Origin of the sequence: Actinopolyspora mortivallis (assembly GCF_003001495.1) — a bacterium.
Taxonomy (GTDB): domain Bacteria; phylum Actinomycetota; class Actinomycetes; order Mycobacteriales; family Pseudonocardiaceae; genus Actinopolyspora; species Actinopolyspora mortivallis_A.
Map to the genome: position 1 here is coordinate 1 of NZ_PVSR01000030.1, position 50666 is coordinate 50666.

45 protein-coding genes and 1 pseudogene are annotated in these 50666 nt (G+C 68.7%); 40 read left to right on the top strand and 6 right to left on the bottom strand.

The genetic code is table 11. The features are described 5' to 3' along the window. From CEP50_RS14850 to CEP50_RS14875, 6 genes and pseudogenes are all read left to right on the top strand, one after another. Nucleotides 1-651: pseudogene (locus tag CEP50_RS14850) on the top strand (DAK2 domain-containing protein); the annotation flags it as partial. A 181-nt stretch (nucleotides 652-832) separates the two neighbouring features. Beyond that, complete coding sequence (gene recG / locus CEP50_RS14855) at nucleotides 833-3040, top strand: ATP-dependent DNA helicase RecG (RefSeq protein WP_106114587.1); 2208 nt, start codon at nucleotides 833-835, stop codon at nucleotides 3038-3040. A 329-nt stretch (nucleotides 3041-3369) separates the two neighbouring features. Continuing rightward, nucleotides 3370-6747 (top strand): pyruvate carboxylase, encoded by a 3378-nt coding sequence (locus tag CEP50_RS14860; RefSeq protein ID WP_106114557.1) that lies wholly within the window; start codon nucleotides 3370-3372, stop codon nucleotides 6745-6747. A 128-nt stretch (nucleotides 6748-6875) separates the two neighbouring features. Continuing rightward, nucleotides 6876-7439, top strand: a complete 564-nt coding sequence (rsmD, locus tag CEP50_RS14865) for a 16S rRNA (guanine(966)-N(2))-methyltransferase RsmD (RefSeq protein ID WP_106114588.1) — start codon at nucleotides 6876-6878, stop codon at nucleotides 7437-7439. Nucleotides 7440-7538: 99 nt separating this feature from the next. After that, entirely contained in the window at nucleotides 7539-8024 is a 486-nt protein-coding gene (gene coaD, locus CEP50_RS14870; RefSeq protein WP_026449135.1) for a pantetheine-phosphate adenylyltransferase, read from the top strand. Between the two features lie 147 nt (nucleotides 8025-8171). After that, nucleotides 8172-8603, top strand: a complete 432-nt coding sequence (locus CEP50_RS14875) for a ribonuclease domain-containing protein (RefSeq protein ID WP_106114558.1) — start codon at nucleotides 8172-8174, stop codon at nucleotides 8601-8603. A gap of 40 nt (nucleotides 8604-8643) precedes the next feature. Here the strand turns inward: CEP50_RS14875 and CEP50_RS14880 are convergent, their stop codons facing one another. Beyond that, a complete protein-coding gene (locus tag CEP50_RS14880) occupies nucleotides 8644-9684 on the bottom strand; it encodes an NAD-binding protein (RefSeq protein ID WP_106114559.1) in 1041 nt (346 codons plus the stop codon). Nucleotides 9685-9980: 296 nt separating this feature from the next. Between CEP50_RS14880 and CEP50_RS14885 the strand changes: the two genes are divergently transcribed. The 5 genes from CEP50_RS14885 (at nucleotide 9981) to mutM (ending at nucleotide 13464) form a co-directional block, all read left to right on the top strand. Continuing rightward, complete coding sequence (locus CEP50_RS14885; RefSeq protein WP_106114560.1) at nucleotides 9981-10736, top strand: DivIVA domain-containing protein; 756 nt, start codon at nucleotides 9981-9983, stop codon at nucleotides 10734-10736. A 267-nt stretch (nucleotides 10737-11003) separates the two neighbouring features. After that, complete coding sequence (locus CEP50_RS14890) at nucleotides 11004-11531, top strand: YceD family protein (protein ID WP_106114561.1); 528 nt, start codon at nucleotides 11004-11006, stop codon at nucleotides 11529-11531. 2 nt (nucleotides 11532-11533) lie between these two features. Then, entirely contained in the window at nucleotides 11534-11716 is a 183-nt protein-coding gene (gene rpmF / locus CEP50_RS14895; RefSeq protein WP_084792115.1) for a 50S ribosomal protein L32, read from the top strand. Nucleotides 11717-11727: 11 nt separating this feature from the next. Further along, complete coding sequence (gene rnc, locus CEP50_RS14900) at nucleotides 11728-12492, top strand: ribonuclease III (RefSeq protein WP_106114562.1); 765 nt, start codon at nucleotides 11728-11730, stop codon at nucleotides 12490-12492. A gap of 57 nt (nucleotides 12493-12549) precedes the next feature. Continuing rightward, nucleotides 12550-13464 (top strand): bifunctional DNA-formamidopyrimidine glycosylase/DNA-(apurinic or apyrimidinic site) lyase, encoded by a 915-nt coding sequence (mutM, locus tag CEP50_RS14905; protein ID WP_106114563.1) that lies wholly within the window; start codon nucleotides 12550-12552, stop codon nucleotides 13462-13464. A 70-nt stretch (nucleotides 13465-13534) separates the two neighbouring features. On the opposite strand, the gene asnB is transcribed toward mutM, so the two are convergent. Further along, nucleotides 13535-15370, bottom strand: coding sequence for an asparagine synthase (glutamine-hydrolyzing) (gene asnB / locus CEP50_RS14910; protein ID WP_106114564.1), 1836 nt, complete (start codon nucleotides 15368-15370; stop codon nucleotides 13535-13537). Nucleotides 15371-15613: 243 nt separating this feature from the next. Here asnB and CEP50_RS14915 point away from each other — a divergent pair, with 243 nt between their 5' ends. Then, entirely contained in the window at nucleotides 15614-16369 is a 756-nt protein-coding gene (locus tag CEP50_RS14915) for a nucleoside/nucleotide kinase family protein (protein WP_219905494.1), read from the top strand. A 17-nt stretch (nucleotides 16370-16386) separates the two neighbouring features. Here CEP50_RS14915 and CEP50_RS14920 read toward each other — a convergent pair whose 3' ends face one another. After that, nucleotides 16387-16935: a hypothetical protein gene (locus CEP50_RS14920; RefSeq protein WP_106114565.1), complete on the bottom strand. Its 549-nt coding sequence runs from the start codon at nucleotides 16933-16935 to the stop codon at nucleotides 16387-16389. Nucleotides 16936-17195: 260 nt separating this feature from the next. Here CEP50_RS14920 and CEP50_RS14925 point away from each other — a divergent pair, with 260 nt between their 5' ends. Next, nucleotides 17196-17486, top strand: coding sequence for an acylphosphatase (locus CEP50_RS14925; RefSeq protein ID WP_106114590.1), 291 nt, complete (start codon nucleotides 17196-17198; stop codon nucleotides 17484-17486). Between the two features lie 110 nt (nucleotides 17487-17596). Further along, nucleotides 17597-21250 (top strand): chromosome segregation protein SMC, encoded by a 3654-nt coding sequence (gene smc, locus CEP50_RS14930; protein WP_106114566.1) that lies wholly within the window; start codon nucleotides 17597-17599, stop codon nucleotides 21248-21250. 16 nt (nucleotides 21251-21266) lie between these two features. Here smc and CEP50_RS14935 read toward each other — a convergent pair whose 3' ends face one another. Together CEP50_RS14935 and CEP50_RS14940 are read right to left on the bottom strand one after the other, a co-directional pair. After that, nucleotides 21267-22796, bottom strand: coding sequence for a sodium:solute symporter (locus CEP50_RS14935; RefSeq protein WP_106114567.1), 1530 nt, complete (start codon nucleotides 22794-22796; stop codon nucleotides 21267-21269). A 33-nt stretch (nucleotides 22797-22829) separates the two neighbouring features. Next, nucleotides 22830-24035, bottom strand: coding sequence for an anhydro-N-acetylmuramic acid kinase (locus CEP50_RS14940; protein WP_106114591.1), 1206 nt, complete (start codon nucleotides 24033-24035; stop codon nucleotides 22830-22832). A gap of 115 nt (nucleotides 24036-24150) precedes the next feature. Here CEP50_RS14940 and ftsY point away from each other — a divergent pair, with 115 nt between their 5' ends. From ftsY to whiG, 21 genes are all read left to right on the top strand, one after another. Further along, nucleotides 24151-25686 carry a signal recognition particle-docking protein FtsY gene (gene ftsY, locus CEP50_RS14945; RefSeq protein ID WP_106114568.1) on the top strand — a complete coding sequence of 512 codons (1536 nt, stop codon included), beginning with the start codon at nucleotides 24151-24153 and terminating at the stop codon, nucleotides 25684-25686. A 300-nt stretch (nucleotides 25687-25986) separates the two neighbouring features. Further along, nucleotides 25987-27327 (top strand): ammonium transporter, encoded by a 1341-nt coding sequence (locus tag CEP50_RS14950; RefSeq protein WP_106114569.1) that lies wholly within the window; start codon nucleotides 25987-25989, stop codon nucleotides 27325-27327. After that, nucleotides 27324-27662 (top strand): P-II family nitrogen regulator, encoded by a 339-nt coding sequence (locus tag CEP50_RS14955; RefSeq protein ID WP_106114570.1) that lies wholly within the window; start codon nucleotides 27324-27326, stop codon nucleotides 27660-27662. The genes CEP50_RS14950 and CEP50_RS14955 overlap by 4 nt, the downstream gene beginning before the upstream one ends. A 424-nt stretch (nucleotides 27663-28086) precedes the next feature. Then, nucleotides 28087-28665 (top strand): AAA family ATPase, encoded by a 579-nt coding sequence (locus tag CEP50_RS14960; RefSeq protein ID WP_106114571.1) that lies wholly within the window; start codon nucleotides 28087-28089, stop codon nucleotides 28663-28665. Nucleotides 28666-28959: 294 nt separating this feature from the next. Next, nucleotides 28960-30690 (top strand): DEAD/DEAH box helicase, encoded by a 1731-nt coding sequence (locus CEP50_RS14965; protein ID WP_106114572.1) that lies wholly within the window; start codon nucleotides 28960-28962, stop codon nucleotides 30688-30690. A 149-nt stretch (nucleotides 30691-30839) separates the two neighbouring features. Continuing rightward, nucleotides 30840-32366 carry a signal recognition particle protein gene (ffh, locus tag CEP50_RS14970; protein WP_106114573.1) on the top strand — a complete coding sequence of 509 codons (1527 nt, stop codon included), beginning with the start codon at nucleotides 30840-30842 and terminating at the stop codon, nucleotides 32364-32366. A gap of 9 nt (nucleotides 32367-32375) precedes the next feature. Beyond that, entirely contained in the window at nucleotides 32376-33449 is a 1074-nt protein-coding gene (locus CEP50_RS14975) for a metal-dependent hydrolase family protein (RefSeq protein ID WP_106114574.1), read from the top strand. 150 nt (nucleotides 33450-33599) lie between these two features. Beyond that, complete coding sequence (locus CEP50_RS14980) at nucleotides 33600-34388, top strand: CPBP family intramembrane glutamic endopeptidase (protein ID WP_106114592.1); 789 nt, start codon at nucleotides 33600-33602, stop codon at nucleotides 34386-34388. Nucleotides 34389-34611: 223 nt separating this feature from the next. After that, nucleotides 34612-35064 carry a 30S ribosomal protein S16 gene (gene rpsP, locus CEP50_RS14985; RefSeq protein ID WP_026449128.1) on the top strand — a complete coding sequence of 151 codons (453 nt, stop codon included), beginning with the start codon at nucleotides 34612-34614 and terminating at the stop codon, nucleotides 35062-35064. Beyond that, nucleotides 35061-35300 carry an RNA-binding protein gene (locus tag CEP50_RS14990; protein ID WP_019854865.1) on the top strand — a complete coding sequence of 80 codons (240 nt, stop codon included), beginning with the start codon at nucleotides 35061-35063 and terminating at the stop codon, nucleotides 35298-35300. Before rpsP ends, CEP50_RS14990 begins: the two co-directional genes overlap by 4 nt. A gap of 9 nt (nucleotides 35301-35309) precedes the next feature. Continuing rightward, complete coding sequence (gene rimM, locus CEP50_RS14995; RefSeq protein WP_106114575.1) at nucleotides 35310-35855, top strand: ribosome maturation factor RimM; 546 nt, start codon at nucleotides 35310-35312, stop codon at nucleotides 35853-35855. A gap of 74 nt (nucleotides 35856-35929) precedes the next feature. Next, nucleotides 35930-36721 carry a tRNA (guanosine(37)-N1)-methyltransferase TrmD gene (gene trmD, locus CEP50_RS15000; RefSeq protein WP_106114576.1) on the top strand — a complete coding sequence of 264 codons (792 nt, stop codon included), beginning with the start codon at nucleotides 35930-35932 and terminating at the stop codon, nucleotides 36719-36721. 371 nt (nucleotides 36722-37092) lie between these two features. After that, complete coding sequence (gene rplS / locus CEP50_RS15005; RefSeq protein ID WP_019854862.1) at nucleotides 37093-37449, top strand: 50S ribosomal protein L19; 357 nt, start codon at nucleotides 37093-37095, stop codon at nucleotides 37447-37449. A gap of 366 nt (nucleotides 37450-37815) precedes the next feature. Further along, complete coding sequence (gene lepB / locus CEP50_RS15010; RefSeq protein ID WP_106114577.1) at nucleotides 37816-38763, top strand: signal peptidase I; 948 nt, start codon at nucleotides 37816-37818, stop codon at nucleotides 38761-38763. A 2-nt stretch (nucleotides 38764-38765) separates the two neighbouring features. Continuing rightward, complete coding sequence (locus tag CEP50_RS15015; protein WP_106114578.1) at nucleotides 38766-39536, top strand: ribonuclease HII; 771 nt, start codon at nucleotides 38766-38768, stop codon at nucleotides 39534-39536. Between the two features lie 33 nt (nucleotides 39537-39569). Continuing rightward, on the top strand, nucleotides 39570-39893 hold the full coding sequence (locus CEP50_RS15020) for a DUF2469 domain-containing protein (RefSeq protein ID WP_019854859.1): 324 nt from the start codon (nucleotides 39570-39572) through the stop codon (nucleotides 39891-39893). A gap of 372 nt (nucleotides 39894-40265) precedes the next feature. Then, the gene (locus CEP50_RS15025; protein ID WP_106114579.1) at nucleotides 40266-40664 is read left to right on the top strand and encodes a YraN family protein; all 399 of its coding nucleotides are present in this window, start codon (nucleotides 40266-40268) and stop codon (nucleotides 40662-40664) included. A gap of 2 nt (nucleotides 40665-40666) precedes the next feature. Continuing rightward, nucleotides 40667-42190 carry a YifB family Mg chelatase-like AAA ATPase gene (locus tag CEP50_RS15030; protein ID WP_106114580.1) on the top strand — a complete coding sequence of 508 codons (1524 nt, stop codon included), beginning with the start codon at nucleotides 40667-40669 and terminating at the stop codon, nucleotides 42188-42190. Beyond that, nucleotides 42187-43329 carry a DNA-processing protein DprA gene (gene dprA / locus CEP50_RS15035; protein WP_106114581.1) on the top strand — a complete coding sequence of 381 codons (1143 nt, stop codon included), beginning with the start codon at nucleotides 42187-42189 and terminating at the stop codon, nucleotides 43327-43329. Before CEP50_RS15030 ends, dprA begins: the two co-directional genes overlap by 4 nt. A gap of 72 nt (nucleotides 43330-43401) precedes the next feature. Continuing rightward, the gene (locus CEP50_RS15040; protein ID WP_106114582.1) at nucleotides 43402-44370 is read left to right on the top strand and encodes a tyrosine recombinase XerC; all 969 of its coding nucleotides are present in this window, start codon (nucleotides 43402-43404) and stop codon (nucleotides 44368-44370) included. A gap of 112 nt (nucleotides 44371-44482) precedes the next feature. Next, entirely contained in the window at nucleotides 44483-45328 is an 846-nt protein-coding gene (gene whiG, locus CEP50_RS15045) for an RNA polymerase sigma factor WhiG (RefSeq protein ID WP_219905496.1), read from the top strand. Nucleotides 45329-45363: 35 nt separating this feature from the next. Here whiG and CEP50_RS15050 read toward each other — a convergent pair whose 3' ends face one another. Next, the gene (locus tag CEP50_RS15050; protein WP_106114584.1) at nucleotides 45364-45912 is read right to left on the bottom strand and encodes a M23 family metallopeptidase; all 549 of its coding nucleotides are present in this window, start codon (nucleotides 45910-45912) and stop codon (nucleotides 45364-45366) included. A 498-nt stretch (nucleotides 45913-46410) separates the two neighbouring features. Between CEP50_RS15050 and rpsB the strand changes: the two genes are divergently transcribed. The 5 genes from rpsB (at nucleotide 46411) to CEP50_RS15075 (ending at nucleotide 50621) form a co-directional block, all read left to right on the top strand. After that, nucleotides 46411-47241, top strand: a complete 831-nt coding sequence (gene rpsB, locus CEP50_RS15055; RefSeq protein WP_019854852.1) for a 30S ribosomal protein S2 — start codon at nucleotides 46411-46413, stop codon at nucleotides 47239-47241. Between the two features lie 84 nt (nucleotides 47242-47325). Beyond that, nucleotides 47326-48141, top strand: a complete 816-nt coding sequence (tsf, locus tag CEP50_RS15060) for a translation elongation factor Ts (RefSeq protein WP_106114585.1) — start codon at nucleotides 47326-47328, stop codon at nucleotides 48139-48141. A 175-nt stretch (nucleotides 48142-48316) separates the two neighbouring features. Continuing rightward, nucleotides 48317-49054 carry a UMP kinase gene (gene pyrH / locus CEP50_RS15065; RefSeq protein ID WP_026449123.1) on the top strand — a complete coding sequence of 246 codons (738 nt, stop codon included), beginning with the start codon at nucleotides 48317-48319 and terminating at the stop codon, nucleotides 49052-49054. A 123-nt stretch (nucleotides 49055-49177) separates the two neighbouring features. Beyond that, nucleotides 49178-49735, top strand: coding sequence for a ribosome recycling factor (gene frr, locus CEP50_RS15070; RefSeq protein ID WP_019854849.1), 558 nt, complete (start codon nucleotides 49178-49180; stop codon nucleotides 49733-49735). Nucleotides 49736-49775: 40 nt separating this feature from the next. Next, complete coding sequence (locus CEP50_RS15075) at nucleotides 49776-50621, top strand: phosphatidate cytidylyltransferase (RefSeq protein ID WP_106114586.1); 846 nt, start codon at nucleotides 49776-49778, stop codon at nucleotides 50619-50621. Nucleotides 50622-50666: the final 45 nt, after the last annotated feature.

Consider the following 50666-nt stretch of genomic DNA (forward strand, 5'->3'; position numbering starts at 1 on the left):
GTGCTGGCCCTGGCCCGGGGGGAACGGTTGGGAGAGCTGTTCCGCTCGGAGGGGGCCAGAGTGCTCACCTTCGGTGAGCGCGAGATCCCGGACACCAGGGAGATCCTGGAGGCGGTTCTGGAAACGGGGCGTGAACAGGTACTGCTGCTGCCGAACGAGGAGCGCCTGCTGGAGCCGGCGGAGAACGCGGCCGCCGCCGCGGTGCGCGCGGGAATCGACACCGTCGTGATCCCCACCTCGGCGCCGGTGCAGGGGCTGGCCGCCCTGGCCGTGCACGACCCGGAGCGACGTACCGCCGAGGACACCGTGGCCCTGGCGGAGGCGGCGGCTGCCACGCGGCACGGGGAACTCGTGGTGGCCGACCGGGAGGCGCTCACCTGGGCGGGGCGCTGTCGTGCCGGGGACCTGCTCGGCATGATCGACGGGGAGGTGGTGCTGATCGGTGACGACCGGGAGAGCGCAGCCCGCGAGCTGCTCGACCGCATGTTGGCCGCGGGCGGTGAACTGGTGACGGTGCTGGTCCCGAAGGGGGCTCCGCCGTCCCTGCCGGAGGGGCTGGCGCACCACCTGCGTCGCACCCGTCCCGAGGTGGAACTGAGCTGCTACTCCTGCGGGGAGTCCGCCGGCGAACTGATGCTGGGGGTGGAGTGACCGGCGGTGCCGCCCGGGAGAGCACCGGCTTCCCGCCGGAGGGGTTGTCGGACCGTTCGGATAGCTTGACGCACCGTCGCGGAGGTCGGGCGAGCCGTGTGCCCGTACCCTCCTTCGACGGCGGAGACGGTTCGGACGACAGGGCGGCATCCGTGCCGACACGGGCACGACTGGTGACATGATGATCGGCTGGGACAGCGAACTCGACAGGGTGTTGGGGGCCAAGACGGCCAAGGCACTCGACGGTGCGTTCGGCATCTCCACCGTCGGTGACCTGCTGCGGCACTATCCCCGGCGCTACGCCGAACGGGGCGAGCTCACCCCGATCGGCGGGCTGGAGATCGGCGAGCACGCCACGGTCCTGGCGCGGGTGGAGCGTGTCGACAAGCGCAGGATGCGTTCCCGGAGGGGAACGATCCTGCAGGCCCGCATCACCGACGGCACCCGTTCCCTGTCGTGCACGTTCTTCAACCAGGCCTGGCGGGAACGCGAGCTGTCCCCCGGCAGGAGGGGGATGTTCGCGGGCAAGGTGACCGCCTACCGGGGGGAGCTGCAACTGGCGCACCCCGAGTACCAGCTGTTCTCCGAGGACGAGGACTCCGACGAGCAGGGGGCCGCCCGGGACTTCGCCGGGGCACTGATCCCCGTGTATCCGGCTGCCCAGGGGATTCCGTCGTGGTCGGTGGGGCGCTGTGTCGCCCAGGTGCTGGACGGTTGGGAGGGGGTGCGCGATCCGTTGCCGGAGTCGTTGCGCCAGCGTGTCGGGCTGGTCTCCCTGGAGGAGGCGCTGCGTCTGGTCCACCGGCCCGACAACCTCACCCAGGTGAACCAGGCCCGTCGTCGACTGAAGTGGGACGAGGCCTTCGGAGTGCAGCTCGCCCTGGCCCAGTCCCGGCAGCGGCAGGGAACGCGTCCGGCTCCCTCCTGCCCGCGCCGTGGCGGCGGGGTGGCGGAGGCCTTCGAGGCCGAGCTGCCCTTCACCCTGACCGAGGGGCAGCGTGAGGTGGGGGAGCGGATCGCGGAGGATCTGTCCGGAGAGCGTCCGATGAACCGGCTGGTGCAGGGTGAGGTCGGTTCGGGCAAGACCGTCGTCGCGCTCCGCGCGATGTTGCAGGTGGTCGATGCGGGCCGCCAAGCTGTGATGCTGGCTCCCACCGAGGTGTTGGCGGCCCAGCACGCCAGGTCGCTGCGTGAGTTGCTGGGCCGTTTCGGCCGCGCGGGAGAGCTCGGTGCCGCCGAGCAGGCCACACGGGTCCGCCTGCTGACGGGATCCCTGCCCGCCGCCCGGCGCAAACAGGCCCTGTTGGACGCGGCGTCCGGCGCGGCGGGGATCGTGGTCGGCACGCACGCGCTCCTGCAGGACGGGGTCTCCTTCGCCGAGCTGGGCTTGGTCGTGGTCGACGAGCAGCACAGGTTCGGTGTCGAACAGCGGGACGCGCTGCGGGAGCGGGCGGGGGAACGGAGTTGTCCCCATCTGCTGGTGATGACCGCCACCCCCATACCCCGTACGGTGGCGATGACCGTTTTCGGTGATCTGCGCACCTCCGCGTTGCGCGAACTGCCGCGCGGGCGCGCGCCGATCAGCACCACGGTGGTTCCCTCCGCCGAGAAACCCGCCTGGTTGGAACGGGCCTGGCAGCGGGTTCGTGAGGAGGTCGCCGAGGGGCATCAGGTCTATGTGGTCTGTTCCCGGGTGGGGGACGAGTCGGGGGAGACCTCGTCCACCGAGACGGGAGAACTCCAGGCTGCGCCGGAGCGCGGCGAGAGCGGGCAACGTACGCCGGTGTCGGTGCTGGATCTCGCCGAGTGGTTGCGGCGGGGTCCGCTGGAAGGGCTGCGTCTGGGTGTGCTGCACGGCAGGCTTCCTTCCGAGGACAAGGACGCGGTCATGCGGCGTTTCGCGGACGGGGAGACCGACGTGCTGGTGGCCACCACGGTGGTGGAGGTCGGTGTGGACGTGCCGAACGCCACGATGATGGTGATCATGGACGCGGACCGTTTCGGAATGAGCCAGCTGCACCAGCTTCGCGGGCGTGTCGGACGTGGCGACTCACCGGGTCTGTGCCTGTTGGTCAGTGCGGCGATGCCGCAGAGCCCGGCCCGGAACCGACTCGACGCCGTCGCGTCCACAACGGACGGTTTCGAGCTGGCACGGCTCGATCTGCAGCAGCGCCGCGAGGGAGACGTGCTCGGCGCGGCACAGTCCGGCAGAAGGTCCACGCTGCGGATGCTCTCGCTGGTGCACGACGAGGAACTGATCGCCACTGCCAGGGCCGAGGCCGAGGAGTTCGTCGAGCCGGATCCCGAGCTGCGGGATCACCCCGGGCTGGCCGCGATGGTCACCGAGCTGGTGGACGAGGACCGGGCGGACTTCCTGGAGAAGGCCTGACGTTCCGGTAGCTCCGTCCGGTCGCCGGTCCTCGGTCGGACGGAACGACGCGAGGTGTGTGACTCTGGTCACTGTTCGAGTGGATCGATTGAGTTCTCGACCCCCCGCGAACAACTCGCCGAGGGAAGAAAGATCCGAATGATGCATATATTGTGAATTTTTGTCTTATTTCTTTTGGTTGAGCCTTGAAGGGTTCCGGTGAACCGCCAGGTCACGCGCATCTTTTTCGTGGATCATGATTTCCGTCACGCGGGAGGTGCTCCCGAAAGGGAGAATTTTCGGGGTATTGTTCGCAGGCGATCCGACACCTGCCCCAGGAGGTAGCCGGCATGTTCCGCAAGGTCCTCGTCGCCAACCGTGGCGAGATCGCGATCCGGGCGTTCCGCGCCGGATACGAGCTCGGCGCGAAAACCGTCGCCGTGTTCCCCCACGAGGATCGCAACTCGCTGCACCGGCTGAAGGCGGACGAATCCTACGAGATCGGCGAAGCCGGACATCCGGTGCGCGCCTACCTGTCCGTCGAGGAGATCATCCGGGCCGCCCGGACCGCGGGGGTCGACGCGATCTATCCCGGCTACGGTTTCCTGTCCGAGAACCCCGACCTGGCCGAGGCCTGCCAGCGGGAGGGCATCACCTTCATCGGCCCGCCGCACGAGATCCTCCAACTCACCGGGAACAAGGCCAGCGCGGTGCAGGCGGCGCGCGAGGCGGGCGTTCCCGTGCTGGAGTCCTCGGCCCCCTCGGCCGACATCGACACGCTGATGACGACCGCCGAGGAGATGACCTTCCCCGTGTTCGTCAAGGCCGTGGCCGGCGGCGGTGGACGTGGGATGCGCAGGGTGAACGAATTCGAGTCCCTGCGGGAGGCGCTGGAGGCGGCGATGCGCGAGGCCGAGTCGGCCTTCGGGGATCCGACCGTCTTCCTGGAACAGGCCGTGGTCAACCCTCGACACATCGAGGTCCAGATCCTGGCCGACTCGGCGGGCAACGTGGTGCACCTCTACGAGAGGGACTGCTCACTGCAGCGCCGCCACCAGAAAGTCATCGAGATCGCCCCCGCCCCCAACCTGGATCCGCAACTGCGGGAACGGATCTGCGCCGACGCCGTGGCCTTCGCCGAACAGATCGGTTACGTCAACGCCGGAACCGTGGAGTTCCTCGTCGACGAGCACGGACGTCACGTGTTCATCGAGATGAACCCGAGGATCCAGGTGGAACACACCGTGACCGAGGAGGTCACCGACGCCGACCTGGTCCAGGCGCAGCTGCGCGTCGCGGCGGGGCAGACCCTCGAGGACCTGGGCATGTCCCAGTCCAACATCGGTCTGCGCGGCGCCGCGCTGCAGTGCCGGATCACCACGGAGGACCCGGCCAACGGTTTCCGCCCCGACACCGGCATGATCAGCGCTTACCGCTCTCCCGGCGGTGCCGGAGTGCGTCTGGACGGGGGGACGTCCTTCGCGGGAACCAGCGTCAGCGCTCACTTCGACTCGATGCTGGTCAAACTCACCTGTCGCGGACGGGACTTCGGAACGGCGGTGGCCCGGGCACGGCGTGCCGTAGCCGAGTTCCGTATCCGGGGAGTGGCCACCAACATCCCCTTCCTGCAGGCCGTGCTGGACGATCCCGACTTCGGCGCGGGAAGGATCACCACCTCGTTCATCGACGAGCGTCCGCAGCTGCTGACCGCGCGGCACTCGGCCGACCGCGGAACCAGGCTGCTGAGCTATCTCGCCGACGTCACGGTCAACCGACCCTACGGGGAACGTCCCGGCACCCCGGAACCCCGGGAGAAGCTGCCGCGTGCCGACCTGGACACCCCACCACCCGCCGGTTCCAAGGAACGACTTGACCAACTCGGCCCGGAGGGCTTCGCCCGCTGGCTGCGGGAGAGGGAGGCGGTCGGGGTCACCGAGACCACCTTCCGGGACGCGCACCAGTCCCTGCTGGCCACCAGGGTGCGGACCAAGGACCTCACCACGGTCGCCCCCTACGTGGCGCGGAACACCCCGGAACTGCTCTCCCTGGAGTGCTGGGGCGGTGCCACCTACGACGTGGCCCTGCGTTTCCTGGCCGAGGACCCCTGGGAACGGCTGGCCGCGCTGCGCGCCGCCGTGCCCAACATCTGCCTGCAGATGCTGCTGCGCGGTCGCAACACGGTCGGCTACACCCCCTACCCGGCCGAGGTGACCGACCATTTCGTGCAGGAGGCCACCGACACCGGCATCGACATCTTCCGTATCTTCGACGCCCTCAACGACGTCGAGCAGATGCGCCCCGCGATCGAGGCGGTACGCAAGACCGGGAAGTCGGTCGCCGAGGTCGCCCTCTGCTACACGGGGGACCTCTCCGATCCCGAGGAGAGCGTGTACACCCTGGACTACTACCTCCGGCTGGCCGAACGGATCGTCGAGGCCGGGGCACACGTACTGGCGATCAAGGACATGGCCGGGCTGCTGCGTCCCCCCGCCGCGGAACGACTCGTCTCCGCGCTGCGCCGGGAGTTCGACCTGCCCGTGCATCTGCACACCCACGACACACCGGGTGGGCAGCTGGCCACCTACCACGCCGCGATCGCCGCGGGGGTGGACGCCGTGGACGGCGCCTCCGCCTCCCTGGCGGGGACCACCTCGCAACCGGCGTTGTCCTCGATCGTGGCCGCCACCGACCACACCGAGCGCGCCACCGGGCTCGACCTGGACGCCGTCTGCGACCTGGAGCCCTACTGGGAGGCGGTGCGCAAGGTCTACCGACCCTTCGAGGCGGGACTGGCCGCTCCCACCGGCCGGGTGTACCGACACGAGATCCCGGGAGGCCAGCTGTCCAATCTGCGGACCCAGGCCGTGGCGCTCGGACTCGGCGACAAGTTCGAGGAGATCGAGGCGATGTACGCCGCCGCCGACCGGATGCTCGGCAGGCTGGTCAAGGTGACCCCCTCCTCCAAGGTGGTCGGAGATCTGGCGCTGCACCTGGTCGGTGCCGGAGTGGACCCGGCCGAGTTCGAGGCCGAACCACACAGGTTCGACATCCCGGACTCGGTCATCGGGTTCCTGCAGGGCGAGCTCGGCGACCCACCCGCGGGATGGCCGGAGCCCTTCCGCAGTCGTGCCCTGCAGGGACGCCCTCAGGGCAGGCAGCTCGTCGAACTCTCCGAGGAGGACCGCAAGGGGCTGGCCACCCAGCGGCGGGAGACGTTGAACCGACTGCTGTTCCCCAAACCGACCAGGGAGTTCACCGAACACCGGCACGCCTACGGCGACACCTCGCTGCTGAGCAGCAAGGACTTCTTCTACGGCCTGCGCCCGGGCGAGGAGTACGCCGTCGACCTGGAACAGGGGGTGCGCCTGCTGATCGGTGTCGAGGCGATCAGCGAGGCCGACGAGCGTGGTGTGCGCACCGTGATGACCGTGTTGAACGGTCAGATGCGCCCGATCCAGGTGCGTGACCGCTCGGTGGCCTCCGAACTGCCCGTGGCGGAGAAGGCGGAGAAGACGAACCCCGCCCACGTGGCCGCTCCGTTCTCCGGTGTGGTCACGCTGTCGGTCACCGAGGGGCAGGAGGTCGACAGCGGCCAGACGGTCGCCTCCATCGAGGCGATGAAGATGGAGGCCGCCATCACCGCCCAGCGCGGCGGCACGGTCAAGCGGGTGGCCATCGGCCCCGTGCAGCAGGTCGAGGGCGGGGACCTGATCATCGAGATCGGCTGAGCGAGGGTACGGCGGGGAGTCGTGGTTGTCGGGCGAGTGCCCGGCAGCCCGGCTTCCTCCGAGCTCGTCGGCCCTTCCGGTGAGCCCCTCCGTTCCCGGACGGGCTCCCCATGGGCGAGGATGGAACCGTGACCAGAATCGTGGCGGGCAGTGCCGGGGGGCGACGCATCGAGGTCCCCCAGCGGGGAACCAGGCCGGTGACCGAACGGGTCCGCGAGGCCCTGTTCAGCGCGTTGGAGTCGATGACGGACCTGTCCGGTGTGCGGGTACTGGACCTGTTCTCCGGATCCGGTGGTTTCGGCTTCGAGGCCCTGTCCCGGGGGGCCGGACACGCCACGTTCGTCGAGTCCGACCGGCGCGCGGCGGCCGTGCTCCGTCGCAACGCCGCCGCTCTCGGCTTCGGGGCCTGGACGGTGGAACAGGTCGCGGTTCGTTCGATGCTGTCCGGAAAACCCCACCAGCCCTACGACCTGGTGTTCGCGGATCCGCCCTTCGCGATGCCCTCGGACGAGCTGGACGAGTGCTGGACGGCTCTGGTGGACAACGGCTGGCTGGAGACGGACGCGCTGGTCATCGTGGAACGGTTCTGGAACACCCCCGAGCCCCGGTGGCCGGAGGGCCTGGAACCGTTGCGCACCAAGCGCTACGGGGACGCGGCGGTGTACTGGGCCGAACACGTGGTGGCGCACTGACCCCGGGCCCCGGGTGCCCGCCGTGGGGGGAGCGTGCTTCCGGTGAATCATGCCACCTCGGCCTGAGCCCGGCCGGTGGGTGCTGTTAGGTTGCCGCTCATGAGGCGTGCCGTTTGTCCAGGCTCTTACGATCCGGTCACCAATGGCCATTTGGACATCATCGAGCGAGCGGCCGGCTTGTTCGACGAGGTCACCGTCGCCGTTCTCGTGAACAAGAGCAAGAAGAGCCTGTTCGACGTCGATGAGCGCATGGAAATGCTGCGTGAGGTCAGCAAACCCTGGCCGAACGTGGTCGTGGACTCCTGGCACGGCCTGTTGGTGGACTACTGCAGGGCCAACGGCATCGGAGCCATCGTGAAGGGCCTGCGCGCCGTCAGCGACTTCGACTACGAGCTGCAGATGGCCCAGATGAACCAGCGGCTCTCCGGTGTGGAGACCCTGTTCATGTCCACGAACCCGCTGTACAGCTTCCTGGCCAGTTCCCTGGTCAAGGAGGTGGCCACCTACGGCGGCGACGTGTCCAACCTGCTTCCGCCCAGGATCGAACAGCGTCTGCGGGACCGGCTGGCCGAGTTGGCCGAGTGAGGCGCTCCGGACGGTGTCCGGAGTTTCCGGTGGCCTCACCTGACCGGGGGAACTCTTCTCGGGGTGTCGTGATCGGACCGTTCCGCGCCATTCCGGTTTCACGGGAAATCCACCCCGTGGTCACGTGGTGGACCTACCGTCCGGGACATGCGTGAGAACACCGTGCGTACCACGAGAATGCTGCTGGCGGCGCTGTTCACCGTTCTCGGGCTGGTGCTGCCCGTCGGGGCGGTCTCCGCCGAGGCACTGCCCACCGCCGCACGTCCCCTCGCCGCCGCGTGCGGGGACACCTCCGGGTTCGACAGGGTGGCCCTGTCCGACCTGCCGCCGGAGGCCACCGACACCGTGCGCCTGATACGGCAGGGCGGTCCCTACCCGTACCCCGAGGACGGAGGGACCTTCCACAACTGGGAGGGCATCCTGCCGGACTGCCCGGACGGCTACTACCGCGAGTACACGGTGGAGACACCGGGACTCGACCACCGCGGTGCGCGCCGTTTCGTGGTCGGAGAGGCGGGCGAGTACTTCTACACCGCTGACCACTACGAGAGTTTCCGACTCACCGACATCCACTCCTGAGGTGGCCGCACCGGTCCCGAGCCGCTGCCCGGGGCCGGTGTCAGCGCCCCTGGACCTCGCGGACCGCCCGGACGAGCTGTTCGGGGGTGACCCGTTGGCCGCAGACGTAGTACAGCGTGCTGCCCGCGGGGATCCGGGTCTCCCAGTCCGGGCTTATCAGCAGTTCCCGCCGCGTACGTACGGCGAGCAGGGTGGCGCTGTGCCGTCTGCCCAGGGCGGTCTGACATGCTCCGTAACTGGCCTGGTCCACCGCCTCCGGCAGCTGACACGAGTAGGTGTTGCCGCCCCCGTGGGTGACCAGTTCGGCGTAGACCTGGGTGATCCCCGGGTCCAGCAGTTCCTCGGTGCTCATGTGGGGGGTGTGCCACTGCACGCACCGGATGTCGCTGTTGACGTAGCGCAGGTGTTCGGCTCTGCTCATGTCACGCAGGGCCACCACCGGGGCCAGGTCCGGATTGAGGTGGTTGACGGCCACGGCGATGGTGAGGGCCTCGTTGTCGTCGTGGGCGTCGACGAGCACGGAACGGGCCCGGTGCAGCCCGGCGCGGCGCAGCACGTCCGCGTTGCTGGTGTCGCCGCGGACGAACTCGACTTCCCGGTCGGGCATCGGGTGTCGTTCCACCTCGGCCCGGGCACACAGCACGACGGGATGGCGTCCGTCGGCGAGCAGTTCGTCGACGATGCGCTCACTGCGGTCCGGGTGGTAGCCGAGTACCACGATGTGCCCGGAGAGGTTCAGGGTGGCGGCCCCGCTCATTCTTCTGCCCTTCGCTTCTTCCAGGGTGGTGGCCAGATGGGTGAACAGCGTGGTCAGTGTCGCGATCCCTCCGACGATCACGTAGACCCCCACCACGTGGCCGCCGGTGGTCACCGGGTAGAAGTCCCCGTAGCCCACCGTCGAGGCGGTCACCAGGAACCACCACCAGTAGTTGGCGGGATGCACGAGCGCGCTGTCGGGAGGTTCGAACAGCGCCATGAGCGGCCAGCTGGTGAGGAACACGAAAGTGATCACCAGCGCCGGTGCGCTCCACGTGTGGAGGTTGACCAGGCGGCGCAACAGCTGGAACAGCACGGTGGGCAACGGACTCTCCCCGGTAAACGGATTCCCGTGTCCCGCACAGTCTCGGGGATGTGGGTGCGCGCCCCGGAACCGGTGGTGGGAAGGTCGCCAGGGTGGTGCCCGCCGCCGGGACACGCGGCGGGCCATATGCGGCGCACCTCGCGTGTCCACGGGCAGACTGGGGAAGGAAGGCCGGGCCGCGGTGATCGGTTCGAAACGCCCGGAACCGGGGTGATCGACGACCGGTGCCGTGTGCTCTGAGAAGCTGAGCGGACCGGGTAATACCCTTCGGGTGAACACAACTGCAGGGAGTCGACGTGTACCGGGTGTTCGAGGCGCTCGACGAGCTCGTCACGATCGTTGAGGAAGCGCGCAGTGTTCCGATGACCTCCGGATGTGTCGTGCCGCGTGGCGACGTGCTGGAGCTGCTCGACGAGGTGCGGGACGCGTACCCCTCCGAGCTCGATGATGCTCAGGACGTGCTCGACCACCGGGACGAGCTGGTCAACAAGGCCAGGACGGAGGCGGACCAGAGCCTGAGCGAGGCGCGTTCGGAGGCGGAGAGGACCTCCTCCGAGGCCCGTGCCGAGGCGGAGAAGATGCTCGCCGACGCTCGGGAGCGGGCCGACGAGATCATCGCGCAGGCCCGTGCGGAGGCGGAGCAGACGATCAACAACGCGCGCCGGGAGTACGAGGAGTACGTCGCCCGGGCGCAGGCCGAGTCCGACCGGATGGTCCAGGCAGGCCGGGCCGCCTACGACCAGTCGATTCACGAGGGACGCTCGGAGCAGGCCCGGTTGGTCTCCGAAACCGAGGTGGTTCAGCAGTCCCAGCGTGAGGCCAAGCGTCTGGTGGACGAGGCCAAGGAGGAGGTCGAGCGTCTGAAGGGCGACTGCGACGCCTATATCGACTCCCGCCTGGCGGACCTCGAGGAGCTGCTGGGGAGGACACTGCGCACCGTCGGCAAGGGCAGGCAGCAGCTGCGTCGTCCGTTGAGCGCCCCGTTCGACTACGAGGAGTGGCAGCCCGGCACGGAGAACGACCCGAACGGGGCGGGGGTCGCGGAGCACTGAGCGTCTCCGGAACTCCCCGCCGTCGGCTTCGTCCCGGCCGTTTCGTCGCGTACCCTGGTGGGGTGTCCCGCCGAGTTCCCGCACGTCGCGGTTCCCGGCACGTGGCGAGGTGCGGAGCGCGGGCACGTTACCGTGTGTTGTCGCCGTGTTCGGCTGGTCGGCCGGTGCCGTCCCGCCGGGCAGGGCCCGTCCATGTGAGATGCCGAGCCGAAACCACAGATGTCTCAGAATCAAGAAGTCGCGCAGCCTTCCAGGGGAAGCCCCTGGGTGATCGACACCCGCGAGTTCGGTCGCAGTCCGGGCAGCAGTCGCAACTACACCCTCAGCCCTCCGGCTCCCGCCGGTTTCGGTCTCGATATGATCCGGGTGTCCGAGGGTGAAACACTCGAACTCGACCTGCTGCTGGAGGCAGTGGTCGAGGGTGTGCTGGTATCCGGTACCGTCAGGGCGAACGCCAGCGGGGAGTGCGCGCGGTGCCTCGACCCCGTCTCCGAGGAGGTCGAGGTCGAGGTGCAGGAGCTGTTCGCCTACCCGGACAGCGCCACCGACACCAGCACCGACGAGGACGAGGTCAGCCGTGTCGTCGAGGACCTGGTCGATCTCGAACCGTTGGTTCGGGACACGGTGCTGCCCTCGTTGCCCGCCGCCCCGTTGTGCTCCCCGGAGTGTCCGGGACTGTGTTCCGGATGCGGTGCCAAGTGGGTCGACCTCGGCCCGGAGCACCGTCATGAGACGATGGACCCTCGTTGGGCCGCTCTGCGCGAGCGGTTCGGAGGGCTCGAGGAGGAGAATTAGACGTGGCTGTCCCCAAGCACAAGGTTTCCCGGTCGAACACCCGCAACCGTCGTTCGCAGTGGAAGGCGACCGCGCCGACACTGGTGAACTGCCCGAACCGGGCCTGCCGTGAGAAGAAGCCGCCGCACGTGGTCTGCCCCTCCTGCGGCCAGTACGGCGGTCGCCAGCTCTCCACCCCTGCCTGATAGGCGTCGCCGTGGGGGAGAAAGAGCAGTTCCGGGACCGCAAGCCGGACCGGTCCTCGCTGGTGGAGGCTCTCGGCGTCGACTTCGACGCCGAGATGCTCACGCTGGCCCTGACCCATCGTTCCTACGCCTACGAGAACGGCGGGCTGGAGCCGAACGAGCGTCTGGAGTTCCTCGGTGACGCCGTGCTCGGGTTGGTCGTGACCGACCGGCTCTACCGGGACCACCCGGACCTTCCGGAGGGGCAGCTCGCCAAGCTCCGGGCGAGTGTGGTCAACATGCACGCCCTGGCGGGCGTCGCTCGTGAGCTGGGGGAGGGCGGACTCGGGCAGTACCTGCTGCTCGGCCGCGGCGAGGAGCTGACCGGTGGACGGGACAAGGCCAGCATCCTGGCGGACTCGCTGGAGGCCGTACTGGGTGCCGTCTACCTGCAGCACGGCCTGGAGACCTCGCGTGCGGTGATCCACCGACTGTTCGACTCCCTGCTCACCGAGGCCCCGACGCTCGGCGCGGGACTCGACTGGAAGACCAGCCTCCAGGAGCTCACCGCCTCCGCCGGGCTCGGAGTTCCGGAGTACCGGGTCGAGGAGCAGGGACCCGACCACCGCAAGGAGTTCAGCGCCTACGCGGTCGTCAACGAGGAGACTCTCGGCCGGGGGGACGGCACTACCAAGAAGGACGCGGAGCAGAAGGCCGCGCGGACGGCCTGGCAGGAGCTCTCGACACGCCTCAACGGCACCGCCGGGGAGAACGGGGACGAGGCCTCCGGGGACTGACCCGCTCCGCCGGACCCCCGGTTCCTGCGATCGTGGGACGTGTCCGAAGATGGTTCGGTGCCCGAACTACCCGAGGTCGAGGTAATCCGTAGCGGTCTCACCGCCCATGTGTGCGGCCGCACTCTGTCCCGTGTCGAGGTGCTGCATCCGCGTGCCGTGCGCCGGCACCCGGAGGGAGCCGAGCACTTCGCCGCCGAGCTGGACGGTCGCTCGGTGCTGGACGTCCGCAGGCGTGGGAAGTACCTGTGGTTCGACCTGGCCGACGAGCCGAGCACGGGGGCCGACCACCGTGGGCGGCCTGGTTCCCGCGCACGGCGGGCGGTGCTCGCGCATCTCGGTATGAGCGGCCAGCTGCTGGTGCAGCCCCGTGGGAGCACGGACGAGCGCCATCTGCGGGTCAGGTTCGAGTTCGCCGACGGCGGTCCGGAACTTCGTTTCGTCGACCAACGTACTTTCGGGGGACTGAGTCTGGTCGATCTCCTCGGAGCCTCCGAGCCGCCGGTGCCCGAGCCCATCGGCCACATCGCGGCGGACCCCCTGGAACCGGTGTTCGACCGGGACGGCGTGGTCGAGCTCGTGCGCTCCCGCAGAACCGGGATCAAACGGGCGTTGCTGGACCAGACGTTGGTCTCCGGGATCGGGAACATCTACGCGGACGAGGCGCTCTGGCGGGCGCGGCTGCACTGGGCCCAGCCGACCTCGACGTTGTCGCGGGAAAGCGGCCGGGCCCTGCTGGACGCCGTGGGTGAGGTGATGAGCGAGGCGCTCCGCGCCGGTGGCACCTCCTTCGACTCCCTGTACGTGAACGTCAACGGCCGTTCGGGGTACTTCAGTCGTTCCCTGGCGGTGTACGGGCGGGAGAACGAGCCCTGTCGGCGCTGCGGCACGGCGGTACGCAGGGACGTCTTCATGAAGCGTTCGTCCTACACCTGTCCGCGTTGCCAGCCGCTTCCCGCCGAACCGCACTGGTGAGACGGGCGGGCGCCCCGGTCGGGTGGTTTCCCGCCCCTCCGGGGCGCCGAGGGCGCCGTGTCGCCGCCCGTCAGACCCTGATCGTCGGACTGTGCTGTTGGAGCCACACGGAGACGTCCAACAGACGCTCCAACGCGTCGCGCGTGGTGGGCTCCACGGCTTCGGCGGGGGAGTCCGTGGCGTCACGAAGCAGTTTCTCGTTGAGGAGTTCCACGGCCGGGTCCTGGGCGGAGAGCAGCTCGCGGGCCTGGCGTTGCAGCTCGGCCGTGTACTCGGGGTCCTGGGTGGAGGGGTAGGGACTTTTGACCCTCTCGACCACCGAGCGGGGCAGGATGTCGGAGGTGGCCCGCCGCAGCAGGCTCTTCTCCCTGCCGTCGTGGGTCTTCAGGGCCCACGGCGCGTTGAAGACGTACTCCACCAGCCGGTGGTCGCAGAACGGTACGCGCACTTCCAGTCCCACGGCCATGCTCATGCGGTCCTTGCGGTCCAGCAGGACGCGGACGAAGCGGGTCAGGTGCAGGTAGCTGATCTCGCGCATCCTGCGTTCGAAGGCGCTCTCCCCCTCCAGCCGGGGCAGCTCGTCCACCGCCTTCCGGTACTCGGCCTCGACGTAGCCTGGCAGGTCGAGGTCCCGCGCCAACGCGGGGTCGAGCAGGGTGGAGCCCGCCGCGTGCTGGGTGTCGAGTGTCGCCATCCACGGGAAGGTGTCCGCCTCGCGGGCCCGCTGGTCGAAGAACCACTTGTAGCCGCCGAAGATCTCGTCGGCGGACTCGCCGGACAGGGCGACCGTGGAGTGCTGCCGGATGGACCTGAACAGCAGGTACAGCGAGTTGTCCAGGTCGCCGAGTCCCACCGGCATGTCCCGGGCTCCGACCGCGGCACGGCGCACGGCGGGGTCCGCGAGGGTCTGCGGGTTCAGCACGATGTCCTGGTGCAGGGAGTTCACGTGTTCGGCGACGTCGTGCACGTAGGGACCGTCGGGGGTTTCCCGCAGCGAGTCGGCGACGAAGTTCTCGGTCTGTCCCAGGAAGTCCACGGCGAAACTGCGGACCTGCTGTCCGGACGGTTCGAGCTGCCGGGCGGCCAGCGCTGTGATCGCGCTGGAGTCGAGCCCTCCGGACAGCAGAACGCAGCGTGGCACGTCGGAGATCAGCTGGCGCGCGACGATGTCGTCGAGCAGTTCACGTACGTGTGCGCTGGTCCGGTGCGCGTCCGCGGTGTGCTCGGCGACTTCGAGCCGCCAGTAGGTGTGCCGGTGGATGCCCGCCCTGTTGACGGTCAGCATGGTTCCGGGCTCCACCTCCGCCATTCCCGACCAGACCGCGTGGCCCGGTTTCTTGGTCATGGCGAAGATCTCGCGCAGCCCGTCGGCGTCGACGACCCGTTCGGCCACGGGGTTGGCCAGAACGGCCTTGGGTTCGGAACCGAAGAGCACGCCGTGTTCGGTGGGGTAGTAGTAGAGGGGTTTGATGCCCATCCTGTCCCGAACGAGGAGGAGTTCGTCCTTCCGGGCGTCCCAGACGGCGAAGGCGTACATTCCGTTGAGTCGTTCGGCCAGTGCGGCCCCCCATTCGAGGTAGCCGCACAACACGACCTCGGTGTCGCTGTCCGTATCGAAGCGGTGACCGCGGGCGCGTAGCTCCTGGCGGAGTGCGGTGAAGTTGTAGGTCTCGCCACTGTAGACCAGGCAGACGTCCCCGTCAGGGGTGTGCCTGGTCATGGGCTGGTTCCCTCCCGGAAGGTCGATGATGGCCAGCCTGCGGTGTCCCAGCGCGGCGGTGCCGTGGAAGCTCGTGCCCGCCGCGTCGGGGCCGCGACAGGCCATGGTGTCGCACATCGCCTCCAGCTCGGTTCTCCGTTCCTCCAGGTTTCCGCGGAAGTCGACCCAGCCACAGATGCCACACACGGTGTCCTCCTGTTCACCGGAAACATTTCATTAGCTAAGTTAATAAGTTTGTCACGGCGCGGAAACCTGATTCCGGGTGAGGTCGATCACCACACGGTCCGAGGAGGACGGACACTCCGCACGTTCGGCAGGGGCCCCGACCAGCTCGGTGGACCGCCCTCCGGGACGAGGGCGGTCCGAACCGGAAGGACCTCCCAGAGGACTCCGACGGAGATTCCGGGTGAGTGGGTCACCGGAGTGGTTATGCTGAGCCGCACGAGGCGGTCGTCCGTGGACCGCCCCGGCGGGTCCGACGGAGCGCACGGAACGGGGGATGCCGTGGCGGAACGAGCGGAACGTGCGGATGTGCAGGGCCGCTCCGAGCCGGCCGTACACCGTGGAGGAGTGGAGGACCTGGCCCGGCGGGCCTCGGAGCTGGTCGCCGACGGGCGACGTCGTCTTCTCGGCATCGCCGGTCTCCCGGCCTCGGGGAAGGGCAGGATCGCCGAGCAGCTGCTCGCCCGGCTGGAGGATCGCGCCGTTCTCGTGCCGATGGACGGGTTCCATCTGGCGGGAGCCGAACTGCGCAGGTTGGGCAGACAGCACCGCAAGGGCGCTCCGGACACCTTCGACGCGGCCGGATACGTGGCACTGCTGCGCAGGTTGCGGGCCGCCGAGGACGAGGTGGTCTACGCCCCCGAGTTCCGTCGCGAGGTCGAGGAGTCCTACGCGGGGGCCATCGCCGTTCCCCGTGAGGTTCCCCTGGTGATCACCGAGGGCAACTACCTGTTGCTCGGCCAGGGAGTCTGGGGGCACGTGCGTGGCCTGCTGGACGAGTGCTGGTTCCTCGAACCCGACGACCGGCAGCGGGTGAACCGGTTGATCGGTCGGCACATGCGCTACGGCATGTCCCGGCGGCAGGCCACCGAGTGGGTGTACCGCAGTGACGAGCGCAACGCGGAGCTGGTGGCCACCACCAGGAACGCGGCCGATCTGGTGATCCCGGGCGACCCGACGTAGCCGGTCGTGCCCGGCGGTCAGCTCGTGGTGCTCTGCGAGGAGTAGTCGGAGGGAAGCGGCTTGGAGCCGGACGACGAGGGAGGCTCGGAGGACGAGGGGGGATCGGTGGTCGTTTCCGGCGGGGTGGTCGTCGAGCTGCTCTGCTCGGGTTCCTCCGTCTCGGTGGGGGAGGTCTCACCGGGCTCGGGGTCGGGCCTCTCCTCGTGCGGGGACTCCTCTTCTCCGCCCTCTCCGCCCGTGTCCTCGGAGCCGTCCCGGTGGTCGGTACGGGAGAGACCGGGAGCGGCGCTCTCGTCCGTCGCCGGAGCCGATCCGGAGGGCTGACCACCTTCGGAGGTCCGGGAGGTGGTGACGGTGGTGTCCGGGGAGGCGAGTCCCGCAGGGGTCCGTTCGGAACCGGGGGTGGAGGTGACCACGGTGTCGGGAAGAGCCGTTTCCTCCCGGGACTCGCCGTTCAGCGCCATCGCCGCCACGGTGGCGAAACCGGTCGAGATGATCAGACCGAATCCGGCGAGCACGGCCAGTCTTCTCGGGCCGGCGTCCGGGTCGTCGTGGAGAGGTTCCATGGGTCACCCACTCGTGTTCGCGAATCGGCGCGCGGTACCCGCCGTGCGGTCCCGCGTTCCGCGGGTGCGGAACCGACGCGGTGAGTCCTCCGCGTGGTCGCCCGCTTCGGCATTACGGTAGCGACCGGCACCCGGACGGTGGGGTGGGGGTTGGGCGGTTCGGAGGAGTGCCACGTGTCTCCTTCGTACCCGTGTCCTCGCCGGTGAGGAGGAGCCCCCGTGGGAGCGGGAACGGGACGGGACAAGGTGTGGAGGTGAACATGTCCGAATCGACGAACACCGAGCTCACACGCCTGACGGCGTGGGTTCGTGGCCGAGTGCAGGGGGTGGGTTTCCGTTGGTGGACCCGTGCCAGGGCGCTGGAACTGGGACTGGCCGGCAGTGCCACCAACCTGCGTGACGGCCGGGTCGAGGTGGTGGCGGAAGGCCCCGGGGCGTCCTGCGAACGATTGTTGGAAATCCTACGTTCGGGTGATACGCCCGGATCGGTGGAGCATGTCGCCGAGCAGTGGTCCCAGCCGCGCGGAGTCACCGGGTTCGTCGAGAGGTGATTTCGACCCCTCCCCTGCGGAGCGGTGACGCCCCCTCGGGCGAGTAAGCTCCCCCGAACGGTTCAGTAGCCGTGTGTAGTCGATGCCTCGTGGAAGGTCGTTGAGGGCCGGTGCATCTGAAGAGCCTGACGCTGAAGGGATTCAAGTCCTTCGTGTCGACCACGACCCTGCGGTTCGAACCGGGGATCACCTGTGTGGTCGGGCCGAACGGCTCGGGCAAGTCCAACGTGTTGGACGCGCTGACCTGGGTCATGGGGGAGCAGGGAGCCAAGGCGTTGCGGGGCGGCAAGATGGAGGACGTCATCTTCGCCGGGACCTCGGGGAGGGCCCCGCTGGGGCGCGCGGAGGTGAACCTGACCATCGACAACGCCGACGGTGCGTTGCCGATCGAGTACACCGAGGTGTCCATCACCCGACGCATGTTCCGGGACGGAGCCAGCGAGTACGAACTCAACGGCAACGCCTGCAGACTGCGTGATCTGCAGGAGCTGTTGTCGGACTCCGGCATCGGACGTGAGATGCACGTCATCGTCGGGCAGGGGCAGCTCTCCGGCATCCTCCAGGCCAAGCCCGAGGAGCACCGCAGGCTCATCGAGGAGGCCGCGGGGGTGCTCAAGCATCGCAAGCGCAAGGAGAAGGCCCTGCGCAAGCTCGACGCGATGCAGGCCAACCTGACCAGGCTCACCGATCTGACCGGTGAGCTGCGCAAACAGTTGAAACCGTTGGGCAAGCAGGCGGAGGTCGCCCGCAGGGCCCAGACGATCCAGGCGGAGCTGCGGGACGCGCGGCTGCGGCTGCTGGCCGACGACCTGGTCACGGCACGTTCCGAGCTCGCCAAGGAGGAGGCCAACGAGCAGGCCGCCCGGAACAAGCGTGCCGAGGCCGAGAAGGAGTTGCAGCAGGCCCAGGACCAGGAACGGACACTGCGGGAACACGTCGACGCCGACGCCCCGAGGCTGAACCGGCTCCAGGACACCTGGTACCGCCTGTCCGCCCTGCAGGAACGGCTCAACGGCACGCTCCGCCTCGCGGAGGAACGACACAAGCACCTCAGTGCCGAACAGGAACCCGACCAGGGCGGTGAGGACCCGGAGAGACTCGAAGCCGAGGCCGAGGAGGTCGCCGAGCGCGAGGAGACCGCCAACGAGGAGGTCGAACGCGTCCGCCAGGATCTCTCCGAGGTGGTCGAGCTGCGTTCCGGGCTGGAGAGTTCCCTCCAGCGGGCCGAACGCGAACACATGGAGGCCGTCCGTGCGATAGCCGACCGCAGGGAGGGTGCCGCCCGGCTCTCCGGTCAGGTGGAGTCCATGCGCAGCAAGGTGGCCGCCACCGACGAGGAACTCGAAAGGCTTTCCGCCTCGGTCGACGAGGCCGAGCAGCGCGCGCGCACCGCCTGGCAGGCCTACGAGGAGGCCGTCGCCGAGGAGGACGGCCCGGACGGGACCTCCGAGGCGGAGGCCCAGCAGCGCTACGAGACCGCCGTCAGCGCCAGGGACGCGGCGCAGGAGCGGGTGAACGAGCTGCTGGCCGAGGAACGGACCGTCGAACGCGACATCGCTTCCTGGCAGGCCAGGGTGGAGGCGCTGTCCCTCGGTCTGTCCCCCGGGGACGGTGCCGGGGCGCTGCTCGAGGCCGGTGAACGGGTGCCCGGTCTGCTCGGTTCGGTGTCGACGTTGTTGTCCGTCGAGCCCGGTTTCGAGGTCGCTCTGGCCACGGCCCTGGGCACGGTGGCCGAGGCGGTGGCGCTGCGCGGGGTCGCGGACGCGGCCTCGGCCCTGCGGCTGTTGCGGGAGGAGCAGGCCGGTACCAGCGGGATGCTGCTGTGCTCGACCGCCGTTTCCGAGCGCACCGGCTGGCCGGATCCCGGTCCGGAGGCCCGGTGGGCCGTGGACCTGGTCGAGGCCCCCGAGGAACTGCGTCCGGCGTTGCTGAACCTGCTGGACCGGGTCGCCGTGGTCGACGGGTTGGAACACGCCGAGGCTCTGGTGGAGCGGCATCCCGAGGTGCGTGCGGTCACCAGGCAGGGGGATCTGCTCGGCAGTGACTGGTCGTTCGGTGGTGCGGGAGAACGGGCCGGGGGAGGTCTGCTCGAAACCCAGGCGGCCGTGGAGGAGGCCAACTCCGAACTGGAGACGGCCCGCGGCAGGCTCGAACGTTGCCGGGCCACCCTGGAGGGAGCCCGCTCCGAACTCGGGGAACGTGAGGAGGAGGTGCGCCTGGCCCAGGAGCAGCTGGGCGAGATCCGGGTGCGGCACGCGCGCAGCTCCGAGCGGCTCTCCGGCCTCAAGGAGACCGCGGGCTCGGCCGACGCCGAGGTCCAGCGGCTTCGGAGCCAGCGTGAGAAGGTGGAGCGCTCCCGTCAGGAGTCGGTGGACAAACTCGCCGAACTGCGGGAACGGCTGGAAGTCGTCGAGGCTGAGCAACACGAACAACAGGAACCCGACACCACCGAACGCGACCGGATCAGTGCGGAACTCGACGAGGCGCGTCAGCGGGAGATGGACGCGCGGCTCGCGGTGCGCAGTGCCGAGGAGCGGGCTCGGGCGTTGCAGGGCAAGGCCGAGCAACTGCGTCGTTCGGCGCGTCAGGAGCGGGAACGGCGCCAGCGGGCACAGCGGGCCCGCCGGGCCAGGGCCGCGGGTGCTCACGTGGCGGAGATGGTGATCTCGAACTGCCGGACGGCCCTGCACCGGATCTCCGAGTCCCTGAGTTCGGCGGGGGCGCACCGGGACGAGGTGCAGGCTCGCCACTCCGAGAACCAACGTCAGCTGGAGACGGTCCGCAACCGGGTACGTGAGCTTTCGGGCGAGCTGGAGAAGCTCACCGACGCCATGCACCGGGACGAGGTCGCCCGGGCCGAACAGCGACTGCGGATCGAGCAACTGGAGACCAAGATCGTCGAGGAGCACGGTGTGGCGCTCGACGAGCTGGTCGAGGAGTACGGGCCGGACGTGCCCGTTCCCCCGAGCCCGGCGGAGACCGCCGAGTACGAGGCCGCGAAGGAACGCGGCGAGGACGTCTCCCCTCCGCCGGCGCTGCCGTACGACCGGGCCACCCAGCAGCGTCGCGCGGAACGGGCGGAGAAGGACCTGGCCGCGCTGGGCAAGGTCAATCCTCTGGCCCTGGAGGAGTACGCGGCCCTGGAGGAGCGGTACAAGTACCTCTCGGGACAGCTGGAGGACCTCAAGGCCACCCGCAAGGACCTGCTCGACGTGGTCAAGGAGGTCGACGAGAAGATCCTGGAGGTGTTCTCCTCGGCCTTCCACGACGTCGCCGCGGAGTTCGAGAAGGTCTTCTCGGTGCTGTTCCCGGGAGGTTCGGGCAAGCTGGTGCTCACCGATCCGGACGACATGCTCAGCACCGGTGTGGAGGTGGAGGCCAGACCTCCCGGCAAGAAGGTGAAACGCCTCTCCCTGCTGTCCGGTGGGGAGAAGTCGTTGACCGCCGTGGCGATGCTGGTGGCCATATTCCGCGCGCGCCCCTCGCCGTTCTACGTGCTCGACGAGGTCGAGGCCGCTCTGGACGACACCAACCTGCGCAGGCTCATCGGGTTGCTGGACGAGCTCCGTCGCACCTCACAGCTGATCATCATCACCCACCAGAAACCGACGATGGAGATCGCCGACGCCCTGTACGGGGTGAGCATGCGCGGTGACGGTGTCACCACGGTGATCTCCCAGCGCCTGGGGAACACACGGGACCGGGAGCCGGGGACGGACCAGGCCGAGTCCACACCCGGTCAGGAGGCGTCCGCGCCGACGTGACGCCGTCTCGGCGGGTTCAGGGGCGCTCGGGGGGTCGGTCGGGTACGCGTTCGGAAGCGGTCTTCCCCCCGACTGTGCCGACGCGGTGGCGCAGGGAGAGCAGCCCGCCCACCAGGAGAGTGATCACCACCCCGATCGGGGTGTACCAGGGAAAGGCCAGGGGAGCGTGACCGCCCTGGCCGTCGGGGAAGGTCACGCCCCCGGCCAGCCAGAGCACTCCCAGCAGGGTGGTCACGAAGGCTGCGAGCGCGTCACCGTGCCGAGCTCCTCGGACGAGCAGCCCCAGCAGGAAGGCGCCCAGCAACGCCCCGTAGGTGTAGGAGGCGATGCCCAGACCCACCTCCACGACGGGGTTGTCGGTGGTGGTGAACACCGAGGCGAACCCCACGAACACCAGGGCCCACCCGAGCGTGGCCGTCCGGGCCAGCCGCAACAGCGTCCACTCGTCCGGGACCCGTCGGGTGAGCCGTTGGTAGAGGTCGCTGATGGTGGAGGTGGACAGGGAGTTCAGCGAGGAGGAGAGCGTGCTCATCGCCGCCGCGAGGATGCCCGCCAGCAGCAGCCCGGTCAGTCCCGGGGGCAGTTCGGTGACCACGAACCGGGGAAAAAGCTCGTCGCTGCTGGCCATCCCCATCGCCTCCGGATCGGCTCCGGAGAAGAACGCCCACAGCATCACCCCGACGAACAGGAACAACGCGAACTGTGCCGTCACGACCAGACCACTGACGATCACGGCACGTCTGCTGTCGGCCAGGGTGCGGCAGGCGAGCAGCCGCTGCACCATCAACTGGTCGGCCCCGTGGGAGGCCATGGCGAAGAAGGCGCCCCCCACCAGCGCGGTGACCACGGAGTACTGGTTGGTGAGCACGGCCGTTCCGACGTCGAACAGCTGGAACTTGCCCGCTTCCACGGCCCTGTCGAACCAGCCGGAGGGGAGCTTTCCGAGCAGGATCAGCCCGGCGACCGCGGAGCCGCCGACGTAGACGCTCATCTGCACCACGTCGACCCACACCACCGCCCGGATACCGCCGAAGTAGGTGTAGACGACGGTCAGCGTCGCCAGGGCCAGGATGATCTGCCAGTACGTCACGGACAGCCCGAAGGAGCCGAGCATCACCTTCACCGGGATCGCGGTGGCGAACAGACGGAGCCCGTCGGCGAGCAGCCTGGTCACCAGGAACGTCACCGAGGCGGTTCCCTGGAGTCCACCTCCGAAGCGTTCCCCGAGGAAGGCGTAGGCACTGACCAGGTTCCCCGTGTAGTAGCGCGGAAGCAGGACCAGGGCGACCACGGTGCGACCGACGAGGTAGCCGAGCGCGAGCTGTAGGTAGGTGAACGAGCCCAGGTAGGCCACGGTGGGCACGCTGATCACGGTCAGCGTGGAGGTCTCGGTGGCCACGACGGAGAGGCAGACCGCCCACCAGGGCAGGTTCCGCCCGCCGAGGAAGTAGTCCCGTGTGCCGCGTTGCCTGCCCGCGAGCAGGATCCCCAGCGCGGGTGTCGCGATCAGGTAGGTTCCCATGATCGCCAGGTCGACGACTCGCATGGCGGCTCCCGGTCGGTGGTGGGGCGGGGGTGCTCAACCGAGCACCCGAAGGGTGCGCACCGGCGTCCGGTGCGGGGGAGGCAGCCGAACAGGGGCCCGACCCGGTGTGATGCTGCCCAGTACTCTCGGTCCGGCCGCTCCCGTGGCGCTCGGCACGTTGCCCGCGATCCCGTGCAGGGTGAGGAATCCCAGCAGCGTGGTCAGATAGGCCTCCTTGGCCGCGCGGGGAACTCCGTGCTCGTCGCTCGTGGACAGTTCGATGCCCCGGTTGCCCAGTTCCCGGCGCAGTTCCCCGTACAGCACCGGGTTGGCCACACCCCCTCCTGAGGCCACCACGAAGTCAGCCGAGCACGCCGAGCACTCCTCGGCCACGGTCAGCGCGGTGAGCCGTGTGACGGTGGCCACCAGGTCCGCCTCGTCCACGTGGGGAACTTCGGCGAGTCGTCGGCGGAGGTAGTCGTGGTCGAAGTGTTCCCTTCCGGTGGATTTCGGGGGGCGGCGGGCGTAGTAGTCGTCCTTCCACAGTTCCTCCAGCAGGTCGGTGCGCGTCCGTCCACGCGCGGCGATCTCACCCCCGTGGTCGCTGGTCCGTCCCGTCGGTCCGAGGGAGACGGCGGCGTCGATGAGTGCGTTTCCCGGTCCGGTGTCGTAGCCGAGCGTTCCGGCCTCGCCCAGCACGGTGATGTTGGCCATCCCACCGATGTTCAGTGCCGCGGCGGTCGCGGAGCGGGCTTCCGCCGAAGGACGGTCCCGGAGGAGTCCGCGCAACCAGAGGGTGTCGAAGACCGGGGCCAGCGGTGCTCCCTGGCCCCCGGCGGCCACGTCCCGCCCTCGCGGATCGGACACCACCGGCAGCCCGGTGCTCTCGGCGATCCAGGAGGGCTGTCCCAGTTGGAGGGTGCCCGTCGTCCGGCCGTGTTCCACCAGATGGTGGACGGTCTGTCCGAGCGAGGTGACCAGGTCGGCTCGGCCCGCCGCGAGTTCGTCGAGCCCGATCCGGGCTGCTCGGGCCAGTTCCCGCCCCGTCTCGGCGTCCAGTCGGCACCACCGCGCGCTCCAGCTCTCCTCCGGGGTCGGATTCCGCAGTTCCTCGCGCAGCCCCTCGGGATAGGGGAGTTCGAGGTGCCCCAGGGGGTGGAGTTCGATCTCGTCGGCGCGCATGGTCAGTTCCGCCGCAGCCACGTCCCACGCGTCCATGGAGGTGCCGGAGAGCAGACCGATGACGCGGCACTTTCCCATGATAGTGGTGTAGATCACTATCGGGTGAAAACGCAAGTACGACACGTGGGTTTTCGGTGAATTCCCCACCAGGGTCGCCTCGGGAAGGTCGCTCGGAGGGTGCGACGATGGGGCCGTGACCACCACGAATGTGATCCTGATCGTCGTTGCCGCACTGGTGGTGCTGGCGTTGCTCGTCGGCACGGGTTTCCTGTTGGCCCGGCGCAGACGGGTCAGTCTCTCCCGGGACGAGCAGCGGGACACCTCAGCCGGCCAGGGCGGTGGTTATCGCACGGGCGGCGGTGTCAGTCTCTCCAGCGGCGCGGACACCGCCGTGACCGAGCATCCCGTCGAGGAACGCACGGAGACGGAGGGACAGCCCGCCGTCGGCGACGACGCCGCCGTTCCCCGGGACAGCGAGCGCCGCGGCATCGTGGACGTTCCGCTGCCCACCACCTCCGAGGACGAGGCCGCCACCACGGACCGCGACGACAGCTCCGTGGAAGACGCCGGGACGGCCCCGGAAACACGGGAGGAACCCCGGCAGGAACCCGCTGTTCCGGAACAGCAGACCGCCGCGGAGGACTCCACCGGCCCGGCTCCCGAGATCCCGCGGGAGAGCACCGAGGCGGGGGCGGCGACCTCGGCCCCGGAACGTTCCGAAACCGGGTCCGCTCCGGAACGGGCCGTTCCCGAGGAGGAACCGGAGTCCGAGCGGGCCGGAACCGAACCGATCGAGCCCTCGGCCGGACGGCTGGAACGCCTGCGCGGCAGGCTCTCCCGCTCCCGCTCGATGCTCGGTCAGGGCGTACTGGGACTGCTCGGTGCCGGGGACCTGGACGAGGAGTCCTGGGAGGAGATCGAGGACACGCTGCTGATGGCCGACATCGGCGCGGCCACCTCCTCCGAGATCATCGAGCGCCTGCGCACCGAGATGGCCGCTCGCGCGGTGCGTGGCCCCGAGCAGGCCAGGGCTCTGCTGCGTGAGGTGCTGGTCGAGGCACTCGGTCCGGAACTGCCTCGTTCGGTGCGGGCACTGCCGCACGGTGATCCCTCCGACGGAGGCAAACCCGCCGTCGTGCTGGTAGTCGGGGTCAACGGGACCGGAAAGACGACCACCACCGGCAAACTCGCCAGGGTGCTGGTCGCCGACGGGCGTTCGGTGCTGCTCGGCGCGGCCGACACCTTCCGGGCGGCCGCCGTCGAACAGCTCGGCACCTGGGGAGAACGCGTCGGTGCCGAGGTGGTGCGGGGCAACGAGGGAGCGGACCCGGCCAGCGTGGCCTTCGAGGCCGTGCAACGCGGTGCCGACACGGGAGTGGACGCCATCCTCGTCGACACGGCGGGCCGGCTGCACACGAAAACCGGGTTGATGGACGAACTCGGCAAGGTCAAACGCGTGGTGGAGAAGCGTGCCCAGGTCGACGAGGTGCTGCTGGTCCTGGACGCCACCACGGGACAGAACGGGCTGGCCCAGGCGCGGGTCTTCGCCGACGTCGTCGACGTGACCGGGATCGTGCTCACCAAGCTGGACGGCACGGCCAAGGGGGGCATCGTCTTCCAGGTGCAGCGTGAACTCGGCGTTCCGGTCAAACTGGTCGGCCTGGGGGAGGGCGCCGACGACCTCGCCCCCTTCGAACCGCAGGCCTTCGTGGACGCCCTGCTGGAGTGACGCGGCGTCCGTGGGGTTTCCGTCGGGTCCGGTCCCTCCGGGCCGACAACCTCACCCGCCCCGGTGCCGTCCCCGCCACCCGGTGGCGCCCGGGGCCGACTGTCCGGGCGGAGTCCGTGCCCACCGGTGGCCCGCGCTCGCCCTCGCCGCGACGTAACACCGTGGTCATCCGGAGAACTCGTTCGTAACCCGTGTGCCCACGAACGTCATCGGCGGGACACAACGTCATTCCCGCCCGGAAACACCTCCCTCCGAGGATGCGGCCCCAGTCCGGAACGCAGGGTCGTACGGGAGGGCGATGTGAATTCGGGTGACACCGCTTGGGTGCTGGTGTGCGCGGCTCTGGTCATGCTCATGACCCCCGGCTTGGCGTTGTTCTACGGGGGGATGGTCCGCGCGCGCGGAGTGCTCAACATGTTGATGATGAGCCTGGCCAGTCTGGGGCTGGTGGGGGTGCTCTGGGTGCTCTACGGGTACTCCACCGCCTTCGGAACGGATGTCGCAGGGGTGGGGCTGCTCGGTTCGCCGACCGAGTTCTTCGGCATGTCTCGCCTGGTCGGGGCAGAGGCGCTCTCCGACACGATTCCCACCTTCGCCTTCGCCGCCTTCCAGGCGATGTTCGCGATACTGACCGTCGCCCTGATATCGGGGGCGGTCGCCGACCGGGCGCGTTTCGGTCCGTGGGTGCTCTTCGCCGGACTGTGGGCCACCCTGGTCTACTTCCCGGTGGCCCACTGGGTCTTCGCCTTCGACGAGACCAACGCCGCCGGGGAGGTCACCGCCGTGGGCGGCTGGATCGCCAACCGGGTGGCCGCGATCGACTTCGCGGGCGGTACCGCGGTACACATCAACGCGGGGGCCGCGGCCCTGGCGCTGGTGCTCGTGCTCGGTCCGCGCACCGGATGGCCGCGTGAGACCGGCAAGCCGCACAACCTGCCGCTGGTGGTGCTCGGTGCCGGACTGCTGTGGTTCGGCTGGTTCGGGTTCAACGCCGGATCCGCGTTGAGCGCGGGAGACACCGCCGCCGTGGTGTTCCTCAACACCCTGGTGGGAGCGAGCGCGGCCATGCTGGCGTGGTTGCTCGTGGAGCGGCTGCGGCACGGCAGACCGACCACGCTGGGAGCCGCTTCGGGCATCGTGGCGGGCCTGGTGGCGATCACCCCGGCCTGTTCCGCCGTGACTCCCCTGGGCGCCGTGGCGATCGGTCTCGTCGCGGGGGCCTGCTGCGCCCTGGCCGTGGAGCTCAAGTACCGGCTGCGCTACGACGACTCCCTGGACGTGGTCGGGGTGCACCTGGTCGGGGGGCTGATCGGAACTCTGTTGGTGGGCTTCTTCGCTTCGGAGAGTGCCCCGGAGGGAGTGGCCGGTCTGTTCTACGGCGGAGGAGTGGACCAGCTGTGGAGGCAGACCGTCGGCGCGGTCGCGGTGTTGGCCTACTCCCTGGTGCTGAGCTGGTTCCTGGCCTGGGTGCTGCAGCGCACCATCGGTTTTCGGATCGACTCGCGTGGTGAGCACGCCGGCATCGACGAGACCGAGCACGCCGAGACCGGATACCACTTCGCCGACGTCGGCAGCACTCTGCGCAGGCCCGCTACGGAGGAGCGCGGTTCGACCGACGCCCTGGAGGGGAGTTTCCGATGAAATTGCTCACGGCTGTCGTGCAACAGTCCCGCGTGGAGGAGGTCCGTGCGGCGCTGGTCTCCCTGGGTGTGCGGGGGATGACCATCGCCGAGGTCCGTGGCTGCGGAAGACAGCAGGGCCACACCGAGATCTACCGGGGTGCCGAGTACACGGTGGACGTGGTGGACAAGACCAGGATCGACGTCCTGATCGACGACACCGAGGTCGACGAGGTGGTTCGTGCGGTGGTTGCCGCCGCCCGCAGCGGAAACGTCGGCGACGGCAAGGTGTGGGTGACGCCGGTGGACTCGGTGGTACGGGTACGCACCGGTGAGACCGACGAACGGGCGGTCTGAGCGGACGCGACGGGAACCGACCGGAGAGGACGGGCGCCCCAGGGGCTCGTCCTCTCCGGTTTTTCGTGTTCCCGCCGCGTACCCGACGGGCGTGCGTGGTTTCGGGCACCGTGGGGTCCGCGTTCTGCGTAGCACTACGCAGGGTTGTTCGGGGGGTATCACGGTCTCGGGCGGCGCGGGAGTCCGGCCAGAATGCCGGTGTGACGCGTTGGGCAGAGCCGGTTGGGGGGAGTCCCCGCCCGTTCTGGGGGTCGGGCGGGGGCCGGGTCCGCCCACGTGTCCGGGCCCACACCGGACGGCCCGTGGAGGGGGCGGGCCGTCCGGTGGTCTCTCCCGCGATCTCTCCGGTGCCCTCGTGGGCCGGTTTCCGTAGGCTGGGGTGGCAGTGGAGACGCGGTGTCGATCAGGGCGGAACGGAACTCCCGTGGACGGCGGAGGGGACGTGGGGGCCGCCCCGGCCAGGAGGGTCGGGATTCGGCTGGCTCCGCGGGAGTTGTTGGTCGTGGCGGGGCTGCCGGGAGCGGGCAAGAGCACCGCCCTGCGTGCGCTGACCAGTTCCGTGCCGGTGACGGTGCTGGACTCCGAGGGGGTGTACCGCGTGCTGTCGGCCCGTTCCGGACTCCCCCACCGGGTGTTGAGGTGTGTCGTGCACCCGGTCCACTACGTGCGGACGGTGCTGTGCTGTGCCCGGGTACGGGGGCCCGTGGTGGTCCACGTTCCCGCGACGCGTGTGCTGGCACGGCTGGCCCTGCTGGGCCTGGCCGCGGCGACGGGACGGACCGCGACGCTGGTGTGGGTGGACGTTCCCCCGGGGCTCGCGTTGGCGGGGCAGCGGGCACGTGGTAGGATGATCAAGGCACGGTCTTTCGTACGCCATGTACGCCGTGCCCGTCGGACCCGACGGGTGATGCTGGCTCCGACCACCCCTGCTGGGTGGCGTGGAGTCCATGTGGTCACCCGTGCGGACATAGCCGAGGGGATCCACCTGATTCCGTTGGGGTGAGGTTGCTCCTTCTCGGCCGTACGGGTGCCGAGGCAGACGTGATCGCCCGTTATCCTGAATCAGTACGCACCGGGGACGGGCCGGTGCTGCCGGCTGAGATACATCGAGCTGCGAGTGACTGGCAACAGAGTGTGCGTTGCGGGTGTGCGCGGCCCGAGATGCGTATAGGCGCCGGTGCGGTGACTGTGCCGTCGTCACGTGGACCTGATTCGTGCGATCCGTCCGCGGATACCACTGCGGGTCCGTTCAGAGTGCTTCAGCCGCCCCGACCACACGAGGAGAACCCAGACTTACATGCCTACATTCGACGAGCTCGAACTCGATTCCCGCGTTCTCGCCACACTGACCGACCTCGGCTACGAGACTCCCTCCGCGATCCAGGCCGAGACCATTCCCTCCCTGCTGAATGGTCGGGACGTGACCGGACAGGCGCAGACCGGCACGGGCAAGACGGCCGCTTTCGCCCTGCCCATCCTGTCGCGGATCGACCTCGACAGGCGGCAGAAGCCCCAGGCGCTGGTGCTCACACCGACCCGTGAACTGGCCATCCAGGTGGCCGAGGCCTTCCGCGGCTACGCCGCTCGCCTCCCCGGCTTCCGGGTGCTGCCCATCTACGGGGGGCAGAGCTACGGCCCCCAGCTGAGCGGCCTCCGCGAAGGGGCCCACGTGGTGGTCGGGACCCCGGGAAGGATCATCGACCACCTGGACCGGGGGTCACTCGACCTTTCCGGGCTCAAGCAGCTCGTGCTGGACGAGGCCGACGAGATGCTGCGCATGGGATTCATCGAGGACGTCGAGCGGATCCTGCGTTCGGTGCCGGAACAGCGCCAGATCGCGCTGTTCTCGGCGACCATGCCGAACGCCGTGCGCAACATCAGCCAGTCCTACCTGAACGAGCCGGTCGAGGTCGCCGTGCGCAGTGCCACCACCACGGGGACGAACATCCGGCAGCGCTACTGGCCCGTCCGCGGGGTGCGCAAACTGGACGCGCTTTCCCGGCTGCTGGAGGTCGAACCGATCGACGCGGCCATCGTGTTCGCCAGGACCAAACAGCTGACCGAGGAACTCACCGAACAGCTGCGTCTGCGCGGGTTCAACGCCGCCGCCATCAACGGGGACATCGCCCAGGCCCAACGGGAACGCACCATCGAGCAGTTGCGCCGAGGACGCGTCGACATCCTGGTGGCCACGGACGTGGCGGCCCGGGGGCTGGACGTGGACCGGGTTTCCCACGTGCTCAACTACGACGCCCCGCACGACAGTGAGTCCTACGTCCACCGCATCGGGCGCACGGGTCGGGCCGGCCGCAGCGGTGAGGCCATCCTGTTCGTCACCTCGCGGGAACGGCAGTTGCTGCGGTCCATCGAGAAGGCGACCGGACAGTCCATCGCGCGCATGGAGCTGCCCTCGATAGAGGCGGTCAACGAACGGCGTCTCGAAAGGTTCCGTCGGCGGATCACGGAGACGTTGGAAAACGGCGACCTCGAGGTCTTCGAGAAGCTGGTGCGCGACTACGAGGAGGAGACCGGGGTTCCCGCCGCGCGGGTGGCCGCCGCGTTGGCGAGCATGGCACAGGGTGAGCAGCCGCTGCTGCTGCAACCCGAGCCCGAACCGGAGAGCAAGGCCGGTCGGCGGGGCGGCCAGGCCGGGAACGCGGACACGGCGATGTTCCGGGTCGAGGTGGGTCGCCGGAACCGGATCACCCCCAGTGCCCTGGTCGGCGCGCTGGCCAACGAAGGGGGACTGTCCAGCAAGCGCATCGGACACATCGACATCCGGGACGAGCACACGCTGGTGGAACTGCCCGCCGAGCTCTCGGAGGACCTGCTGCGCAAGCTGCGCAAGACCCAGGTCGCCGGGCGCGGACTGCGGATCAGCCGTGCCGAGGGCGAGACGCCGCGCCGCTCCGGGGGATGGTCCCGCAGGCCGGGGCGGGAGCGTTCGAGTTCCCGCCGGCGGGGCAGGACCGGCTCCACGGGAGGTCGTTCCGGGGCCGAGAAGCGCCCCACGGCCGACCGGGGATGAGCACCGCCCGCCGGGTGCCGGGAACCGCTCCGGCACCCGGCGGGATTTCGCGTCGGAGCGGTTCCCACGTACCGTCCGACGGCGAGCCTGTCCGCTGAACGGTTACCCTCGGCATAGGAACATCGACGACTCTGGGAGCCCGTGAACCCGTGTTCGACACTCTTTCCGACCGGCTCACCTCGGTTCTGAAGAACCTGCGCGGCAAGGGGCGGTTGTCCGAGGCGGACATCGACGCCACCGCGCGCGAGATCCGTGTCGCGCTGCTGGAAGCCGATGTGGCGCTGCCCGTGGTGCGCAGTTTCATCTCGGGGGTCAAGGAACGTGCCAAGGGAGCAGAGGTCTCCCAGGCGTTGAATCCGGCCCAGCAGGTCATCAAGATCGTCAACGAGGAACTCGTCGGCATCCTCGGCGGGGAGAAACGCGATCTCGCGCTGGCCAAGAACCCGCCGACCGTGATCCTGCTGGCGGGGTTGCAGGGTTCGGGCAAGACCACGCTCGCGGGGAAACTGGCCAAATGGCTTTCCGGACAGGGACACACCCCGCTGCTGGTCGCCTGCGACCTCCAGCGTCCCAACGCGGTCACCCAGCTCCAGGTGGTCGGGGAACGTGCCGGTGTTTCCGTGTTCGCCCCGGAACCGGGCAACGGGGTCGGCGACCCCGTCGACGTGGCGCGTCGGGGAGTGGCCGAGGCCCAGCGTGCCCAGCACGACACGGTGATCGTGGACACGGCTGGGCGTCTGGGTGTCGACGAGGAGATGATGCGGCAGGCCTCGGACATCCGGGACGCCGTCGACCCGCACGAGACCCTCTTCGTCGTCGACGCCATGATCGGTCAGGACGCGGTGAGCACCGCCGAGGCCTTCCGGGACGGGGTCGGTTTCACCGGCGTGGTGCTCACCAAGCTCGACGGCGACGCGCGGGGTGGTGCAGCCCTGTCCGTGCGCCAGGTCACGGGCCAGCCGATCATGTTCGCCTCAAACGGGGAGAAGATCGAGGACTTCGACGTGTTCCATCCGGACCGGATGGCCAGTCGGATCCTCGGCATGGGCGATGTGCTCACCCTGATCGAGCAGGCGGAGCAGGCTTTCGACGCCGACCGGGCCGAGCAGGCCGCGGAAAAGCTGGGCACGGGGGAGCTCACCCTGGAGGACTTCCTGGAGCAGATGCAGGCGGTCCGCCGGATGGGACCACTGCAGAACCTGGTGGGGATGCTTCCCGGCGGCAACCAGATGAAGGACCAGCTCGCCAACTTCGACGAGAGCTACCTCGATCGGGTCCAGGCCATCATCCGTGGCATGACCCCGGAGGAGCGAGCCAATCCGAAGATCATCAACGCCTCGCGCAGACAGCGCATCGCCAACGGATCGGGCGTGCGCGTCAGCGACATCAACGACCTGGTCAACCGGTTCTTCGAGGCTCGCAAGATGATGCAGCAGATGGCGGGCCAGTTCGGTGGCGGTGGCGGCGGCAGCCGCAAGAACAAGAAGAGCAAGAAGGGAAAGAAGGGCAAGAACAAGGCGCCCACACCGAAGGCGGCGCGGGGCGGAATGCCCGCCGGCTTCCCCGGTATGCCCGGGGGACAACAGGGCCAGTCCCCGCAACTGCCCGGTGGGTTGAACCAGCTTCCTCCCGGCTTCGACCCCTCCAAACTCGATTTCGGCAAGAAGAAGAAGTAGGACACGGCCTTGACCGCTCTCCACCTGCGCGGTGTGTTGCTTCCCGAGGACCGGACGCGGGATCTGTGGGTGCGGGACGGGACGATCAGCACCTCACCCGTGCCGGGAGCCGTCACCGTCTTCGACGGGGGGTACATCCTCCCCGGGCCGGTGGACTCCCACTGCCACGTCGGTGTGGGCCCGCAGGGGTCCGTGGAGCTCTCCGAGGCCGTGGCACAGGCGGAGACGGACCGGGACGCGGGGACGTTGCTGGTGCGCGACTGTGGATCTCCCGTGGACACCCGACCGCTGCAACTGCGTGAGGACCTGCCCCGGATAGTCCGGGCAGGGCGTCACCTGGCCCGTCCCAAGCGCTACATCCCGGGACTGGCGGAACAGCTCGACGATCCCGAGGAACTGCCCGAGGCCGTCGCGCGGCAGGCCGAGTACGGCGACGGGTGGGTGAAGCTGGTCGGTGACTGGATCGACCGCTCCGTGGGGGACCTGGCTCCGCTGTGGCCGGACGAGGTTCTCGAACGTGCGGTGGCGGCGGCGCACGAGCGCGGGGCGCGGGTCACCGCCCACGTGTTCGGGCCGGACGCGTTGCCCGGCCTGCTCGGGGCGGGGATCGACTGCATCGAACACGGCACGGGACTCGACGACGCGATGATCGACCTGATGGCCCGGCGGGGCGTGGCGCTGGTTCCCACGTTGATCAACGTCGAGAACTTCCCCTCCTTCGCCGCCGCCGCGACCAAGTACCCCACCTACGCGGCGCACATGACCAAGCTGTACCGCTCGGCGCGGGACACGATCGGCAGGGCCGTCGAGGCGGGGGTTCCGGTGTACGCCGGCACGGACGCCGGGGGCGGTATCGCGCACGGCAGGCTGGTGGACGAGGTTCTCGCGCTGCACGGGGTGGGGATGTCCTCGGAGCGGGCCCTGGCCGCCGCCACGTGGTCGGCCCGGCGGTGGCTGGGGTTCTCCGGTGTGGAGGAGGGTGCCGCCGCCGATCTGGTGGGTTACGACTCCGACCCCCGCGAGAACCTGGAAGTGCTGCGCACACCGAAACGGATCGTGCTGCGCGGGCGCGTGGTGGGATGATCCGCCTGCCACGTGGAGGTGACCGGGGTAACCGCTTCGGGTGGGTGGATCGGGTGCTCGCTTCGCGGGACCACCGTTAGTCTGGCACTTCCCGGCGGCACCCGAGTGACGTCGGTGCAACGGAGTCGAACAGACCGTACGGAGGTGTCCGTGGCCGCACCGCAGTCGCCGGAGAACGATCGTGGTGCGGGTCGGGGACGACCGGAGCGAGAGACCGGGGCTTCCGCCGACCCAAGAGGGTACCGGGCTCCTCGTTGGGGTTTCGGTGCCTTCTTCCTGGCCGAGGCCGTTTTCGTGTTGGTGTCCGTGGGACTGGCCGCCGCGTTCGGGGACTTCGGAAACGGTGGCTGGGTGGGGCCCACGTTCGTGCTGGTGCTGATGGCCCCGACCGTGTTGGCCGGTGTGGTCGCCGTGGCAGCGACCTTGGTGCGGGGAAACGGCCCCGTACGGGACTTCGGACTGCGGTGGCGCCGCTCCGACGTACGTATCGGCCTGGCGATCGGTCTGTGCGGCTTGGTGCTGAGTACCGTCGCCTCCGTGCTGTGGACGCGCTGGGTGGGTACGGAACAGGCCACCTCGGCGGTGGGCAGCCTGCTGGAGGACGTCGAGCTGTCCCCGGCGCTGGCCGTGATCATCTTCCTGCACGTGTGGTTGGTGGCCCCGGTCTGCGAGGAGCTGTTGTACCGGGGACTGCTGTGGGGGGCCATGGAACGGCTGCGGTTCAACCAGCTGACCGTGTTCCTGCTCACCACGGCGATATTCGCCATCGGCCACTTCGAGCCGACCCGAACGGTGCTGCTGCTCGTGATAGCCCTTCCGATAGGACTGGCACGGCTGATCACGGGAAGGTTGACTGCTAGCGTCGTGGCGCACCAGGTGAACAACTTTCTCCCCGCCCTGGGGCTGTTGCTCATGTCGTTGGGCCTGCTGCCCTCCTGAACAGGGCGTTTTCCCCCGTTCGGCGGTGTCGTCCGAGGGCTCGGAGGGCACCTCGCGAGGTTCGCCGGAGAGGGTCTGGCACAATGGGAAGTTGTTCGCCACGAGCGGGCTCTCTCACCGCTTCGTGGCTGGTCGAAGTAGGGGTTGTCCCGGCGTGTTTTGACATGGTTCGTCCGGGACGCTCACCGGAGCACGAACGAGAGTTTGAGGAGCACCACCACCCGTGGCAGTGAAGATCAAATTGATGCGGCTGGGCAAGATCCGCGAGCCGCACTACCGGATTGTCGTCGCGGACGCGAAGACTCGGCGTAACGGCCGGGACATCGAGACGATCGGTCAGTACCACCCGAAGCAGCAGCCGAGTCACATCCAGATCGACTCCGAGCGTGCGCAGTACTGGCTGAGTGTCGGCGCGCAGCCCACCGAGCGAGTGCAGCACCTGATGAAGGTCACCGGGGACTGGCAGAAGTTCAAGGGACTGCCCGGTTCCGAGGGCACCCTGAAGGAGCAGCCCGGCAAGAGGTCCAAGCAGGAGCTGTTCGAGGAGGCCCTGGCCGCCGCCGACACCGACTCGGGCTCCGAGGCCACCACCCCCAAGAAGAAGGGTGGCAAGAAGGCCGAGGCCGCTGCTGACAACGAGGAGAGCAAGGAGCAGTCCGGGGAAGGCCAGGAGTGACTGTCCTCGCGGACGCGTTGGAACACCTCGTGCGGGGAATCGTGGACAATCCCGACGAGGTGCGGGTCGAATCGTTGACGACGCGTCGCGGCCGCACACTGGAAGTGCACGTTAACCCCGAGGACCTGGGGAAGGTCATCGGGCGGGGCGGTCGCACCGCGACCGCGTTGCGCACTGTCATGTCCGGTGTCGGCGGCCGCGGGATCCGCGTCGACGTGGTGGACACCGATCGCTGAGCGGCGGTTATGGCTGAGCAGCAGGCTGCCCCACTGGTTGTCGGCCGTGTGGTGAAGCCGCACGGAGTGCGCGGCGAGTTCATGGTGGACGTCCGTTCGGACAGTCCGGATCGCCGGTTCGTGGCGGGGGCTGTTCTCGGTGTCGGAGGAAGGACCGGAGACGCTGTTCCCGAGTCGCTTGAGCTGGTGGCCGCCCGGTGGCACGCCGGGCGGCTGCTGGTGCGGGCCAGGGAGGTCTCCACTCGTGAGGGAGCGGAACGTCTCCGGGGCGCCCTGCTGACCGTGCGCCCCGAGGAGCTGGAACGCCCGGAGGATCCGGACGAGTTCCACGACCACCAGCTGGAGGGTCTGTCGGTCGAGCACACGGACGGGACGGTGGTCGGGACCGTGGCGGGAGTGGTGCACACCCCCGCCGGTGAGCTGCTCCGCGTCTCCGTGTCGGGTGAGCGGCGCGAGTCGTTGGTTCCTTTCGTGCACGACATCGTCGTCGAGGTGGACCTCGCGGCGGGGACCGTGCTCATCGATCCGCCCGAAGGGTTGCTCGACCCCTTCTGATCCCGTCCGTCCCGGACCGGCGGGACAGTGGGACGGTGTATCTCGTGTGACGAGCGCAGTGAGGGGCGGTCGCGATGCGGATCGACGTGGTGACGATCTTTCCCGAGTATCTCGCCCCGGTGCGGGAGGCGTTGCTGGGCAAGGCCATCGAGCGGGGAAGGATCTCCGTGAGCGTGCACGACCTGCGGGACTGGACGCACGACGTCCACCGCTCGGTGGACGACAGCCCGTACGGCGGTGGCCCGGGAATGGTGATGAAACCCACCGTGTGGGGTGAGGCCCTGGACAGCGTGTGCGTCGAGGGCGAGGGGCGGCCGAGGTTGGTCGTGCCGACCCCCGCCGGAAGACCCTTCGACCAGGAGACCGCGCGCCGGTGGTCCGGGGAGGGGCACCTGGTCTTCGCCTGCGGCCGTTACGAGGGCATCGATCAGCGGGTGGTCGAGGACGCCGCTCGTCGTATGCCGGTGGAGGAGGTTTCCATCGGTGACTACGTCCTGGTGGGCGGTGAGGTCGCCGCGTTGGTCATGATCGAGGCGGTGGCCCGACTGGTGCCCGGTGTGCTGGGCAACCCCGCCTCCGCCCAGCAGGACTCGTTCTCGGACGGACTGCTGGAGGGGCCGTGCTACACGCGTCCGGAGACCTGGCGAGGTTTGTCCGTGCCTGAGGTCCTGCTTTCCGGGGATCACGCGGCGGTGAGCCGCTGGCAGCGCGATCGCGGGATCGAGCGGACGGTTCGGCGGCGACCTGACCTGATCGAGCGGCTGTCCGCCGAGTGCCTGGACGAGCACGACCGTGCCGTGCTGGCTCGGTCGCAGGAGGCCGAGCAGCTCCCGGAGGAGGAGTCCTCCGCCTCCTCCGAGGTGTAGTACCCCGTCGCCGCTCCGCCTCGCCCGGGGTCTCTCTTCGGGGGAGGAGGCGGCCCTGGTTCGGGTGCGCGGGGGCGGCTGGTAAGCTCTTCCGAGAAGCAGTGCGGCCGGCCGGGTGGAGTGCCTGCCGGCGCCCGCGGATTTCCTGCTTCGGCAGGCGTCTTCCTCGCGGGACGAGGTGACGGAAAACGGCTCGATGACGACCCGCATCGCCCGGACGGCGAGGCCCGGGTCGCCACGGGTGGATCCGTGCAGTGGTCCTCGGCGGATCGCTGGGCGGGTCATCGGCCGCGACAGGAGTCGCGGTTCACGCGAACAGATTTCACTGTCGTGATCGAACGTTCAACGACACGGATGAGGACGGACCACCGATGAACAAGCTGGACGCGCTGGACGCCCAGTCGATGCGTTCCGACATCCCAGACTTCCGGCCCGGCGACACGCTGAAGGTCCACGTCCGCGTCATCGAGGGTTCGCGCGAGCGTGTCCAGGTCTTCCAAGGCGTCGTCATCCGTAGGCAGGGTGGCGGCATCCGGGAGACCTTCACCGTGCGCAAGGTCTCCTTCGGTGTCGGCGTGGAGCGTACCTTCCCGGTACACAGCCCGAACATTTCCAAGATCGAGGTCGCCTCTCGCGGTGACGTTCGACGGGCCAAGCTGTACTACCTGCGCGATCGCGTCGGTAAGGCCGCTCGGGTCAAGGAGAAGAAGCCCGCCAAGAACTCCTGAGGCGGGTCGGACGCACCGACGGCCACGGCAGGCCGGACGGATGACGGACCAAGCGGTGCACGATCCTGGGGACCCCGGGGTCGTGCACTTTTTGTGTCCCGGTTCTCCCGGTTTCTGCGGTGATGTCGAATCCGCCCGCTCGAATTCCCCTCCAATTCCTTCGATTGAGTGAAGTGATTTCCGGGAGTGTGATCTCGGGAATCCCGTCATCCCGTCGAGACCGCTCGGGCGGGAGACGCGTTCCCCTTCGGCTCCGGCGAAACCGCACCGCAGAGGCCCTTTCTCGGCGTTCCGCCCTCGACCGGATCGAACGGGTGGGGGCGGGGTGCGGAAACGTCCCGGTTCCGAGTCCAGTAGGCTGGCGGAGTGGCCGACGTCATGCGTTCTCCAGGACCGGACGAGGAGCCCGCGGAGGACCCCTCCGGGGAGGAAACAGCCGCCGAACGCGGTGACCGGACCTCTGACACGGGGACGGGTTCCGCCGGGAAGGGGAAAAAACGGAAAAAGGGGTCCTTCTGGTGGGAGCTGTTCGTTCTCGTGGGCACGGCACTGGTGCTGACCGTGCTGTTGCAGATGTTCGTGGCGCGCGTGTTCGTCATCCCCTCCCAGTCGATGATGGACACCCTGCACGGCTGCCCCGGCTGCAACAACGACCGGATTCTCGTCGACAAGATCACCTACCGCTTCAGCGACCCGCAGCCCGGTGACGTCGTCGTCTTCAGCGGACCGGACAGCTGGATGGAGGGCGAGTCGGGCGGAACGGAGTCGGCCAATCCCGTGGTGGGGTTCTTCCGGCGGGCCGGAGCGTTGCTGCACATCGTCAGCCCGGGCGAGAAGGACTTCGTGAAGAGGGTGATCGCCACCGGCGGACAGACGGTGGAGTGCTGTGACCCGCAGAACCGGGTGCTTGTCGACGGCCAACCGTTGGACGAGCCCTATATCCACTGGTCCGGCGAGTCCAGGACTCAGGAGGAGTTCGGCCCGGTGACGGTTCCCGAGGACCATCTGTGGGTGATGGGGGACAACAGGAACAACTCCCTGGACTCCCGGTACCAGGGCGGCGGAGGCCGTGCGGGGGCGGTTCCGGTCGACAACGTGATCGGGAAGGCACAGTTCGTCGTGCTGCCCCTGACGAGGTGGCAGAGCATTTACGAGGAGAATCCGCAGACGAGGGCCCTGGGGGCGGCGCCGGAGGGGGCGGCGAACTCCTCCGGGGCCGGAGGGCTCGGGTATCTGACCGTGGTGCCCGCCGCGTGGGCGGTTCGTCGCGGTTCCCCGTCGGTAACACGAGCGGACATTCGGGAGTATCACTGAGCGTGGGAGCGGAGCTCGCCGATCTGGAGTTGCCGCGGACCGTGGTTCGTCGGGACTCCGGCAGCTGGGCCTTGCAGAACGCTCTGGAACGTCGTGGGCTGGGTCCGGTCGTCGGGGTGGACGAGGCGGGACGTGGTGCGTGCGCGGGACCGTTGGTGGTGGCCGCGTGTTCCCTGCCTCGCAGGGACACGGGGCGTTTCGACGGACTGACCGACTCCAAACTGCTCACGGCACGCGCCAGACAGTGGTGGTTCGAGCGGATCGTGAACCTCGCCACGGGATACTGTATCGTTTCCGTGGAGCCGGAGGAGGTCGACGAACTGGGGGTTCAGACCGCGAACCTGGAGGGGATGCGCAGGGCCGTGGCCGGTCTGAGAGCGCACCCCGGCTACGTGCTCACGGACGGTTTCGAGGCCGGGGGGCTCGCGGCGCCGAGCGTGGCCGTCCGTAAGGGCGACCGTGTCGCGGCCTGCGTGGCGGCGGCCTCGGTGCTGGCGAAGGTCAGCAGAGACCGGATGATGGTCGCGTTGCACTCCCGGTTACCCGCTTATGATTTCGCTGGTCACAAGGGGTATTCGACGTCGGTTCACCAGCGTGCCCTTCGGGAGCACGGGCCGAGTGCGTACCACAGGTGGAGCTACTCCAACGTGCTGGAGGCCGCGAACGCGCACGGTATGTGTTCGCCGCGGGGGAAGCGTGCTCGTCGTGGATCGTTCGATGCTTTTGATCAGGATGTGATGGACAATGGAGATGCCGACGTTGGGCACCCGTAGGCCGACCAGTGACAGAGAAGGACTCGCACAGCCATGAGCGCCGAGGATCTCGAGAAGTACGAGACCGAGATGGAGCTGCAGCTCTACAAGGAGTACCGCGACATCGTCGGTCAGTTCACCTACGTGGTGGAGACCGAGCGGCGTTTCTACCTGGCCAACGGGGTGGACGTGCAGGTGCGGAACTCGGATACCGAGGTCTACTTCGAAGTGGCCATGTCGGATGCCTGGGTCTGGGACATGTACCGCCCCACCCGTTTCGTCAAGAACGTGCGGGTCATCACGTTCAAGGACGTCAACGTCGAGGAGCTCGACAAACCTGAGCTGCGCCTGCCGGACGGCGGCCCCCCGTTCAACTGAGCCGGTTCCGCTCCGGTCGCGACGTGGGCACGGGGTCGGGTGGTCGGCCGGGCCCCGGATCCGGAACCCGCTCCGCGTCGTCCGAGTGCGGGGTCCGAGCCGGGACGTGTCGGTGCGGGGCTCGTGTGTCCTCGCCCGCGTCCTTCGGACGTGCCCTCGTGTGTCGCTGGACTCCTTTCCCGCCGGGGCGGGTGCGCCGCCCCGGGTTTTTCGTCCTCCCCTTTCCGGGATCATCTCGTTCTCGATGCGGCGGGGAAACCGTCCACAACCGCCGGAATTTCTCCCCAGAAAGGTGCATCGACTCTGGTTCCTCTGTCGGTGTTCGCGGCACTGTGAAGTCGTCGCATCCGATCGGACCGGGGAGGATCCGTTATGCCGAAACCGATTGTGGGGGCTCTGTCCGACGACGACACCCACGGCCGCAGGCACGCGCTCGGGCGCGCAGGGGAACGACTGGCCGCCGAGTACCTGCGCCAACGGGGGTTGGTGGTGCTCGCGCGGAACTGGAGCTGCCCGCAGGGAGAACTGGACCTCGTCTGCACGGACGGACACAGTGTCGTGATCTGCGAGGTCAAGACCCGTTCGGGCATCGACTACGGCGCTCCGGTGGAGGCTGTCAGCCCGTACAAGGTACGCAGACTTCGCGACGCGGCCGCGGCCTGGCTGCGTGCCCATGACGTGCACAACTGTCCGGTGCGTTTCGACGTGGTCTCCGTGTTGTGGCCGCCCGGTGAACCGGTTCGCATCGAGCACCGGCAGGAGGTGTGCTGACGATGGGGCTGCGGACCACTCACGCGGTCGCCCTGTTCGGTGTGGACGGGGTGCTGGTCGAGATCGAGGCGGACGTCCGTTCCGGTGGGCTACCCGGCGTGCAGTTGCTGGGGCTTCCCGACGCGGCGTTGCAGGAGTCGAAGAACCGGGTACGCGCCGCGATCACCAACAGCGGGGAGTCCTGGCCGCAGTCCCACGTGACGCTGGCCCTCTCTCCGGCGGCGCTGCCCAAGACCGGAACCTCCTTCGACACGGCGTTGGCCGTGGCCGTGTTGGCGGCCACCGAGTGGATTCCGTACGCCCCTCTCGAGGGAACGGTGTTCTTCGGTGAATTGGCCCTGGACGGGCGTGTCCGCACGGTTGCCGGACTGCTTCCCGGGTTGCTGGCCGCCGCGGAGGGCGGGATGCGGCGTGCCGTGGTTCCCGCCGCCGGTCTGGCCGAGGCGCGTTCGGTGCCCGGTATCGAGGTTCTCGGGGCCGAGTCCCTCGGCGAGGTGGTTTCCTGGGCACGTGGTGAGGGGGATCTGCATCAGTGTCCCGCTGACGGGCCCCGGGAGGCCGCGGAGGACGTCACCGAGGAGGATCTCGCCGACGTGCGCGGACAACCGGAGGCACGTCGGGCTCTCGAGATAGCCGCGGCAGGCGGACATCACCTCCTGATGATCGGTCCTCCCGGAACGGGGAAGACCATGCTCGCTCGGCGGTTGTGCGGACTGCTTCCCGAGCTCTCGGCCGAAGAGGCGTTGGAAACCACGGCCATTCACTCCGTGGCGGGGGTGCTGCCCGAGGGAGGGGCACTGGTTCGTAGCGCTCCCTTCGTCGCACCGCACCATTCCGTCTCGGTGTCCGGGCTGATCGGAGGGGGAACCGGACTGGCGCGTCCCGGGGCGGTCAGTCGCGCCCACCGGGGTGTCCTGTTCGTGGACGAGGCCTGTGAGTTCGGGGCACAGCGGCTGGAGTCGTTGCGTACGGCGCTGGAAGAGGGGGAGGTGCGTATTTCCAGGAAGGACGGGACGCTGCGTTATCCGGCTCGGTTCCAGCTCGTCCTGGCCACCAACCCCTGCCCCTGCGCTCCCGCCCGTGAGCTCGACTGTCGCTGTACCTCGCAGGCACGGAGACGCTATCTGAACAAACTGTCCGGGCCGTTGCTGGATCGCACGGATCTGCGGGTGCGGATGCGGCCGGTGACCACCGGTGATCTGGTATCGGGCGGTGAACCGGAGACCTCGGCCCGGGTTCGTGCTCGCGTCTCGCGAGCGCGGGAGGCCGCCGCACACCGCTGGCGAGAGTACGGCTGGCGGACGAACTCCGAGGTTCCGGGGCCGAAACTTCGCGGGGAGTTCGCATTGCCCGGAACAACGACAGCTCTGGTGGACCGGGGACTGGACACGGGGGCGCTGACCGCGCGGGGAGCCGACCGGTGCCTCCGGGTTGCCTGGACGTTGAGCGACCTGGAGGGGGCGGAACGGCCGGAGGCCGAGCATGTGGCCGCGGCTCTGCAGTTCCGGGAAAGGCCGGTGGTATGAACGCCGGCTCCGTACCGGACGAGCAGACGCTCGTGGCCAGGGCCTATCTCTGTGCCGTGGCTGAGCCTCCCGCTCCGGCGCTGAGCCGTTTCACCGCCGAACGTGGCCCGGTCGAAGCGGCCGAGGCGGTGTACGAGGGGGACGTCGACCGGGCTGTGGGTCGGGAGGTGGAGGCCAGGAGGACCCGTGTCTCGGGGCGGAAACTGCTGGAACTGGCACGACGGGAGGGAGTGCGACTGCTCGTCCCGGAACACCCCGAGTGGCCGGTCGGGAGCATGGAGGCGTTGGCGGGGGCCACCAGCGTGGGATTGGAGGGGCTCGCAGAACCACTGGCCTTGTGGTGTCGGGGCGCCGGGGAGACGAATCTTTCCTCGCGTTTCGTGTCGATCGTGGGGACCCGGGCGGCCACGGGCTACGGGGAGAGTCTGGCCGCCGAACTCGCGTACGGGGTGGCCTCAGCGGGCGTGGGGGTGGTCTCGGGGGCCGCTCACGGAGTGGACGGAGCCGCCCACCGGGGAGCGTTGGCCGCCCGGGGAAGGACCGTCGCCGTCCTCGCGTGCGGTCCGGAACGGGACTACCCGGCCTCCCACGCCCGGTTGTTGGGCGAGATCGCCGAACGGGGAGTCGTTCTCAGCGAGTACCCGCCGGGGGTGCTGCCACGCAAACATCGTTTTCTGGTGCGCAACAGACTGATCGCCGCCCTGGGGAGAGCAACGGTGGTGGTGGAGGCGGGGGCGCGCAGCGGGGCGGCCAACACGGCTGCCGCCGCGGACAGCCTGGGGTGTCCCGTCATGGCGGTTCCCGGGCCGGTCACCTCGGCGAGTTCCGTCGGCTGCCATGAGTTGATCCGTTCGGGACGGGGAATTCTGGTCACCGGGGCGGACGAGGTGTTGGAGGCCGTGGTGGGGCTGGGAGAGGGAGACGATCCCTCCCGACAGACGCGGCACCGTGCCACGGACCGTCTCGACACGACCTCCAGGGTGGTGTGTGACGCACTTCGTTCGGACCGCCCCAGGCAGACAGAGCAGCTCGCTCTCGAGACCGGCTTTCCGGAGAGGACCGTCCTCGCCTGCCTGAACGCGCTCGAAATGTCCGGTTTCGCACGTTTCGCGGACGAAGGATGGACACGCTGCGAGTAGTGACGAACCGGGCGCGTATCGTGGCGATGTGCTACTTGACCCAGGTGGAGCCGAGCAGCAATGTCACTTGGCATGAACAGGACGAGTTCCGAGCGCCCGGACGCGTCAGCGAGGCGTGATCGGCTTTCCGAGGAGGCCGCGGATGCGGTCGAGCGGTTCGAACGACACGCTCGCTGGGAACGCGGGATGTCCGCGCACACCGTGCGGGCCTACGTCTCCGATGTCGTGTCCCTGCTCACTCATGTCGAGAAGGAGAACGAGAACGACAGGGGCGTCGCAGGGCTCGACGCGGCCGCACTGCGTGCCTGGTTGGCTGCCGAGCACGACAGAGGGGCGGGCAGGGCCACGCTGGCGCGCAGGGCCGCCTCGGCCCGAGCGTTCACGGCCTGGGCGCACGCTCGGGGGCTCCTGGAGGTCGATCCGGGTCCGCGGCTTTCCACGCCGAAACGGCCTCGACGACTTCCTTCCGTGTTGCGCAGGGACCAGGCCGAGTCGATGTTGGACTCCTCCGAGGACGGAGTTCGGGCGGAGGACCCCGTGGCGCTGCGTGACCACGCGGTGCTGGAGTTGCTCTACGCCACCGGCGTACGGGTCTCGGAGCTGTGCGGACTTGATCACGGGGATGTCGACCACGAGCGCTGTGTGCTGCGAGTGGTGGGCAAGGGGGACAAGCAGCGGACAGTCCCCTTCGGAGTCCCGGCCGCTCGTGCCCTCGAACACTGGTTGGGGCAGGGACGTCCGGCCCTGGCGCGTTCCGGTTCCGGCGACGCGCTTTTTCTCGGCGTACGAGGTGGGCGGTTGAACCCCCGCACCGCCCGTCGAATCGTGTACGAATCAGCCGGTGCCGTGCGGGGCGCTCCGAGGATCGGTCCCCACGGTCTGCGGCACTCCACCGCCACACACCTTCTGGAAGGTGGAGCCGACCTGCGTAGCGTACAGGAGTTGCTCGGTCACGCTACGCTTTCGACGACTCAGCTCTACACTCACGTGACCGTCGAACGGTTGAAGGCGATCCATGAGCGAACCCACCCCCGTTCCTGACGAAGCCGGGGGCGAAGCCCGAGCGGCGAGCGCGCGATCCGGCTCGAGAACACGCAGTCAGGCAGGAAAGTCACGTCCACGCCGGTGGGAGGACCGTGGACATCCCGGCAGCGTGTCCCGGCTCGATCCGGTGTTCCGCGGCTCTCGCTGGCTCCAGGGCGACCTGTCCCCGGAGGCCCCTTCCGAGCGTGACGGTGAGGACGTGGAGGCGGGCATCGCTGCCCTGTGGCACGCGTTCGGCCAGAGCCGTGACCAGAAGCTCCGGGACCGGTTGGTGCTGCACTACGCGCCGCTCGTGAAGTACGTGGCCGGACGTGTGGGGACGGGACTGCCCGCGCACGTGGAGGTCTCCGACCTCATCCAGTCCGGGGTCTTCGGTCTCGTCGACGCGATCGAGAAGTTCGAACCCGAACGCGGTCTCAAGTTCGAGACGTACGCGATGCAGCGTATTCGGGGAGCGATACTCGATGACCTCCGTGCCCAGGACTGGGTGCCCCGTTCGGTGCGGAGCAGGGCGCGGGACGTGGAACGCGCGTTGGAACGTCTGGAGGCGAAGTTGCAGCGCAGCGCCACCGACGCGGAACTGGCCGCCGAGCTCTCTCTGAGCACGGAGGAGCTGCGCGAGCTCTTCGCCCAGCTCCAGATGACCAGTGTCGTCGCCCTCGACGATCTCATCGGCGTGGGCAGAGGGACGGCTTCCCTGGCGGAGACGCTTCCGGACGAGCGGGCCGAGGACCCGGTCAACACGCTGGTGGACAGGGACAGCAGGCGTCAGCTGGCCGAGGCCGTGGAACGGCTCAGTGACCGGGATCGCATCGTGGTGACCCTGTACTACTTCGAGAACCTGACACTCGCGGAGATCGGCAAGGTGCTGGGGGTGACCGAGTCCCGGGTCTGCCAGTTGCACACGAGGGCGGTGTTGCGGTTGCGTGGCAAGCTCACCGAGGTGAACAACTGAGAAATGAGCTCGGAAGAAGGGTGCCCCCGGGGGCGTCACCACGGCAGCAGCCGTACTTCCGGGGCGGGCAGCGCGCGCAGGGGGTCGAAGTACTCGTCTCCCCGTCGCAGTCCCCAGTGCAGGCAGGCCTCCGGCGGGTTCGCGGGACAGCCCGGGTGTCCTCCCGCGAGACGTCCGAGGGCCTGTCCCCGGGCGACCCGTTCGCCCGGGCTGACCGTCGGTCGGACCGGTTCGTAGGTCGTCCGTGTTCCGTTCCGGTGCTCGACGGAGACCACGGGGCGGTCCACCACGTTTCCCGCGTGGACCACGACTCCGGCTGCGGCCGCGTGGACGTGTTGTCCGGCTCGCCCGAGAAGGTCGACTCCGCGGTGTCCCGGGCCGTAGTACCCGGCCGGAAGGTGAAAATTGTTTGCTATTCCGGAGGAGCTCGACAGCGGAGGTGACAGGCTTCCCGCCACGGGCGCGGCGTGTGCCGCGGTGCTCGTGGGAGAGGGGGCGCCGGGAACGGCGTTTCCGGGAAAGCGGACTCCGAGAGCGGTGATCGTGGCCGCCGAGCCCAGTGCGAGGAGACGGAGGGGGCGCATGGGGGCGACGCTGTCAGAAGCGCCGGACCCGAACCACGGTGTCTCTCGCTTCCGGTGGACAAACCGGGGTGGTTGGGGAAACGGTCACCGCGCTTCTGACGGTCGGGGGCGTGGCGTATACTCGACGGCGCGATTCGCCAGGTGCGAGTCGACTTCGCGTGCGCGCGTGTCGACCTGCTCACGACGGTACTCGGTCAGCGGAGACCGTCCGGAGTCCGATTCGCCGACAGTTCTCGTTCGGTTCGAGTCGACGGGGCTGCGGTGGTTACCGACCACTTCCGGGCGTGACGGGCTGCCAGGTGGAGCCGGCAGTCCTTCCGGTGGCTTCAGGAGAGCTGGTGAGACGGTCGTACGGAGCCGTCAACGGTCCCGGATTCCGTGGTTTTCGGGCGATGGCCTCCGGCGCGTACCAGGGCGGTGGGGCGTCCGGCCCTTCCGCGGCAACCGAAACCGCGCGTCGACACCGACGCGCCCGACACGTGAGGTGCGAATCAGGCTATGGCCGTCGTCACCATGAAGCAGCTGCTCGACAGTGGCGTGCATTTCGGGCACCAGACCCGTCGCTGGAACCCGAAGATGAAGCGCTACATCTTCACCGAGCGCAACGGCATCTACATCATCGACCTGCAGAAGACGCTGTCGTACATCGACGGGGCCTACGACTTCGTCAAGCAGACCGTCGCCCACGGGGGAACCGTCCTTTTCGTGGGGACGAAGAAGCAGGCCCAGGAGGCCATCGCCGAGCAGGCCCAACGGGTCGGCATGCCCTTCGTCAACCAGCGCTGGCTGGGAGGGATGCTCACCAACTTCCAGACCGTGCACCGCAGGTTGCAGCGTCTCAAGGAGCTGGAGACGATGGAGCAGACCGGCGGTTTCGAGGGTCGCACCAAGAAGGAGATCTTGATGCTGACCCGCGAGAAGGAGAAGTTGGAGCGGACCCTCGGGGGTATCCGCGACATGTCCAAGGTCCCGAGCGCCATCTGGATCGTGGACACCAAGAAGGAGCACATCGCGGTCAGCGAGGCCAAGAAACTGGGTATCCCGGTCGTGGCGATCCTCGACACCAACTGCGACCCGGACGAGGTGGACTACCCCATCCCCGGTAACGACGACGCGATCCGTTCCGCTTCCATGCTGACCAGGGTGGTCGCCGACGGCGTCGCGGAGGGCCTGATGGCTCGGAGCGGACGTGGCGAGGGTGCCGAGTCCGGGGAGTCCCAGAGCTCCGAGGAACCGCTCGCCGAGTGGGAGAAGGAGCTGCTGACCAGCTCCGGTGACTCGGAGGAGACGGCGAACTCCGAGGTGAGCGAGCAGCCCGCGCAGTCTTGACCGGTCGGGCGCACCCGGCGCGGGCCGGGTGCGCCCCTCGGTACTTCCGTTCCCCAGAACTCCGACGAGGATGGACGACGCACCATGGCGAACTACAGTGCGGCCGATGTGAAGCGTCTTCGCGAGATCACCGGCTCCGGCATGATGGACTGCAAGAAGGCGCTCGAGGAGAGCGAGGGCAACTTCGACAAGGCGATCGAGAACCTCCGCATCAAGGGTGCCAAGGACGTGGGCAAGCGCGCCGAGCGTTCCACGGCCGAGGGACTGGTCGCCGGTGGCAACGGGGTGCTGCTCGAGCTGAACAGCGAGACCGACTTCGTGGCCAAGAACGAGGAGTTCGTCGAGCTGGCCGACAGGATCGTGGAGGCGGCCAAGGCCACCAACTCCTCCGACGTGGAGACCGTCAAGCAGGCTCCCCTCGGGGACAGCACGGTCGGTAACGCCATCCACGACCTCTCCGCCAAGATCGGCGAGAAACTCGAACTGCGTCGGGTCAGCGTCTTCGACGGACAGGTGGCCACCTACCTGCACCGCCGGGCGGCGGGACTGCCTCCGGCCGTGGGGGTTCAGGTGGAGTACACCGGCTCCGACGAGGAGGCCGCCCGCGGCGTGGCCATGCAGATCGCCGCTCTCAAGCCGCAGTACCTGTCCAAGGACGACGTCCCCGAGGACATCGTCGCCAACGAGCGCAGGATCGCCGAGGAGACCGCGCGCGCCGAGGGCAAGCCGGAACAGGCCATGCCCAAGATCATCGAGGGCAGGATCAACGGTTTCTACAAGGACAACGTGCTGCTCGAACAGCCCTCGGTGCAGGACAACAAGCGGACGGTCCGGGACCTGCTCGAGGAGGCCGGAATCAGCGTCACGCGCTTCACCAGGTTCGAGGTCGGCCAGGCCTGATCGCTCCTGCTGTGGATCCGCTCCCGTCGCCGTGCACGCTGCGGATCCCGCAGTCAACATGTGAACCGGAGCACTCCGGTTCCTTCCGGAGCGGTCCGCGAGAGTCGATGTCCGCGCCCCGCCTTCGTTCTCGGAGGGCGGGGCGCTTTCTCAGGAGGAACGAGTGACTGACGGCATATCCGTTGGGCAGACGGGCGAGAGTGGTTACCGGCGGGTGTTGCTCAAGCTCGGCGGCGAGATGTTCGGCGGCGGCAGTGTCGGCGTGGACCCGGATGTCGTCGGCACGATCGCACGGCAGCTCGCCGAGGTGGTCGCCAATGGCGTGGAAGTCGCGGTGGTCATCGGAGGGGGAAACTTCTTCCGCGGGGCCGAGCTGCAACAGCGCGGTATGGAACGGGCCCGCGGGGACTACATGGCGATGCTGGGCACCACGATGAACTGCCTGGCGCTGCAGGACTTCCTCGAACGTGAACACGGCATCGACACCCGCGTGATGACCGCCATCAGCATGGGGCAGGTCGCCGAACCCTACATTCCCCGCCGGGCCAGCCGCCACCTGGAGAAGGGACGGGTCGTGATCTTCGGCGCGGGGACGGGAATGCCGTACTTCTCCACCGACACGGCCGCGGCCCAGCGTGCCCTGGAGATCGGCGCCGAGGTGGTGCTGATGGCGAAGGCCGTCGACGGGGTGTACTCCGCGGATCCGCGGACCACGCCCTCGGCGGAGCTCTTCGAGAACATCACGCATCGCGAGGTGTTGGAACGCGGGCTCAAGGTGGCCGACGCGACCGCGTTCAGTCTGTGCATGGACAATCACATGCGGATCCTGGTCTTCAACCTTCTCGTGGAAGGCAACATCGCGCGTGCTGCCAGCGGTGCGAAAATCGGAACACTGGTCAGCACCCCCGGGTAGCCGTCCGGTGCGGGTCTGTTTGGGATCCTGTCCGGGCTGGTTCGGTACGCACCGGGCCGAGTGAGTACGACCCGTATCGACAAATCCGTCGGAGCCTGCCGGGCCCACACCGAAGGAGCAGCCGTGATCGACGAGACCCTTCTCGAAGCCGAGGAGAAGATGCAGAAGGCGGTGGCGGTGGCCAAGGACGACCTGGCCACCGTCCGCACCGGCCGTGCGAATCCCGCGATGTTCTCCGGCATCGTCGTGGACTACTACGGTTCGCCGACACCGCTGAACCAACTGGCGAGCATCAGTGTGCCCGAGGCCAGGCTGGTGGTCATCAAGCCGTACGATGCGAGCCAGCTCGGCGCCATGGAGCGTGCGGTCCGGGATTCGAACCTGGGAGTCAACCCGAGCAACGACGGCAAGGTCATCCGGGTGCAGGTTCCGCAGTTGACCGAGGAACGCCGCAAGGAGATGGTCAAGCTCGTCAAGCAGAAGGGCGAGGACGCCCGGATCACCCTGCGTAGTCTGCGGCGCAAGGCCAAGGAGGAGATCGACAGGACCGTCAAGGACGGCGAGGTCGGCGAGGACGAGGGCACGCGCGGGGAGAAGGAGCTGGAGAACATCACCCACCGCTACGTCGCCCAGGTTGACGAGTTGGTCAAGAACAAGGAATCGGAACTGCTCGAGGTCTGAAGACGTGGTGACGGCTGGCCAGCGCGAAGGTGAGTCCGGAATGTCGACCGATGTGCCGGACGGAGCCGCACGTCCTTCCCGAGCGGGCAGGAACCTGCCCGCCGCGCTGGCGGTCGGCTTGTTGCTGGGCGCGGGCGTGGTTACCGCCCTGCTGACCTATCGCCAGTCGTTCATCGGCATCGTGGCGCTGGCCTGCGCTCTTTCCACCGTCGAGCTGGCGGGGGCGCTTCGACGGGGCGCGGGTGTCCGACTGGCGTTGCCACCGGTTCTGCTGGGGGGCCAGGCCATGATCTGGTTGTCGTGGCCGTTCGAGCTGTCCGGCGTACTGGTGGCTTTCGCCATCACGACCCTGGGATGTCTGGCCTGGCGCGTCCGGCTGGGGGTGTCCGGATACCTCCGGGACGTCACGGCTTCGGTGTTCACCAGCGCCTACGTGTCGATGTTCGCCGCTTTCGCCGCGATGCTGGTGTTGCCTGCCGACGGTGGGTTCCGGGGGTTGTGTTTCCTGATCGGTGTGGTCGCCTCGGACACGGGGGGCTACGCCTCGGGCGTGTTCTTCGGGCGCCACCCCATGGCACCCCGGGTGAGTCCCAACAAGTCCTGGGAGGGATTCGCGGGTTCGCTGCTGGCCGGGTTGGTGGCCGGAGTGCTGTCGGTGCCGCTGCTGCTCGGAGGCCCCTGGTGGGTGGGAGCGTTCTTCGGGGTGGCGATCGTGTGCAGCTCGACTCTCGGGGACCTGATGGAGTCGCTGATCAAACGTGATCTGGCCATCAAGGACATGGGCACCCTGCTGCCGGGGCACGGGGGCCTCATGGACCGGATGGACTCGTTACTGCCTTCCGCCGTGGTCGCCTGGAGCACGCTGTTCTGGTTCCTTCCGGCCTGAACCGTCTCGCCTCGGGGGTACGGCGCCGTGTGCGGTCCCGGGGAT

Bases quoted from the DNA above. Each gene is read 5' to 3' on its own strand.
- CEP50_RS14965 (WP_106114572.1), top strand. From the start codon at position 28,960: ATGCCTACATTCGACGAGCTCGAACTCGATTCCCGCGTTCTCGCCACA.
- CEP50_RS14875 (WP_106114558.1), top strand. From the start codon at position 8,172: ATGCGTGAGAACACCGTGCGTACCACGAGAATGCTGCTGGCGGCGCTG.
- CEP50_RS14955 (WP_106114570.1), top strand. From the start codon at position 27,324: ATGAAATTGCTCACGGCTGTCGTGCAACAGTCCCGCGTGGAGGAGGTC.
- dprA (WP_106114581.1), top strand. From the start codon at position 42,187: ATGAACGCCGGCTCCGTACCGGACGAGCAGACGCTCGTGGCCAGGGCC.
- CEP50_RS14860 (WP_106114557.1), top strand. From the start codon at position 3,370: ATGTTCCGCAAGGTCCTCGTCGCCAACCGTGGCGAGATCGCGATCCGG.
- CEP50_RS15020 (WP_019854859.1), top strand. From the start codon at position 39,570: ATGAGCGCCGAGGATCTCGAGAAGTACGAGACCGAGATGGAGCTGCAG.
- trmD (WP_106114576.1), top strand. From the start codon at position 35,930: ATGCGGATCGACGTGGTGACGATCTTTCCCGAGTATCTCGCCCCGGTG.
- CEP50_RS15050 (WP_106114584.1), bottom strand. From the start codon at position 45,912: ATGCGCCCCCTCCGTCTCCTCGCACTGGGCTCGGCGGCCACGATCACC.
- recG (WP_106114587.1), top strand. From the start codon at position 833: ATGATCGGCTGGGACAGCGAACTCGACAGGGTGTTGGGGGCCAAGACG.
- rpsB (WP_019854852.1), top strand. From the start codon at position 46,411: ATGGCCGTCGTCACCATGAAGCAGCTGCTCGACAGTGGCGTGCATTTC.
- CEP50_RS14920 (WP_106114565.1), bottom strand. From the start codon at position 16,935: ATGGAACCTCTCCACGACGACCCGGACGCCGGCCCGAGAAGACTGGCC.
- CEP50_RS14925 (WP_106114590.1), top strand. From the start codon at position 17,196: ATGTCCGAATCGACGAACACCGAGCTCACACGCCTGACGGCGTGGGTT.
- coaD (WP_026449135.1), top strand. From the start codon at position 7,539: ATGAGGCGTGCCGTTTGTCCAGGCTCTTACGATCCGGTCACCAATGGC.
- tsf (WP_106114585.1), top strand. From the start codon at position 47,326: ATGGCGAACTACAGTGCGGCCGATGTGAAGCGTCTTCGCGAGATCACC.
- CEP50_RS14935 (WP_106114567.1), bottom strand. From the start codon at position 22,796: ATGCGAGTCGTCGACCTGGCGATCATGGGAACCTACCTGATCGCGACA.
- CEP50_RS15030 (WP_106114580.1), top strand. From the start codon at position 40,667: ATGGGGCTGCGGACCACTCACGCGGTCGCCCTGTTCGGTGTGGACGGG.
- rimM (WP_106114575.1), top strand. From the start codon at position 35,310: ATGGCTGAGCAGCAGGCTGCCCCACTGGTTGTCGGCCGTGTGGTGAAG.
- rplS (WP_019854862.1), top strand. From the start codon at position 37,093: ATGAACAAGCTGGACGCGCTGGACGCCCAGTCGATGCGTTCCGACATC.
- CEP50_RS15075 (WP_106114586.1), top strand. From the start codon at position 49,776: ATGTCGACCGATGTGCCGGACGGAGCCGCACGTCCTTCCCGAGCGGGC.
- CEP50_RS15025 (WP_106114579.1), top strand. From the start codon at position 40,266: ATGCCGAAACCGATTGTGGGGGCTCTGTCCGACGACGACACCCACGGC.
- CEP50_RS14915 (WP_219905494.1), top strand. From the start codon at position 15,614: ATGCTGAGCCGCACGAGGCGGTCGTCCGTGGACCGCCCCGGCGGGTCC.
- CEP50_RS14940 (WP_106114591.1), bottom strand. From the start codon at position 24,035: ATGGGAAAGTGCCGCGTCATCGGTCTGCTCTCCGGCACCTCCATGGAC.
- CEP50_RS15040 (WP_106114582.1), top strand. From the start codon at position 43,402: ATGAACAGGACGAGTTCCGAGCGCCCGGACGCGTCAGCGAGGCGTGAT.